This window comes from Klebsiella sp. w6 (genome assembly GCF_033100215.1).
GTDB lineage: Bacteria > Pseudomonadota > Gammaproteobacteria > Enterobacterales > Enterobacteriaceae > Klebsiella > Klebsiella variicola.
In genome coordinates this window covers 5,361,061-5,418,731 of sequence record NZ_CP136907.1, presented here as the reverse complement: position 1 = coordinate 5,418,731, position 57,671 = coordinate 5,361,061, and the positions used below count along the sequence as shown (strand labels likewise).

The 57,671-nt window shown below is 56.3% G+C and carries 48 protein-coding genes, 8 tRNA genes, 3 rRNA genes and 1 riboswitch (2 of these 60 only partly in view); of the genes, 43 read left to right on the top strand and 16 right to left on the bottom strand.

Features of this window, described 5'->3' with window-relative positions; genetic code table 11:
• Window positions 1-1,038, bottom strand: the 5' portion of a protein-coding gene (trmA, locus tag R0140_RS26340) for a tRNA (uridine(54)-C5)-methyltransferase TrmA (RefSeq protein WP_004203692.1). 63 nt of this gene lie to the left of the window's left edge; only the first 1,038 of its 1,101 coding nucleotides appear in the window; its start codon is at window positions 1,036-1,038; its stop codon lies beyond the left edge, outside the window.
• 114 nt (window positions 1,039-1,152) lie between these two features.
• Window positions 1,153-1,340, top strand: a riboswitch (cobalamin riboswitch).
• A 64-nt stretch (window positions 1,341-1,404) separates the two neighbouring features.
• On the opposite strand from trmA, the gene btuB reads away from it, so the two are divergent.
• The 9 genes from btuB to R0140_RS26295 all read left to right on the top strand — a co-directional run bounded on the left by btuB (window position 1,405) and on the right by R0140_RS26295 (window position 9,805).
• On the top strand, window positions 1,405-3,261 hold the full coding sequence (gene btuB, locus R0140_RS26335) for a TonB-dependent vitamin B12 receptor BtuB (RefSeq protein ID WP_012543256.1): 1,857 nt from the start codon (window positions 1,405-1,407) through the stop codon (window positions 3,259-3,261).
• Complete coding sequence (gene murI / locus R0140_RS26330; RefSeq protein WP_008807849.1) at window positions 3,206-4,057, top strand: glutamate racemase; 852 nt, start codon at window positions 3,206-3,208, stop codon at window positions 4,055-4,057. The genes btuB and murI overlap by 56 nt, the downstream gene beginning before the upstream one ends.
• 396 nt (window positions 4,058-4,453) lie before the next feature.
• Window positions 4,454-5,993 (top strand): 16S ribosomal RNA (locus R0140_RS26325).
• Window positions 5,994-6,062: 69 nt separating this feature from the next.
• A tRNA-Ile gene (locus R0140_RS26320) sits at window positions 6,063-6,139 on the top strand.
• A 36-nt stretch (window positions 6,140-6,175) separates the two neighbouring features.
• Window positions 6,176-6,251 (top strand) — tRNA-Ala (locus R0140_RS26315).
• 177 nt (window positions 6,252-6,428) lie between these two features.
• A 23S ribosomal RNA gene (locus tag R0140_RS26310) occupies window positions 6,429-9,332 on the top strand.
• A gap of 95 nt (window positions 9,333-9,427) precedes the next feature.
• Window positions 9,428-9,543 (top strand): 5S ribosomal RNA (gene rrf, locus R0140_RS26305).
• The 16S, 23S and 5S rRNA genes sit together here with 4 tRNA genes alongside, the layout of an rRNA operon.
• A 57-nt stretch (window positions 9,544-9,600) precedes the next feature.
• Window positions 9,601-9,677 (top strand) — tRNA-Asp (locus tag R0140_RS26300).
• A 52-nt stretch (window positions 9,678-9,729) separates the two neighbouring features.
• Window positions 9,730-9,805 (top strand) — tRNA-Trp (locus tag R0140_RS26295).
• A 101-nt stretch (window positions 9,806-9,906) separates the two neighbouring features.
• Here R0140_RS26295 and hdfR read toward each other — a convergent pair.
• Window positions 9,907-10,728: an HTH-type transcriptional regulator HdfR gene (hdfR, locus tag R0140_RS26290; protein WP_064180844.1), complete on the bottom strand. Its 822-nt coding sequence runs from the start codon at window positions 10,726-10,728 to the stop codon at window positions 9,907-9,909.
• 118 nt (window positions 10,729-10,846) lie between these two features.
• Here hdfR and R0140_RS26285 point away from each other — a divergent pair, with 118 nt between their 5' ends.
• Window positions 10,847-11,185 carry a MaoP family protein gene (locus tag R0140_RS26285; protein WP_004886877.1) on the top strand — a complete coding sequence of 113 codons (339 nt, stop codon included), beginning with the start codon at window positions 10,847-10,849 and terminating at the stop codon, window positions 11,183-11,185.
• Between the two features lie 24 nt (window positions 11,186-11,209).
• Here R0140_RS26285 and R0140_RS26280 read toward each other — a convergent pair whose 3' ends face one another.
• A complete protein-coding gene (locus R0140_RS26280; protein ID WP_032741585.1) occupies window positions 11,210-12,730 on the bottom strand; it encodes a YifB family Mg chelatase-like AAA ATPase in 1,521 nt (506 codons plus the stop codon).
• Window positions 12,731-13,084: 354 nt separating this feature from the next.
• Here R0140_RS26280 and ilvL point away from each other — a divergent pair, with 354 nt between their 5' ends.
• From ilvL to ilvA, 7 genes are all read left to right on the top strand, one after another.
• Window positions 13,085-13,183 (top strand): ilv operon leader peptide, encoded by a 99-nt coding sequence (gene ilvL, locus R0140_RS26275; RefSeq protein WP_001311244.1) that lies wholly within the window; start codon window positions 13,085-13,087, stop codon window positions 13,181-13,183.
• Window positions 13,184-13,267: 84 nt separating this feature from the next.
• Window positions 13,268-13,321 (top strand): peptide IlvX, encoded by a 54-nt coding sequence (ilvX, locus tag R0140_RS27870; RefSeq protein WP_201281575.1) that lies wholly within the window; start codon window positions 13,268-13,270, stop codon window positions 13,319-13,321.
• Between the two features lie 2 nt (window positions 13,322-13,323).
• Complete coding sequence (ilvG, locus tag R0140_RS26270; RefSeq protein ID WP_032741587.1) at window positions 13,324-14,970, top strand: acetolactate synthase 2 catalytic subunit; 1,647 nt, start codon at window positions 13,324-13,326, stop codon at window positions 14,968-14,970.
• A complete protein-coding gene (gene ilvM / locus R0140_RS26265) occupies window positions 14,967-15,224 on the top strand; it encodes an acetolactate synthase 2 small subunit (protein WP_008807981.1) in 258 nt (85 codons plus the stop codon). Before ilvG ends, ilvM begins: the two co-directional genes overlap by 4 nt.
• Before the next feature lie 19 nt (window positions 15,225-15,243).
• Window positions 15,244-16,173, top strand: coding sequence for a branched-chain amino acid transaminase (locus R0140_RS26260; RefSeq protein ID WP_008807980.1), 930 nt, complete (start codon window positions 15,244-15,246; stop codon window positions 16,171-16,173).
• 60 nt (window positions 16,174-16,233) lie between these two features.
• On the top strand, window positions 16,234-18,084 hold the full coding sequence (gene ilvD / locus R0140_RS26255; RefSeq protein ID WP_008807979.1) for a dihydroxy-acid dehydratase: 1,851 nt from the start codon (window positions 16,234-16,236) through the stop codon (window positions 18,082-18,084).
• A gap of 2 nt (window positions 18,085-18,086) precedes the next feature.
• Entirely contained in the window at window positions 18,087-19,631 is a 1,545-nt protein-coding gene (gene ilvA, locus R0140_RS26250) for a threonine ammonia-lyase, biosynthetic (protein WP_008807978.1), read from the top strand.
• On the opposite strand, the gene ilvY is transcribed toward ilvA, so the two are convergent.
• Window positions 19,628-20,518 (bottom strand): HTH-type transcriptional activator IlvY, encoded by an 891-nt coding sequence (ilvY, locus tag R0140_RS26245; RefSeq protein ID WP_012543253.1) that lies wholly within the window; start codon window positions 20,516-20,518, stop codon window positions 19,628-19,630. The two genes, ilvA and ilvY, sit on opposite strands and share 4 nt — an antisense overlap.
• 154 nt (window positions 20,519-20,672) lie before the next feature.
• Here ilvY and ilvC point away from each other — a divergent pair, with 154 nt between their 5' ends.
• Entirely contained in the window at window positions 20,673-22,148 is a 1,476-nt protein-coding gene (gene ilvC / locus R0140_RS26240) for a ketol-acid reductoisomerase (protein WP_008807976.1), read from the top strand.
• A 203-nt stretch (window positions 22,149-22,351) separates the two neighbouring features.
• Here ilvC and ppiC (R0140_RS26235) read toward each other — a convergent pair whose 3' ends face one another.
• The gene (gene ppiC / locus R0140_RS26235; RefSeq protein WP_002883180.1) at window positions 22,352-22,633 is read right to left on the bottom strand and encodes a peptidylprolyl isomerase PpiC; all 282 of its coding nucleotides are present in this window, start codon (window positions 22,631-22,633) and stop codon (window positions 22,352-22,354) included.
• A 51-nt stretch (window positions 22,634-22,684) separates the two neighbouring features.
• Window positions 22,685-22,966: a peptidylprolyl isomerase PpiC gene (gene ppiC, locus R0140_RS26230; protein ID WP_008807974.1), complete on the bottom strand. Its 282-nt coding sequence runs from the start codon at window positions 22,964-22,966 to the stop codon at window positions 22,685-22,687.
• A gap of 112 nt (window positions 22,967-23,078) precedes the next feature.
• Between ppiC (R0140_RS26230) and rep the strand changes: the two genes are divergently transcribed.
• Entirely contained in the window at window positions 23,079-25,100 is a 2,022-nt protein-coding gene (gene rep, locus R0140_RS26225; protein ID WP_012543251.1) for a DNA helicase Rep, read from the top strand.
• A 4-nt stretch (window positions 25,101-25,104) separates the two neighbouring features.
• Here the strand turns inward: rep and R0140_RS26220 are convergent, their stop codons facing one another.
• The 5 genes from R0140_RS26220 to rhlB all read right to left on the bottom strand — a co-directional run bounded on the left by R0140_RS26220 (window position 25,105) and on the right by rhlB (window position 30,857).
• Window positions 25,105-25,827, bottom strand: a complete 723-nt coding sequence (locus tag R0140_RS26220) for a DUF554 domain-containing protein (protein ID WP_012969205.1) — start codon at window positions 25,825-25,827, stop codon at window positions 25,105-25,107.
• A 62-nt stretch (window positions 25,828-25,889) separates the two neighbouring features.
• On the bottom strand, window positions 25,890-26,888 hold the full coding sequence (locus tag R0140_RS26215) for an amidohydrolase family protein (protein ID WP_032741589.1): 999 nt from the start codon (window positions 26,886-26,888) through the stop codon (window positions 25,890-25,892).
• Between the two features lie 130 nt (window positions 26,889-27,018).
• A complete protein-coding gene (locus R0140_RS26210) occupies window positions 27,019-27,945 on the bottom strand; it encodes a LysR family transcriptional regulator (protein WP_032736939.1) in 927 nt (308 codons plus the stop codon).
• 19 nt (window positions 27,946-27,964) lie between these two features.
• On the bottom strand, window positions 27,965-29,473 hold the full coding sequence (gppA, locus tag R0140_RS26205; RefSeq protein ID WP_012969202.1) for a guanosine-5'-triphosphate,3'-diphosphate diphosphatase: 1,509 nt from the start codon (window positions 29,471-29,473) through the stop codon (window positions 27,965-27,967).
• A 118-nt stretch (window positions 29,474-29,591) separates the two neighbouring features.
• Window positions 29,592-30,857 (bottom strand): ATP-dependent RNA helicase RhlB, encoded by a 1,266-nt coding sequence (rhlB, locus tag R0140_RS26200; RefSeq protein ID WP_008807968.1) that lies wholly within the window; start codon window positions 30,855-30,857, stop codon window positions 29,592-29,594.
• 341 nt (window positions 30,858-31,198) lie between these two features.
• Between rhlB and trxA the strand changes: the two genes are divergently transcribed.
• The 20 genes from trxA to R0140_RS26105 all read left to right on the top strand — a co-directional run bounded on the left by trxA (window position 31,199) and on the right by R0140_RS26105 (window position 48,272).
• Window positions 31,199-31,528, top strand: a complete 330-nt coding sequence (trxA, locus tag R0140_RS26195) for a thioredoxin TrxA (RefSeq protein ID WP_002883224.1) — start codon at window positions 31,199-31,201, stop codon at window positions 31,526-31,528.
• Between the two features lie 144 nt (window positions 31,529-31,672).
• On the top strand, window positions 31,673-31,774 hold the full coding sequence (locus R0140_RS27865; RefSeq protein ID WP_049245627.1) for a rho operon leader peptide: 102 nt from the start codon (window positions 31,673-31,675) through the stop codon (window positions 31,772-31,774).
• Between the two features lie 86 nt (window positions 31,775-31,860).
• Window positions 31,861-33,120, top strand: coding sequence for a transcription termination factor Rho (rho, locus tag R0140_RS26190; protein ID WP_002883293.1), 1,260 nt, complete (start codon window positions 31,861-31,863; stop codon window positions 33,118-33,120).
• A 241-nt stretch (window positions 33,121-33,361) separates the two neighbouring features.
• On the top strand, window positions 33,362-34,465 hold the full coding sequence (gene wecA / locus R0140_RS26185) for a UDP-N-acetylglucosamine--undecaprenyl-phosphate N-acetylglucosaminephosphotransferase (RefSeq protein ID WP_004886849.1): 1,104 nt from the start codon (window positions 33,362-33,364) through the stop codon (window positions 34,463-34,465).
• A gap of 13 nt (window positions 34,466-34,478) precedes the next feature.
• A complete protein-coding gene (gene wzzE / locus R0140_RS26180) occupies window positions 34,479-35,525 on the top strand; it encodes an ECA polysaccharide chain length modulation protein (RefSeq protein WP_002883296.1) in 1,047 nt (348 codons plus the stop codon).
• 56 nt (window positions 35,526-35,581) lie between these two features.
• Window positions 35,582-36,712 (top strand): non-hydrolyzing UDP-N-acetylglucosamine 2-epimerase, encoded by a 1,131-nt coding sequence (gene wecB, locus R0140_RS26175; protein ID WP_008807966.1) that lies wholly within the window; start codon window positions 35,582-35,584, stop codon window positions 36,710-36,712.
• On the top strand, window positions 36,709-37,971 hold the full coding sequence (gene wecC, locus R0140_RS26170; protein ID WP_008807965.1) for a UDP-N-acetyl-D-mannosamine dehydrogenase: 1,263 nt from the start codon (window positions 36,709-36,711) through the stop codon (window positions 37,969-37,971). Before wecB ends, wecC begins: the two co-directional genes overlap by 4 nt.
• Window positions 37,968-39,035: a dTDP-glucose 4,6-dehydratase gene (rffG, locus tag R0140_RS26165; protein ID WP_016160066.1), complete on the top strand. Its 1,068-nt coding sequence runs from the start codon at window positions 37,968-37,970 to the stop codon at window positions 39,033-39,035. Before wecC ends, rffG begins: the two co-directional genes overlap by 4 nt.
• Window positions 39,036-39,053: 18 nt before the next feature.
• Complete coding sequence (rfbA, locus tag R0140_RS26160; protein WP_002883307.1) at window positions 39,054-39,935, top strand: glucose-1-phosphate thymidylyltransferase RfbA; 882 nt, start codon at window positions 39,054-39,056, stop codon at window positions 39,933-39,935.
• The gene (gene rffC, locus R0140_RS26155; protein WP_008807963.1) at window positions 39,913-40,587 is read left to right on the top strand and encodes a dTDP-4-amino-4,6-dideoxy-D-galactose acyltransferase; all 675 of its coding nucleotides are present in this window, start codon (window positions 39,913-39,915) and stop codon (window positions 40,585-40,587) included. Before rfbA ends, rffC begins: the two co-directional genes overlap by 23 nt.
• A 4-nt stretch (window positions 40,588-40,591) precedes the next feature.
• Window positions 40,592-41,722: a dTDP-4-amino-4,6-dideoxygalactose transaminase gene (gene rffA / locus R0140_RS26150; RefSeq protein ID WP_022065886.1), complete on the top strand. Its 1,131-nt coding sequence runs from the start codon at window positions 40,592-40,594 to the stop codon at window positions 41,720-41,722.
• 1 nt (window position 41,723) lies between these two features.
• Window positions 41,724-42,974 carry a lipid III flippase WzxE gene (gene wzxE / locus R0140_RS26145; RefSeq protein ID WP_008807961.1) on the top strand — a complete coding sequence of 417 codons (1,251 nt, stop codon included), beginning with the start codon at window positions 41,724-41,726 and terminating at the stop codon, window positions 42,972-42,974.
• Complete coding sequence (locus R0140_RS26140; protein WP_032734012.1) at window positions 42,971-44,047, top strand: TDP-N-acetylfucosamine:lipid II N-acetylfucosaminyltransferase; 1,077 nt, start codon at window positions 42,971-42,973, stop codon at window positions 44,045-44,047. Before wzxE ends, R0140_RS26140 begins: the two co-directional genes overlap by 4 nt.
• Window positions 44,044-45,390 carry an ECA oligosaccharide polymerase gene (gene wzyE / locus R0140_RS26135; RefSeq protein WP_004886822.1) on the top strand — a complete coding sequence of 449 codons (1,347 nt, stop codon included), beginning with the start codon at window positions 44,044-44,046 and terminating at the stop codon, window positions 45,388-45,390. Before R0140_RS26140 ends, wzyE begins: the two co-directional genes overlap by 4 nt.
• Window positions 45,391-45,401: 11 nt before the next feature.
• Window positions 45,402-46,142, top strand: a complete 741-nt coding sequence (gene wecG, locus R0140_RS26130; protein WP_012543241.1) for a lipopolysaccharide N-acetylmannosaminouronosyltransferase — start codon at window positions 45,402-45,404, stop codon at window positions 46,140-46,142.
• Window positions 46,143-46,347: 205 nt separating this feature from the next.
• On the top strand, window positions 46,348-47,733 hold the full coding sequence (gene thrP, locus R0140_RS26125; protein ID WP_012969196.1) for a bifunctional threonine/serine APC transporter ThrP: 1,386 nt from the start codon (window positions 46,348-46,350) through the stop codon (window positions 47,731-47,733).
• A 102-nt stretch (window positions 47,734-47,835) separates the two neighbouring features.
• A tRNA-Arg gene (locus tag R0140_RS26120) sits at window positions 47,836-47,912 on the top strand.
• 55 nt (window positions 47,913-47,967) lie between these two features.
• Window positions 47,968-48,043: transfer RNA gene (locus R0140_RS26115), tRNA-His, on the top strand.
• A 23-nt stretch (window positions 48,044-48,066) separates the two neighbouring features.
• Window positions 48,067-48,153: transfer RNA gene (locus R0140_RS26110), tRNA-Leu, on the top strand.
• 42 nt (window positions 48,154-48,195) lie between these two features.
• Window positions 48,196-48,272: transfer RNA gene (locus R0140_RS26105), tRNA-Pro, on the top strand.
• Between the two features lie 461 nt (window positions 48,273-48,733).
• Here R0140_RS26105 and hemY read toward each other — a convergent pair.
• Genes hemY through hemC form a run of 4 tightly spaced genes read right to left on the bottom strand, consistent with a single transcriptional unit; the run spans window position 48,734 to window position 52,815 of the window.
• The gene (gene hemY / locus R0140_RS26100; RefSeq protein ID WP_008807956.1) at window positions 48,734-49,930 is read right to left on the bottom strand and encodes a protoheme IX biogenesis protein HemY; all 1,197 of its coding nucleotides are present in this window, start codon (window positions 49,928-49,930) and stop codon (window positions 48,734-48,736) included.
• 3 nt (window positions 49,931-49,933) lie between these two features.
• Entirely contained in the window at window positions 49,934-51,115 is a 1,182-nt protein-coding gene (gene hemX / locus R0140_RS26095; RefSeq protein WP_008807955.1) for a uroporphyrinogen-III C-methyltransferase, read from the bottom strand.
• Between the two features lie 21 nt (window positions 51,116-51,136).
• Window positions 51,137-51,877 (bottom strand): uroporphyrinogen-III synthase, encoded by a 741-nt coding sequence (gene hemD / locus R0140_RS26090; protein WP_012969195.1) that lies wholly within the window; start codon window positions 51,875-51,877, stop codon window positions 51,137-51,139.
• Window positions 51,874-52,815, bottom strand: coding sequence for a hydroxymethylbilane synthase (gene hemC, locus R0140_RS26085; protein ID WP_008807953.1), 942 nt, complete (start codon window positions 52,813-52,815; stop codon window positions 51,874-51,876). The genes hemD and hemC overlap by 4 nt, the downstream gene beginning before the upstream one ends.
• Window positions 52,816-53,172: 357 nt before the next feature.
• Between hemC and cyaA the strand changes: the two genes are divergently transcribed.
• Entirely contained in the window at window positions 53,173-55,725 is a 2,553-nt protein-coding gene (gene cyaA / locus R0140_RS26080; RefSeq protein ID WP_002883383.1) for a class I adenylate cyclase, read from the top strand.
• Between the two features lie 133 nt (window positions 55,726-55,858).
• On the opposite strand, the gene cyaY is transcribed toward cyaA, so the two are convergent.
• Window positions 55,859-56,179, bottom strand: a complete 321-nt coding sequence (gene cyaY / locus R0140_RS26075; RefSeq protein ID WP_002883389.1) for an iron donor protein CyaY — start codon at window positions 56,177-56,179, stop codon at window positions 55,859-55,861.
• Window positions 56,180-56,317: 138 nt separating this feature from the next.
• On the opposite strand from cyaY, the gene lptM reads away from it, so the two are divergent.
• The 3 genes in view from lptM to R0140_RS26060 are tightly spaced (at most 35 nt apart) and all read left to right on the top strand, a layout consistent with a single transcriptional unit that may run on beyond the window.
• Entirely contained in the window at window positions 56,318-56,521 is a 204-nt protein-coding gene (gene lptM, locus R0140_RS26070) for an LPS translocon maturation chaperone LptM (RefSeq protein ID WP_004886794.1), read from the top strand.
• Between the two features lie 35 nt (window positions 56,522-56,556).
• Window positions 56,557-57,381 (top strand): diaminopimelate epimerase, encoded by an 825-nt coding sequence (dapF, locus tag R0140_RS26065; protein WP_002883394.1) that lies wholly within the window; start codon window positions 56,557-56,559, stop codon window positions 57,379-57,381.
• Window positions 57,378-57,671, top strand: the beginning of a protein-coding gene (locus R0140_RS26060; protein ID WP_008807952.1) for a DUF484 domain-containing protein. The gene runs 414 nt beyond the window's last position; the window shows 294 of its 708 coding nt (coding positions 1-294); the start codon lies at window positions 57,378-57,380; its stop codon lies off the right edge, out of view. Before dapF ends, R0140_RS26060 begins: the two co-directional genes overlap by 4 nt.

Below are 57,671 nucleotides of genomic sequence, written 5' to 3'. Positions count from 1 at the left end.
CGCCAGCCGGGTGACGTTGTGCGTCTGGCTTAACGTCTCCAGATTGCGGCACAGCGTTTCCGGGTTGCATGAAATGTACAGAATGCGCGGATAGGCCTGCACCATTTTTTCCGTTTCGCTGTCCAGTCCGCTGCGCGGCGGATCGACGAAAATGGTCTCGCACTGATAGCTCTGCAGATCGATACCCTGCAGCCGGTTGAACTCCCGCACGCCATTCATCGCCTGAGTAAACTCTTCCGCCGCCATGCGGATAATCTGCACGTTGTCGATATGGTTAGCGGCGATGTTGTACTGCGCCGCAGCCACTGACGGTTTGGCGATTTCGGTGGCCAGCACGCGATCAAAATTACGCGCCAGCGCCAGCGAGAAGTTACCGTTGCCGCAGTACAATTCCAGCAGGTCGCCGGTCGCCCCTTTGGTGACATCCAGCGCCCACTCCAGCATCTGAATGTTCATGGCCGCGTTCGGCTGGGTAAAGCTGTTTTCCACCTGACGGTAGATCATCTCTCGCCCGCCAACTGGCAGACGTTCATCTATATAGTCCTGATCGAGCTCGATTTTGGTTTTGGTCGCCCGTCCAATCAGATGCACATTGAGTCCCTGGGCTCGCAGGGCGTCACGCAGCGCCTCCGCTTGCTCACGCCAGGCATCATCGAGTTTTTTATGATACAGCAGCGAAACGACCGCCTGGTTGCTGAGGGTGGTCAGATAGTCAATCTGGAACAGCTTATGGCGCAGCACGGGATTGTTGCGCACGCCCTCCAGCATGGCGGTCATCAGCTGATTGATAAGCGCGCTGGCGGCCGGAAAGCTGTCAACGCGAATCCGCGACCGGGTCTGCTGATCGAAAATAATATGGTACAGATCGTCGCCATCGTGCCACAGACGGAACTCGGCGCGCATCCGGTAGTGGCTGACCGGCGAACGAAACACTTCCGGAACCGGCGCGGCAAAAGGCGCCATCATGGTTTGCAAACGGACGACTTTTTCTGCCAGCTGCGCTTCGTATTGTTCGGTAGGAAGGTGTTCGGGGGTCATGATGCATCCTGAATAAAATAAGTACGCGGGGATTGTAGGGAAAGCGCCGGGGATGTCCAGCCTCGAATGTGGCGGGAAATATAATTAGCAGTCTGGACATCTATATGATTCTAATTGTAGCATTCGCCTACCGGTCCTGTGAGTTAAAAGGGAACCCAGTGGAAATCTGGGGCTGACGCGCAGCGGTAAGGAAGGTGAGAAATGAGCGCACTCGGTGCAGACACTGCGGCTAGCCGTGGGAAGTCATTATTTCTTGAAACAGCCTCCAAGCCCGAAGACCTGCCGGAATACGTCGCACTGGGTTTTATCGTCGCGAGCAACTGATAAAACCTGCGGCATCCTTTTTCTGTTTCGGATGCTTTTACAATGATTAAAAAAGCTTCGCTGATGACGGCTTTATCCGTCACGGCATTTTCCGGCTGGGCGCAGGATAGCAATTCAGATACGTTAGTGGTGACAGCAAACCGTTTTCAACAGCCGGTCAATACCGTGCTGGCGCCGACCGACATTGTGACGCGCGATGATATCGACCGCTGGCAGTCCAAAGATTTAAACGATGTCATGCGTCGTCTTCCTGGGGTCGATATTGCCCGCAACGGCGGCATGGGGCAGAGCGCTTCGCTGTATGTTCGGGGGACGGAGGCTCGTCACGTGCTGGTGCTGATCGACGGTGTGCCGATGGCGCGTCCGGGGATCTCCAATGGCGTAGATATCAGTCAGATCCCTATCTCGCTGGTCCAGCGGGTGGAATACATCCGTGGCCCGCGCTCCGCAGTCTACGGTTCCGGAGCGATCGGTGGGGTGGTGAACATTATCACCATGACCGATTCAGACCGTTCACAGGTTAACGTCGGAATGGGGAGTAACGGTTATCAGACTTATGACGGCGCCATTAATAAACGTTTTGGCGATACCGTAGTGACTGCAGCTGGTGCTTATCAGACCACAAAAGGTTTTAACGTCCAGCCGAATTCGCCGTACAGCGGCGACAGCGATCGTGATGGCTATCGTAACAAGCTTTTCCTGGGCGGTGTGCAACATAAGTTTGACGATAACTTCTCTGGTTTCTTCCGGGGCTATGGTTACACAGCCAATACTGACTACGATCAGGGCTCGTATGGCTATGTTGGCGGCAATGATGAAAGACAGAATTACACGCAGTCCTGGGACACGGGTCTGCGTTACAGCTCCGGTATCTATTCCTCCCAGCTGATTGCTAACTATCAGCGCATCAAAGATTACAACTACAGCAGCGACGCTGGCCGCTATGCCGCGGGCGCCACCCTGGATGATATGGAACAGCGCTATATCCAGTGGGGTAATAACATTGAGGTTGGGCACGGGGCGATTAGTGGCGGCGTCGACTGGAAGCAAGAAAAGCTCACCTCCAGTAGCACAACATTGTCTGATGCCTACAAACGCGATACCACCGGTCTTTACCTGACCGGGCAGCAGCAGATTGACAGTGTGACCCTGGAAGCATCCGGACGTGAGGATCATGACGAGCAGTTCGGATGGCACGGTACTTGGCAGACTGCGGCAGGCTGGGAGTTTATTGATGGCTACCGGGCTACGCTCTCTTACGGTACCGGATTCCTGGCGCCGTCACTGGGTCAGCAATATGGCGCGACGCGTTTTGCTTCGTTTTATGGGCCTGGCATTGCTTCCAACCCAAACCTGAAGCCGGAAGAATCTAAACAGTGGGAAGCCGGAATTGACGGGCTAACGGGGCCGCTGGATTGGCGAATCTCAGCATATCATTATGAGATTCAAAACCTGATCGACTATAAAAACAATCAATATATCAACGTGAAGTCAGCCACGATTAAAGGTCTGGAGTGGACGGGGAACGTGACGACTGGCCCGGTGGAGCATCATCTGACGTTGCAGTATGTCGATCCGCGTGATGATGATACTGGCAAGGTACTCTATCGCCGCGCGAAGCAACAAGTGAAGTATGAACTGACCGGACAGATCTACGATCTTGACTGGAACGTGATGTATCAGTACCTCGGCAAGCGTTACGATGATGACTACGACAATGGGCGCGATGTCAAAATGGGCGGTCTGAGCCTCTGGGATGTCGGTTTATCGTATCCCGTCACCTCACACCTGACAGTTCGTGGTAAAATAGCCAATCTGTTCGATAAAGATTACGAGACAGTTTATGGCTACCAATCTGCAGGACGGGAATACACCTTGTCTGGCAGCTACACCTTCTGATCCACGTCCCACCGTGCTGGTGTTTGATTCCGGCGTCGGTGGGTTGTCGGTTTATAATGAGATTCGGCAGCTGCTGCCGAATCTGCATTACATCTATGCTTTTGATAACGTCGCTTTCCCGTACGGTGAGAAGAGCGAGGAGTTTATCGTTGAGCGCGTTGTGGAAATCGTGACTGCCGTTCAGCAACGCTATCCACTGGCGCTGGCGGTCATCGCCTGTAACACCGCCAGTACCGTCTCACTGCCTGCCCTGCGTGAAAAGTTCGCTTTCCCCGTCGTTGGCGTGGTGCCGGCGATCAAGCCCGCCGCCCGCTTAACGGCGAACGGTATTGTTGGCCTGCTGGCGACCCGCGGTACTGTTAAGCGTCCTTATACCCGTGAGCTGATTGACCGCTTTGCCAATGAATGTCGGATTGAGATGCTGGGGTCGGCGGAGCTGGTGGAGCTGGCGGAAGCGAAGCTGCATGGCGAGCCTGTGCCGTTAGAAGAGCTGCGCCGTATCCTGCGCCCGTGGCTGCGGATGCAGGAGCCGCCGGATACGGTGGTGCTGGGCTGCACCCACTTTCCTCTTTTACAGGAGGAGCTGCAGCGCGTTCTGCCGGAGGGCACGCGGCTTATCGATTCTGGCGCGGCGATTGCCCGCCGCACCGCCTGGCTGTTAGAGCATGAAGCGCCGGACGCGAAGTCCAGTGACGAGAATAAAGCATTCTGCATGGCGCTGACGGCAGAAACAGAACAACTTTTACCCGTTCTGCATCGCTATGGTTTCCCAACGCTGGAAAAATTACCGCTTTAAGGGCGTTTTGCACAAAAAAGAGACGGTTGAATAATTTTTTGAAAACAGGGCTTGTCAACGTCTCAGAACTCCCTATAATGCGCCTCCACTGACACGGAACAACGGCAAGCAAGCCGCCGGGTCAGCAGGGTTTCGGCGATGAAGTTCAACGCTGAAAACCGACAGAGAAAAGCAAAATAAGCGCTTGACTCTGCATGAGGAAAACGTATTATACGGGACCTCGCAACGGTGAGCTGAAAGCCGCGTTGCAACTGCTCTTTAACAATTTATCAGACAATCTGTGTGGGCACTCAAAGTGACATGGATTCTTAACGTCCTCGGACGAAAAATGAATACCAAGTCTCTGAGTGAACATGCGTAATTCATTACGAAGTTTAATTCACGAGCATCAAACTTAAATTGAAGAGTTTGATCATGGCTCAGATTGAACGCTGGCGGCAGGCCTAACACATGCAAGTCGAGCGGTAGCACAGAGAGCTTGCTCTCGGGTGACGAGCGGCGGACGGGTGAGTAATGTCTGGGAAACTGCCTGATGGAGGGGGATAACTACTGGAAACGGTAGCTAATACCGCATAACGTCGCAAGACCAAAGTGGGGGACCTTCGGGCCTCATGCCATCAGATGTGCCCAGATGGGATTAGCTAGTAGGTGGGGTAACGGCTCACCTAGGCGACGATCCCTAGCTGGTCTGAGAGGATGACCAGCCACACTGGAACTGAGACACGGTCCAGACTCCTACGGGAGGCAGCAGTGGGGAATATTGCACAATGGGCGCAAGCCTGATGCAGCCATGCCGCGTGTGTGAAGAAGGCCTTCGGGTTGTAAAGCACTTTCAGCGGGGAGGAAGGCGGTGAGGTTAATAACCTCATCGATTGACGTTACCCGCAGAAGAAGCACCGGCTAACTCCGTGCCAGCAGCCGCGGTAATACGGAGGGTGCAAGCGTTAATCGGAATTACTGGGCGTAAAGCGCACGCAGGCGGTCTGTCAAGTCGGATGTGAAATCCCCGGGCTCAACCTGGGAACTGCATTCGAAACTGGCAGGCTAGAGTCTTGTAGAGGGGGGTAGAATTCCAGGTGTAGCGGTGAAATGCGTAGAGATCTGGAGGAATACCGGTGGCGAAGGCGGCCCCCTGGACAAAGACTGACGCTCAGGTGCGAAAGCGTGGGGAGCAAACAGGATTAGATACCCTGGTAGTCCACGCTGTAAACGATGTCGATTTGGAGGTTGTGCCCTTGAGGCGTGGCTTCCGGAGCTAACGCGTTAAATCGACCGCCTGGGGAGTACGGCCGCAAGGTTAAAACTCAAATGAATTGACGGGGGCCCGCACAAGCGGTGGAGCATGTGGTTTAATTCGATGCAACGCGAAGAACCTTACCTGGTCTTGACATCCACAGAACTTTCCAGAGATGGATTGGTGCCTTCGGGAACTGTGAGACAGGTGCTGCATGGCTGTCGTCAGCTCGTGTTGTGAAATGTTGGGTTAAGTCCCGCAACGAGCGCAACCCTTATCCTTTGTTGCCAGCGGTTAGGCCGGGAACTCAAAGGAGACTGCCAGTGATAAACTGGAGGAAGGTGGGGATGACGTCAAGTCATCATGGCCCTTACGACCAGGGCTACACACGTGCTACAATGGCATATACAAAGAGAAGCGACCTCGCGAGAGCAAGCGGACCTCATAAAGTATGTCGTAGTCCGGATTGGAGTCTGCAACTCGACTCCATGAAGTCGGAATCGCTAGTAATCGTAGATCAGAATGCTACGGTGAATACGTTCCCGGGCCTTGTACACACCGCCCGTCACACCATGGGAGTGGGTTGCAAAAGAAGTAGGTAGCTTAACCTTCGGGAGGGCGCTTACCACTTTGTGATTCATGACTGGGGTGAAGTCGTAACAAGGTAACCGTAGGGGAACCTGCGGTTGGATCACCTCCTTACCTTAAAGAACCTGCCTTTGTAGTGCTCACACAGATTGTCTGATGAAAAACAGCAGTAAAAACCTCTACAGGCTTGTAGCTCAGGTGGTTAGAGCGCACCCCTGATAAGGGTGAGGTCGGTGGTTCAAGTCCACTCAGGCCTACCAAATTTGCGAAGCAAATTTGAAGAGGTTGCAAACGATGGGGCTATAGCTCAGCTGGGAGAGCGCCTGCTTTGCACGCAGGAGGTCTGCGGTTCGATCCCGCATAGCTCCACCATCTTTACTGCAAACACAAGAAAACTTCAGAGTGAACCTGAAAAGGTGCACTGCGAAGTTTTGCTCTTTAAAAATCTGGATCAAGCTGAAAATTGAAACGACACACTGTTTAAGTGTGTTCGAGTCTCTCAAATTTTCGCGACACGATGGTGTTTTACGAAACATCTTCGGGTTGTGAGGTTAAGCGACTAAGCGTACACGGTGGATGCCCTGGCAGTCAGAGGCGATGAAGGACGTGCTAATCTGCGAAAAGCGTCGGTAAGGTGATATGAACCGTTACAGCCGGCGATGTCCGAATGGGGAAACCCAGTGCAATTCGTTGCACTATCGTTAACTGAATACATAGGTTAACGAGGCGAACCGGGGGAACTGAAACATCTAAGTACCCCGAGGAAAAGAAATCAACCGAGATTCCCCCAGTAGCGGCGAGCGAACGGGGAGCAGCCCAGAGTCTGAATCAGCTTGTGTGTTAGTGGAACGGTCTGGAAAGTCCGACGGTACAGGGTGATAGTCCCGTACACCAAAATGCACAGGTTGTGAACTCGAAGAGTAGGGCGGGACACGTGGTATCCTGTCTGAATATGGGGGGACCATCCTCCAAGGCTAAATACTCCTGACTGACCGATAGTGAACCAGTACCGTGAGGGAAAGGCGAAAAGAACCCCGGCGAGGGGAGTGAAAAAGAACCTGAAACCGTGTACGTACAAGCAGTGGGAGCACCTTCGGGTGTGACTGCGTACCTTTTGTATAATGGGTCAGCGACTTATATTCTGTAGCAAGGTTAACCGTATAGGGGAGCCGCAGGGAAACCGAGTCTTAACTGGGCGTTAAGTTGCAGGGTATAGACCCGAAACCCGGTGATCTAGCCATGGGCAGGTTGAAGGTTGGGTAACACTAACTGGAGGACCGAACCGACTAATGTTGAAAAATTAGCGGATGACTTGTGGCTGGGGGTGAAAGGCCAATCAAACCGGGAGATAGCTGGTTCTCCCCGAAAGCTATTTAGGTAGCGCCTCGTGAACTCATCTTCGGGGGTAGAGCACTGTTTCGGCTAGGGGGTCATCCCGACTTACCAACCCGATGCAAACTACGAATACCGAAGAATGTTATCACGGGAGACACACGGCGGGTGCTAACGTCCGTCGTGAAGAGGGAAACAACCCAGACCGCCAGCTAAGGTCCCAAAGTCATGGTTAAGTGGGAAACGATGTGGGAAGGCACAGACAGCCAGGATGTTGGCTTAGAAGCAGCCATCATTTAAAGAAAGCGTAATAGCTCACTGGTCGAGTCGGCCTGCGCGGAAGATGTAACGGGGCTAAACCATGCACCGAAGCTGCGGCAGCGACACTATGTGTTGTTGGGTAGGGGAGCGTTCTGTAAGCCTGCGAAGGTGGCCTGTGAGGGTTGCTGGAGGTATCAGAAGTGCGAATGCTGACATAAGTAACGATAAAGCGGGTGAAAAGCCCGCTCGCCGGAAGACCAAGGGTTCCTGTCCAACGTTAATCGGGGCAGGGTGAGTCGACCCCTAAGGCGAGGCCGAAAGGCGTAGTCGATGGGAAACAGGTTAATATTCCTGTACTTGGTGTTACTGCGAAGGGGGGACGGAGAAGGCTATGTTAGCCGGGCGACGGTTGTCCCGGTTTAAGCATGTAGGCGGAGGTTCCAGGTAAATCCGGTACCTTTTAACGCTGAGGTGTGATGACGAGGCACTACGGTGCTGAAGTAACAAATGCCCTGCTTCCAGGAAAAGCCTCTAAGCATCAGGTAACATTAAATCGTACCCCAAACCGACACAGGTGGTCAGGTAGAGAATACCAAGGCGCTTGAGAGAACTCGGGTGAAGGAACTAGGCAAAATGGTGCCGTAACTTCGGGAGAAGGCACGCTGGTGTGTAGGTGAAGTCCCTGCGGACGGAGCTGAGACCAGTCGAAGATACCAGCTGGCTGCAACTGTTTATTAAAAACACAGCACTGTGCAAACACGAAAGTGGACGTATACGGTGTGACGCCTGCCCGGTGCCGGAAGGTTAATTGATGGGGTTATCCGTAAGGAGAAGCTCTTGATCGAAGCCCCGGTAAACGGCGGCCGTAACTATAACGGTCCTAAGGTAGCGAAATTCCTTGTCGGGTAAGTTCCGACCTGCACGAATGGCGTAATGATGGCCAGGCTGTCTCCACCCGAGACTCAGTGAAATTGAACTCGCTGTGAAGATGCAGTGTACCCGCGGCAAGACGGAAAGACCCCGTGAACCTTTACTATAGCTTGACACTGAACATTGAGCCTTGATGTGTAGGATAGGTGGGAGGCTTTGAAGCGTGGACGCCAGTCTGCGTGGAGCCAACCTTGAAATACCACCCTTTAATGTTTGATGTTCTAACGTAGGCCCCTGACCGGGGTTGCGGACAGTGTCTGGTGGGTAGTTTGACTGGGGCGGTCTCCTCCCAAAGAGTAACGGAGGAGCACGAAGGTTAGCTAATCCTGGTCGGACATCAGGAGGTTAGTGCAATGGCATAAGCTAGCTTGACTGCGAGCGTGACGGCGCGAGCAGGTGCGAAAGCAGGTCATAGTGATCCGGTGGTTCTGAATGGAAGGGCCATCGCTCAACGGATAAAAGGTACTCCGGGGATAACAGGCTGATACCGCCCAAGAGTTCATATCGACGGCGGTGTTTGGCACCTCGATGTCGGCTCATCACATCCTGGGGCTGAAGTAGGTCCCAAGGGTATGGCTGTTCGCCATTTAAAGTGGTACGCGAGCTGGGTTTAGAACGTCGTGAGACAGTTCGGTCCCTATCTGCCGTGGGCGCTGGAGAATTGAGGGGGGCTGCTCCTAGTACGAGAGGACCGGAGTGGACGCATCACTGGTGTTCGGGTTGTCATGCCAATGGCACTGCCCGGTAGCTAAATGCGGAAGAGATAAGTGCTGAAAGCATCTAAGCACGAAACTTGCCCCGAGATGAGTTCTCCCTGAGACTTTAAGTCTCCTGAAGGAACGTTGAAGACGACGACGTTGATAGGCCGGGTGTGTAAGCGCAGCGATGCGTTGAGCTAACCGGTACTAATGAACCGTGAGGCTTAACCTTACAACGCCGAAGATGTTTTGGCGATTTGAGAGAAGATTTTCAGCGTGATACAGATTAATCGATGCGTCCGCAGGACGTGTTGAAAACAGAATTTGCCTGGCGGCGATAGCGCGGTGGTCCCACCTGACCCCATGCCGAACTCAGAAGTGAAACGCCGTAGCGCCGATGGTAGTGTGGGGTCTCCCCATGTGAGAGTAGGGAACTGCCAGGCATCAAATTGCAGTAAGCCGGGGTGACAACCGGTGGTAATAAAGCGAAGAAATTCGGTGGAGCGGTAGTTCAGTCGGTTAGAATACCTGCCTGTCACGCAGGGGGTCGCGGGTTCGAGTCCCGTCCGTTCCGCCACTTATTAAAATTAAGCCTGCTATATTAGCGGGCTTAATAGCGAGAAAGATTTAGGGGCGTAGCTCAGTTGGTAGAGCACCGGTCTCCAAAACCGGGTGTCGCGAGTTCGAGTCTCTCCGCCCCTGCCATATATAATCCTTTGCTTAGGCAAAGGATTTTTTTTGCTTGTAATTTTTCCATTCCTCTCTCTTCCTTGCTTTCTGATCACTCCATCCATGGAGCCAGATCTTTATTCCAGTATGCTGCTTTTCAGGATCTCGCGAATATGCGCTTGTTTATCGCTATTTTGTAGCCAAATGGCATACAGAGGACGTGAGAGCGCTACGCTATCGGTCACCGTATGCAGACCACTTTTCTGCTGCGCCCAACTGACGGGTAACCAGGTACAGCCATTCAAGGTACTGAGTTGCTGATAAGCCAGTTCTGCGGAGCTCGTCGTTAACAGTGGCACATCATCGCTACCAATCAGCCCCACTTCGTTTTGCTGGAAATCCGGCCCCCATTCCAGACGCAGGTAGTTCAAATCATTCTTATTTTTCCCTGGGGCGGCACAATAGAGCGCCAGGGTGAAATTACCCAGCAACTGGCAGCTTAATTCATCCATCTTCGGTGATTCAGTTGTGATCAGGAGATCGAGCTGGCGTTCATGCAACTGTTTAACTAATGACTGACGTTGGGCGATCCGCGCCTCGAATTGCAGGTTATAGGGATCTTTGTAGAGAGTCCCCAGCCAGCCGTTCAGTAGACATTCCCACAGCGACGCGCTGGCCCCGATGGAGAATTCGTTATGTCGCGAAGAGTGAGCGACCTCCTTGCGCGCGGCCTGCCAGGTGTTCATCAACGTTTCGGCGTAGGGCAGTAGCTTTTCTCCGGCGGTCGTCAGACGAATGTTATTACGATGGCGGGTGAACAGGTTCACGCCAAGTTGATTCTCCAGCTGACGAATACGAAAGCTGACCGCTGACTGCGTCAGGTAAAGTGCCTCTGCTGCCCGCCCAAAGTGACGAGTTCTGCTCACTTCCAGGAAAGTCTTGAGCAATTCCGTATCCACACCGTTCTCCACAAAATTATTTGTCGTCATGATTTAAATGTTTTGTTTGACGCTCTGTCAAGCGTAACTAATACTCCGCGCCATAAATAGCTCGGCCAAAGAATCAGGAGCGTGTAGGATGGCGGAAAGCTTTACGACGACTAATCGTTTTTTCGACAATAAAAATTATCCACGCGGGTTCTCCCGTCATGGTGATTTCACCATCAAAGAGGCGCAACTGCTGGAACGTCATGGTTATGCCTTTAACGAACTGGAACTGGGTAAACGCGAACCTGTTACCGATGATGAAAAACAATTTGTCTCGGTGTGCCGTGGTGAACGTGAGCCGGTAACGGAAGCAGAACGCGTATGGATTAAGTATATGGCACGCATTAAGCGGCCGAAGCGTTTCCATACTCTTTCCGGCGGCAAACCGCAGATGGAAGGCGCTGACGATTACACCGAAAGCGATGACTAAGAAAAAAGGGCGTAAGCCCTTTTTTTACGCCATCATTTTCTGCAGATGGTTTAGCATCCGGTCTATTGCCCGATAGCTGAGCGCCTCCTGCAAATGGCGGCGTTCAATCTCTTCAGCTTCTGCCAGATCGGCAATGGTTCTTGCCACCTTTAACAGACGCTGCCAGGCCCGTATAGAAAGCCCCAGCTGCGTTAACGTCTGTTCCAGCCAAAGCGCATCCTCCTGGCGCAAGTGACAGCAGCTCTTCATTTCACGATTCTCAAGATGCGCATTCAGCTTATTTTGCCTGAGCATTTGACGTTCACGTGCCGCCAGCACACGCTGACGGACCGTCGCACTCGATTCTTCGCCCTGCGTGCCCTGGCTCAGTATCCCCGGCGGCGGGAGCGGGATCTCTAAAGAAAGATCGAAGCGGTCGAGAAAAGGGCCGGACAGGCGCCCAAGGTAGCGCAATGTCTGCTCAGGCGACGCGCGATTATGTTTGCCCTGATAATGCCCGGTAGGGCTTGGGTTCATTGCCGCGATAAGCTGAAAACGCGCCGGATAGTCAATCTTGGCGCGCGATCGTGATATGTGGATCTTGCCTGACTCAATGGGTTCACGCAGCGCGTCCAGCACCCGTCGTTCAAACTCTGGCAGTTCATCAAGAAACAGCACGCCATTATGGGCCAGTGAAATCTCGCCGGGGACAGGTATTGAGCCTCCGCCTACCATCGCTGCCAGCGAGGCGCTATGGTGAGGGGCGCGAAACGGCCTCTGACGCCACCGGGTCTTCGCAGTCTGGAGGTTGACCAGACTTTGAATGGCCGTGCTCTCCAGCGCTTCCTGGTTGCTTAATGGCGGCAAAAGGCCGGGGAGCCGGCAGGCAAGCATCGTTTTGCCGGTACCGGGCGGGCCAATCAGGAGCAGGTTGTGGCCACCGCCCGCCACAATCTCCAGCGCTCTCTTGCCTTGTTGTTGGCCGATAACATCACGTAGATCTTCGCAGCGTTCATCAACGGCGGGCACGTCGGCGAGAGGCGGCGAAAGCGATGCTTGCCCTGCGAGAAACGCGCACACCTGTTGCAGATGGTCGGCGACCAGGCAATCGCTGCCGCCGATCAGTCCCACCTCAGCCGCATTGTCAGAGGAGACGACAATGCGCCGGCCGGCTTTGATGGCTTCCATTGCGCTGGGGATCGCCCCTGGAACGCCGCGTAAGCCGCCTGTAAGGGCGAGTTCGCCCACAAACTCATATTGATTCAATCGGGTAGTGTTGAGCTGCTCTGAGGCGACGAGAAGCGCGAGAGCGATGGGAAGGTCATATCGCCCGCCCTCTTTGGGCAGATCCGCGGGTGCCAGGTTAATGGTTATTTTCTTCGCAGGGAAAGCGTAGCCGCTGTTGATCAAGGCGCTGCGTACCCGGTCGCGGGCCTCTTTCACGGTGGTCTCCGGTAGCCCGACCATGGTCAAGCCAGGCAGACCGCTGCTGAGATGAACCTCGATAGTAATCAATGGCGCTTCGATACCGAGCGCCGCGCGTGTGTAAACGATGGCGAGCGACATAAAACCTCCTGGACAGAGAAGGATTATGACGAGCCTGCCGTGAAACGGCAGCGGCAATAACACGAAGTTAGAAGCATAAATCCATTATTTTCACGCCATCTCGTTACATTTAGCCGAAAATGGAAGCGTGATCGAAAAACGTGGTGCATCCAAAACAGAGATGGGCGCTGAGCGTACAGCGTGAAAGAAAACTGAATTTTTTTCATTTCTGATTTTCTTCATATAAAACAATTATTTTTCCTGAAACTGTTAGGCTGCTCAGAAACCAGGATATAAAAAAATCTTGTGTTTTATGTGATGTCTGTGGTACCTCTTTAGGTATTCCTTCGAAAAAGAAGCCAGAAAGTACAGAAAATGACAGCCCTTCTACGAGTGATTAGCCTGGTCGTGATTAGCGTGGTGGTGATTATTATCCCACCGTGCGGGGCTGCACTTGGACGAGGAAAGGCTTAAGAATCAAGCCTTAACGAACTAAGACCCCCGCACCGAAAGGTCCGGGGGTTTTTTTATAACTGAAATAACCTAAGCGAGGAGCAGATGATGACTTTTAGCATAAAATTCTGTTTCTCCCGATTTATGACGGGGAACTAACTATGAATGGCGCGCAGTGGGTGGTACATGCTTTGCGGACACAGGGAGTCGACACAGTTTTTGGCTATCCGGGTGGCGCAATTATGCCGGTTTACGATGCACTGTATGACGGCGGCGTGGAGCACCTGCTGTGTCGGCATGAGCAAGGGGCAGCCATGGCGGCTATTGGTTATGCGCGAGCAACCGGGAAAACCGGGGTGTGCATAGCGACGTCCGGCCCGGGCGCGACCAACCTGATCACTGGCCTGGCGGACGCCCTGCTTGATTCCATTCCCATTGTCGCTATCACCGGCCAGGTGGCCGCTCCCTTCATCGGCACGGATGCGTTCCAGGAAGTAGACGTTCTTGGTTTGTCACTGGCCTGTACTAAGCACAGTTTCCTCGTGCAGTCTCTGGATGAGCTGCCGCGGGTTATCGCTGAAGCTTTCCAGGTGGCAAACTCAGGCCGTCCGGGCCCGGTGCTGGTTGATATCCCTAAGGATATTCAGATGGCCCAGGGCGAGCTTGATCCTCATTTCTCTACCGTCGACGATGAGATGGCGTTCCCGCAGGCGGAGGTTGCTCAGGCTCTGCAGATGCTGGCTCAGTCACAGAAGCCGATGCTGTATGTTGGCGGCGGGGTAGGTATGGCGCAGGCGGTACCGGCTTTGCGTGAATTCCTGGCGGTAACCCGAATGCCGGTAACCTGCACGCTGAAAGGGCTGGGCGTGGTGGCCGCAGATTATCCGTATTATCTCGGTATGCTGGGCATGCACGGCACTAAGGCGGCCAACCTGGCGGTACAGGAGTGCGATCTGCTGATCGCTGTCGGCGCGCGCTTTGACGATCGTGTGACCGGTAAGCTCAATACCTTCGCTCCGCATGCCAAAGTGATCCACATGGACATCGATCCGGCGGAGCTGAACAAGCTGCGTCAGGCGCACATCGGTCTGACCGGCGATCTGAACCGCTTGCTGCCGGCGCTGCAGCAGCCGTTAGCTATCGATGCCTGGCGCGAGCATAATGCCGCACTGCGCACCGAGCACGCCTGGCGTTACGATCATCCCGGCGAGGCGATCTACGCGCCGCTGCTGCTGAAGCAGCTTTCCGACCGTAAGCCGGCGGATAGCGTCGTGACAACCGACGTTGGCCAGCACCAGATGTGGTCGGCTCAACATATGACCTATACCCGCCCGGAAAACTTTATCACCTCCAGCGGCTTAGGCACGATGGGCTTTGGCCTGCCAGCCGCCGTTGGTGCCCAGGTGGCGCGCCCGGACGATACGGTGATCTGTATCTCCGGTGACGGTTCCTTCATGATGAACGTGCAGGAGCTGGGCACCGTCAAGCGCAAACAATTACCGTTAAAGATCGTGTTACTCGACAACCAGCGGTTAGGGATGGTTCGACAATGGCAGCAGCTGTTTTTCCAGGAACGTTATAGCGAAACCACTCTGACTGATAACCCTGATTTCCTCACGCTGGCCAGCGCCTTCGGTATTCCTGGCCAACACATCACCCGTAAAGACCAGGTTGAAGCGGCACTCGACACCATGCTTTCGAGCCAGGGGCCATACCTGCTTCATGTCTCAATCGACGAACTTGAGAATGTCTGGCCGTTGGTGCCGCCCGGCGCCAGTAATGCAGAAATGCTGGAGAAATTATCATGAAGCAACATCAGGTCGCTTTGCAGGCGCGTTTCAATCCGGAAACCTTAGAGCGCGTGCTGCGCGTGGTCCGCCACCGTGGTTTTCAAATCTGCGCAATGAATATGGAAACCGCGTCGGATGCGCAAAATATAAATATCGAATTGACCGTTGCCAGCCCGCGGCCCGTCGAATTACTGTTTAGTCAATTAAGTAAACTGGTCGACGTCGCCTGCGTCGAGATCCAGCAACCCACATCACAACAAATCCGCGCCTGAGCGCAGAGGAATAAAAAAAATGACGACGAAGAAAGCTGATTACATTTGGTTCAATGGCGAGATGACCCCATGGGGCGAGGCGAAAGTGCACGTCATGTCCCATGCGTTGCACTACGGGACTTCGGTATTCGAAGGCATCCGCTGCTACGACTCGCACAAGGGCCCGGTGGTGTTCCGTCATCGCGAACATATGCAGCGTCTGCATGACTCAGCCAAAATTTATCGTTTCCCGGTCTCGCAGAGCGTTGATGAGCTGATGGAAGCCTGCCGCGAAGTTATCCGTACCAATAAACTGACCAGCGCTTATATTCGTCCGCTGGTGTTTGTTGGCGATGTTGGCATGGGCGTTAACCCGCCGGACGGTTACAAAACCGACGTTATCATCGCGGCGTTCCCGTGGGGCGCCTACCTCGGTGCAGAAGCGCTGGAGCAGGGGATCGATGCGATGGTTTCTTCCTGGAACCGCGCGGCGCCGAACACCATTCCAACCGCGGCGAAAGCGGGCGGCAACTATCTCTCCTCTCTGCTGGTCGGCAGCGAAGCGCGTCGTCACGGTTATCAGGAAGGTATCGCGCTGGATGTTAACGGTTATATCTCCGAAGGTGCAGGCGAAAACCTGTTTGAGGTAAAAGATGGCGTGCTGTTTACTCCGCCGTTCACCTCTTCCGCGCTGCCGGGCATTACCCGCGACGCGATCATCAAACTGGCGAAAGATCTTGGCATCGAAGTGCGCGAGCAGGTGCTGTCCCGTGAATCGCTGTACCTCGCGGATGAAGTGTTCATGTCCGGCACCGCGGCAGAAATCACCCCGGTACGCAGCGTTGACGGCATCCAGGTCGGCGCAGGCCGCCGCGGGCCGGTGACCAAACGCATTCAGGAAGCCTTCTTTGGCCTCTTCACCGGTGAAACAGAAGATAAATGGGGCTGGTTGGATCCGGTAAGTAAGTAATTAAAAATGGGACGGCACGCACCGTCCCATTTAATAAACAGAGATGGGAGTAAAAAGAGCATGCCTAAGTACCGTTCCGCCACCACCACACATGGCCGCAACATGGCGGGCGCCCGCGCGTTGTGGCGCGCAACCGGAATGACCGATGCCGATTTCGGCAAACCGATTATCGCCGTCGTCAACTCCTTTACCCAGTTTGTCCCCGGGCACGTGCACCTGCGCGATCTCGGCAAACTGGTTGCCGAGCAGATTGAAGCGGCAGGCGGTGTCGCCAAAGAATTTAACACCATCGCGGTGGATGATGGGATCGCCATGGGCCACGGGGGTATGCTCTATTCACTGCCATCCCGCGAGCTGATCGCCGACTCGGTCGAGTACATGGTTAACGCCCACTGCGCCGATGCCATGGTCTGTATCTCCAACTGCGACAAAATCACTCCGGGGATGCTGATGGCCTCTCTGCGCCTGAACATTCCGGTGATCTTTGTTTCCGGTGGCCCAATGGAAGCCGGGAAGACCAAGCTGTCAGATAAAATCATCAAGCTCGACCTGGTGGATGCGATGATCCAGGGGGCGGATCCGAAAGTGTCCGACGAACAGAGTAACCAGGTGGAACGTTCCGCTTGTCCGACCTGTGGTTCCTGTTCCGGGATGTTCACCGCGAACTCCATGAACTGCCTGACCGAAGCGCTGGGCCTGTCACAGCCGGGTAACGGCTCGCTGCTGGCGACCCACGCCGATCGTAAGGAGCTGTTCCTGAACGCCGGTAAACGTATCGTGGAGCTGACCAAACGCTACTACGAGCAGGATGACGCTTCCGCCCTGCCGCGCAATATCGCCAGCAAGGCGGCATTTGAAAACGCCATGACCCTCGATATCGCGATGGGCGGTTCAACCAATACCGTACTGCACCTGCTGGCAGCGGCGCAGGAAGCCGAAATCGACTTCACCATGAGCGATATCGACAAACTGTCCCGCAAGGTCCCGCAGCTGTGTAAAGTGGCGCCGAGTACGCAGAAATACCATATGGAAGACGTGCACCGGGCTGGTGGCGTTCTGGGCATTCTGGGCGAGCTGGACCGCGCTGGTTTACTCAACCGCGATGTGAAAAACGTCCTTGGCCTGACGCTGCCGCAGACCCTGGAACAGTACGATGTGATGGTGACCCAGGACGACGCGGTGAAAAAAATGTTCCGCGCCGGCCCGGCCGGGATCCGTACCACTCAGGCATTCTCGCAGGATTGCCGCTGGGATACGCTGGATGACGATCGCGCCGAGGGATGTATCCGTTCTCTGGAACATGCCTACAGTAAAGACGGTGGCCTGGCGGTCCTGTATGGTAACTTTGCTGAAAACGGCTGTATTGTCAAAACCGCCGGTGTGGACGATAGCATCCTGAAATTTACCGGCCCGGCGAAAGTTTATGAAAGCCAGGACGAAGCGGTTGATGCCATCCTCGGCGGCAAAGTCGTGGAAGGCGACGTCGTGGTTATTCGCTATGAAGGGCCGAAAGGCGGGCCGGGGATGCAGGAAATGCTCTATCCGACCACCTTCCTGAAGTCCATGGGTCTTGGCAAAGCGTGCGCGCTGATCACCGATGGCCGTTTCTCCGGCGGCACCTCCGGGCTTTCCATCGGCCACGTATCGCCGGAAGCGGCGAGCGGCGGCAACATCGCGATCATCGAAGATGGCGACATGATTGCTATCGATATTCCGAACCGCGGTATTCAGCTGCAGCTCAGCGATGCCGAAATCGCCGCCCGTCGCGAAGCGCAGGAAGCGCGTGGCGATAAGGCGTGGACGCCGAAAGACCGCGAGCGCCAGGTCTCCTTTGCACTGCGCGCTTATGCCAGCCTCGCGACCAGCGCCGACAAGGGCGCGGTGCGCGATAAATCAAAACTGGGTGGCTAATTATGGCGGACTCACAACCCCTGTCCGGTGCCCCTGAGGGCGCCGAATACCTGAGAGCAGTGCTGCGCGCGCCAGTTTATGAAGCGGTGCAGAAAACGCCGCTGCAAAAAATGGAGAAGCTCTCTTCGCGGCTGGATAACGTTATTCTGGTCAAACGCGAAGATCGCCAGCCGGTACACAGCTTTAAGCTGCGCGGCGCCTACGCGATGATGTCCAGCCTGACGGCGGAACAGAAATCGAATGGGGTGATCACGGCGTCGGCAGGCAACCATGCGCAGGGAGTGGCTTTCTCAGCCTCCCGGCTTGGGGTTAAGGCGCTGATCGTGATGCCGGTAGCGACCGCCGATATCAAAGTCGATGCCGTTCGCGGTTTTGGTGGCGAAGTGCTGCTGCATGGCGCCAACTTTGACGAAGCGAAAGCTCGGGCGATTGAACTGGCGCAGCAGCAGGGCTTCACCTGGGTGCCGCCGTTTGATCACCCGATGGTGATCGCGGGTCAGGGAACCTTGGCGCTGGAGCTGCTGCAGCAGGATGCCCACATCGACCGTGTATTCGTCCCGGTGGGCGGCGGCGGTCTGGCGGCGGGCGTGGCGGTGCTGATCAAGCAGCTGATGCCGCAGATTAAAGTGATAGCGGTAGAAGCGGAAGACTCGGCATGTCTGAAAGCGGCGCTGGATGCCGGCCATCCGGTGGATCTGCCGCGCGTCGGTTTGTTTGCTGAAGGCGTGGCGGTGAAGCGCATCGGCGATGAAACCTTCCGTTTGTGCCAGGAGTATCTGGACGACATCATCACTGTCGACAGCGACGCTATTTGCGCGGCGATGAAAGATCTGTTCGAAGATGTGCGGGCGGTGGCGGAGCCTTCCGGCGCGCTGGCGTTGGCGGGGATGAAGAAATATGTCGCCCAGCACAATATTCGCGGCGAGCGACTGGCTCATATTCTGTCCGGGGCCAACGTTAACTTCCACGGCCTGCGCTACGTGTCTGAGCGCTGCGAGCTCGGGGAACAGCGCGAAGCGCTGCTGGCGGTGACGATCCCGGAAGAGAAGGGCAGCTTTCTGAAGTTTTGCCAGCTGCTGGGCGGGCGCTCGGTGACGGAGTTCAACTACCGCTTTGCTGATGCTAAAGACGCCTGCATTTTTGTCGGGGTACGCCTGAGTCGCGGGCTGGAGGAGCGGAAAGAGATCCTCCAGTTACTGAACGATGGCGGCTACAGCGTCGTTGACCTTTCCGATGACGAAATGGCCAAGCTCCATGTGCGCTATATGGTCGGCGGTCGGCCGTCCAAAGCGCTGCAGGAGCGGCTGTTCAGCTTCGAGTTCCCTGAATCGCCGGGGGCGCTGCTGAAGTTCCTGCACACCCTTGGCACCCACTGGAATATTTCGCTATTCCACTACCGTAGCCATGGCACCGACTATGGTCGGGTGTTAGCGGCCTTTGAGCTGGGCGAGCACGAGCCGGACTTTGAAACCCGCCTTAATGAACTGGGCTATGAGTGCCACGACGAAACCCATAACCCGGCGTTCCGCTTTTTCCTCGCGGGCTAGTGGTTAGGCAGGATTTTCCAGAAAGCATCAATAAGCGGCTCATGCAGCCGCTTTTTTTGTGCGCAAACGCCCAGCTCAAACGGGGTTTGCTCATCACTGCGCTCCAGAATCATCACCCGGTTGCGTACCGGTTCCGGGCTGTTTTCCAGTACCACCTCCGGTAGCAGCGCCACGCCGCAGCCGAGGGCGACCATCGACACCATCGCTTCGTGTCCCCCGACGGTGGCATAGATCGACGGGTTGCTGATTTTATGGCGTCGAAACCACAGCTCGATGCGCCGACGTACCGGCCCCTGGTCAGCCATGATAAACGGCACTGTCGACCAGTCCGGACGCTCGACGGTCACCTGGTTACGCACCGGGCAGGGAAGCGCCGGGGCAATTAACACCACGGCGAGGTTCTCCAGCATCGAAAACGCCACCGATCCCGGCAGGGTCTCTGGTTTACCGGCAATCGCCAGGTCGGCTTCGCCGGTGACGACCTTCTCCATGGCGTCAGCGGCATCGCCGGTCGATAATTTTATCTCAACCGAAGGATGCGCGGCGCGAAAGCGGTCGAGGATCGGCGGCAGATGGCTATAAGCGGCGGTGACAGAGCAGAAGATATGCAGCTCACCGGAGAGCGACGGTCCCTGCTGATCGATGGCGTGGCGAAGCTGCTGATACTGCAGTAAGGTCTGCTGGGCAAAGGTGCGTAACTCTTCCCCGGCTTCGGTGAGCGTCACCGTGCGATTATCACGCACGAACAGCGGCTGGCCGAGGTCCTCTTCCAGGCGTTGGATCTGCCGCGAAAGGGTCGAAGGACTGACGTGCATGGCCCGCGCGCTGCGGCCAAAATGGCGGCTTTCCGCCAGATGCAGAAAGGTTTTCAGATCGCGTAAATCCACGGCGCGTACTCCCCGATTTTGTGTTTCATAAATTGCAACGTGACGTTGTGAATATATCAATTTCCGCAATAAAATTCCTGTCATATAGTAAGTTCATTCTCGCAAAAGCGAACCGAACAATAAGCACGACAACACAACATCACGAGGTATCACCATGGCTAACTACTTCAACACACTGAATCTGCGCCAGCAGCTGGCACAGCTGGGCAAATGCCGCTTTATGGGGCGCGATGAATTTGCCGATGGCGCAAGCTATCTTCAGGGTAAAAAAGTAGTCATCGTCGGCTGTGGCGCGCAGGGCCTGAACCAGGGTCTGAACATGCGTGATTCCGGCCTGGATATCTCCTATGCGTTGCGTAAAGAAGCGATTGCCGAGAAGCGCGCTTCCTGGCGTAAAGCGACCGAAAACGGCTTCAAAGTCGGTACCTATGAAGAGCTGATCCCGCAGGCCGACCTGGTGGTTAACCTGACGCCGGACAAACAGCACTCTGACGTTGTGCGTTCCGTACAGCCGCTGATGAAAGACGGCGCGGCGCTGGGTTACTCCCACGGCTTCAACATCGTTGAAGTGGGCGAGCAGATCCGCAAAGACATCACCGTGGTGATGGTGGCGCCGAAGTGCCCGGGTACCGAAGTTCGTGAAGAGTACAAACGCGGTTTCGGCGTGCCGACGCTTATCGCCGTCCACCCGGAAAACGATCCGAAAGGCGAAGGCATGGCCATTGCCAAAGCCTGGGCAGCGGCGACCGGCGGCCATCGTGCGGGCGTTCTGGAATCCTCCTTCGTGGCGGAAGTGAAATCTGACCTGATGGGCGAGCAGACCATCCTCTGCGGCATGCTGCAGGCGGGTTCTCTGCTGTGCTTCGACAAGCTGGTGGCGGAAGGTACCGATCCGGCGTATGCGGAAAAACTGATTCAGTTCGGCTGGGAAACCATCACCGAAGCGCTGAAGCAGGGCGGTATTACCCTGATGATGGATCGCCTCTCTAACCCGGCGAAACTGCGCGCTTATGCGCTGTCCGAACAGCTGAAAGAGATCATGGCGCCGCTGTTCCAGAAACACATGGACGACATCATCTCCGGCGAATTCTCCTCCGGTATGATGGCAGACTGGGCGAACGATGATAAGAAACTGCTGACCTGGCGTGAAGAGACCGGCAAAACCGCGTTCGAAACCGCCCCGCAGTATGAAGGCAAAATCGGCGAGCAGGAGTACTTCGATAAAGGCGTGCTGATGATCGCGATGGTGAAAGCGGGCGTTGAGCTGGCGTTCGAAACCATGGTTGATTCCGGCATCATCGAAGAGTCCGCTTACTATGAATCACTGCACGAGCTGCCGCTGATCGCGAACACTATCGCCCGTAAGCGTCTGTATGAAATGAACGTGGTTATCTCTGATACTGCAGAGTACGGTAACTACCTGTTCTCTTACGCTTGCGTACCGCTGCTGAAAGAGTTTATGACTACCCTGCAGACCGGCGACCTGGGCAAAGCGATTGCTGAAGGCGCGGTAGATAACGCTCAGCTGCGCGATGTGAACGAAGCAATTCGCAGCCACGCTATCGAGCAGGTAGGTAAGAAACTGCGCGGTTATATGACTGATATGAAACGTATCGCGGTAGCCGGCTAATTCCTCGTCGTCTTTCGACTTGCCGATGCGTTGGCTACGGTACGTACACCCCAGTCACATAGTAATCTATGTTCCTGGGGATGTACTTCCTTGCCGCCTTCCGGCAAGCCGAAACCCATAGAGGAATGGATTTGTTTAGTCGGCCTGATAAGCGAAGCGCCATCAGGCAAAAACCCGGAGATTAAGATCCCCGGGTTTTTTTATTATTTCCGGTACAGCACTTTGATGATGTGGTAGCCGAACTGGGTATGCAGCGGGCCGGTCGGCTCCAGTTCCGGGCAGGAGAAGACCACTTTATCGAAGGCCGGTACCATCTGGCCCTGGCGGAACTCACCCAGATCGCCGCCGCGTTTGCCTGACGGACAAATGGAGTGTTTCTTTGCCAGCTTGCCGAAATCGGCGCCGTTTTTGAGCTGCTCGAGCAGATCGAGCGCCAGTTTCTCTTCTTTTACCAGGATGTGCAGTGCTGCCGCGGTTTTAGCCATGATTGCGCCTTGATTGAGTTGGGATAAATCAGGGCGCCATAGTAGCACGCGTTACCGGCGATACAGCACCTTGATGATATGGTAGCCAAATTTGGTTTTCACCGGGCCATAGGGTTTGAGCAGCGGACAGCTGAAGACAGCTTGATCAAACGGGCCGACCATCGTCCCCTGCGGGAATTCGCCTAAATCACCGCCATGACGTCCGGACGGACACTTTGAGTAACGCTTCGCCAGATGATCGAAGCTGATGCCCCGTTCCAGTTTGGCGAGGATCTCGTGCGCCAGTTTCTCTTCTTTAACCAGAATATGCAGGGCCGCTGCGCTTTTTGCCATTACCAGATCCTCAGGATGAATTGCGTGGCTGACACTTTACCATCAGCCGGTAAATCTCGGCCTCGCTTTCTGCTACAATCCACACCCCGTTCGAAGATTGAGCAATATTCCCATGCGTTTAAACCCTGGCCAACAACAAGCCGTCGAATTCGTTACCGGACCGTGCCTGGTGCTGGCGGGCGCCGGTTCCGGTAAGACCCGCGTTATTACGAATAAAATCGCCCACCTGATCCGCGGCTGCGGCTATCAGGCGCGCCATATCGCGGCCGTCACCTTCACCAACAAGGCCGCGCGCGAAATGAAAGAGCGCGTCGGGCAAACGCTGGGGCGCAAAGAGGCGCGCGGGCTGATGATCTCCACCTTCCACACCCTGGGCCTGGATATCATCAAACGTGAATACGCCGCGCTGGGAATGAAGTCTAACTTTTCCTTGTTCGATGATACTGACCAGGTCGCGCTGCTGAAAGAGCTCACCGAAGGGTTGATCGAAGATGACAAAGTGGTGTTGCAGCAGCTGATCTCGACGATCTCCAACTGGAAAAACGATCTGAAAACCCCGGCGCAGGCGGCGGCTGGCGCGAAAGGCGAACGGGACCGCATTTTCGCCCACTGCTATGGGCTGTACGATGCGCACATGAAGGCCTGCAACGTCCTCGATTTTGACGATCTGATCCTGTTGCCGACGCTGCTGCTGCAGCGTAATGAAGAGGTGCGCGAACGCTGGCAGAACAAAATCCGTTACCTGCTGGTGGATGAGTATCAGGATACCAACACCAGCCAGTATGAACTGGTGAAATTACTGGTGGGGCAGCGCGCGCGTTTTACCGTGGTGGGGGACGATGACCAGTCGATCTACTCGTGGCGCGGCGCGCGGCCGCAGAACCTGGTGCTGCTCAGCCAGGACTTCCCGGCGCTGCAGGTGATCAAGCTTGAACAGAACTACCGCTCCTCCGGGCGTATTCTGAAAGCCGCTAACATTTTGATCGCTAATAACCCGCACGTCTTTGAAAAGCGGCTGTTCTCAGAACTTGGCTACGGTACCGAGCTGAAAGTACTCTCCGCCAACAATGAAGATCATGAAGCGGAGCGCGTGGCCGGGGAACTGATCGCCCACCACTTTATTAATAAAACCAACTACAAAGACTACGCGATCCTTTACCGCGGCAACCACCAGTCGCGGGTCTTTGAAAAGATGCTGATGCAGAACCGCATCCCGTACAAAATCTCCGGCGGCACGTCGTTCTTCTCGCGTCCGGAAATTAAAGACCTGCTGGCCTATCTGCGCGTGCTGACCAACCCGGATGACGATAGCGCCTTCCTGCGCATCGTCAATACGCCGAAGCGAGAGATTGGCCCGGCGACCTTGCAAAAGCTGGGCGAATGGGCGATGAGCCGCAATAAAGGCTTATTCACCGCCAGCTTTGACATGGGGTTAAGCCAGACGCTGACCGGGCGCGGCTACGAATCCCTCACGCGCTTTACCCACTGGCTGCGGGAAATTCAGCAGCTGACCGAACGCGAGCCCGTTGCCGCCGTGCGCGATTTGATTCGCGGGATCGACTACGAATCCTGGCTGTATGAAACCTCGCCCAGCCCGAAAGCCGCGGAAATGCGGATGAAAAACGTCAACCAGCTGTTTACCTGGATGACCGAGATGCTGGAAGGCAGCGAAATCGATGAGCCGATGACCCTAACGCAGGTGGTCACCCGCTTTACCCTGCGGGACATGATGGAGCGCGGCGAATCGGATGAAGAGCTCGATCAGGTGCAGCTTATGACCCTCCATGCCTCAAAAGGGCTGGAGTTCCCGTATGTTTACCTGGTGGGAATGGAAGAGGGATTGCTGCCGCACCAGAGCAGCATCGATGAAGATAACGTCGATGAAGAGCGCCGGTTAGCCTACGTCGGCATCACCCGTGCGCAAAAAGAGCTGACCTTTACGTTGTGCAAGGAACGCCGACAGTATGGTGAGCTGGTGCGCCCGGAGCCAAGCCGTTTCCTGCTCGAGCTCCCACAGGACGATCTGATATGGGAGCAGGAGCGAAAAGTCATCTCTGCGGAAGAACGTATGCATAAAGGCCAGGCCAACGTCGCGAATATTAAAGCGATGCTGGCGAAGGCGAAAAAAGGCTAACGCCTCAGGCGACAAACTGCTGCCAGGCGGCGGAGAAGGGCATTACCAGCAGCAGTGAGGGCAGCATATTGGCGGTGGGGAAGGCGCGGATCCCGCACAGACGAAAACCAGTCGCCAGCATAATGATGCCGCCACAGGCGGTGAAGTCGGCGATCATCGCCGGATTGATCAGCGCCATGATAAAGGTTGCCGCGAAAAACAGGATAATGAAGACAATCAGCTGGGGAATAAAGATCACGGTGATGATATACCCCAGCGTAGAGGCGAAAATCGCGGCGGTGAAAAAGTCGAGTATCGACTTGGTCAGCAGAATGGTTGGGTCGCCGGTCATCCCTTCGGTTAAAGCACCGAAGATGCCGGTGCCGCTGGCGCAGAAGAGGATCAGCACGGCGATAAACTGATTCATAAAATCTTCCGCACTCACGCTGGCGCTGGCCTGCGCCGGGAAAATGCGCTCAATGGGCGTGCGTAGCGTTGTCCCGGCCCGCTCAATCCATTTTTCAATATTCAGCAGACCGCCGATAATCGTGCCGACAATAATGGCCAGGGCAATGGGTGGCAGATTATGCAATTTATTGACAAAGTGGATGCCCATGCTGATGGAGATCAGACCGGCAATCAGCGGCAAGGTTTTCTTGAAGTGTTCCGGAATAAAGCGATTCAGCGAGGCGCCGGCCAGCGCACCGACGAGAAGCGAGCCGCTACAGACAAATATACCTATTGCCATCATTTATTCTCCCTAATAAAAACAGGGCCTGAATATTCAGGCCCTGAAGTCTGTCTTTAATATTATTGAATGTTAAAGACGCGGCTGGCATTGCCCCAGGCAATTTTATCTTTCAGGCCCGCTTCAAGTTCTAACGGATCAAACCAGTCACAAGCCTGATGAATATCTTCATACGGATAATCGACAGAGAACATCACACGATCGGCGCCCATGACTTCAATGGCATTATTCAGCGAATGGGTATTAAAATGGCCGCTGGTGGTAACAATGAAGTTATTCTGCAGGTAGTGCATTAACGGTTTTTCCGCTTTACCCAGACCGCAGCCGAAACGCTGACGATAGAGGCGGTGCTGAGTACGCGGCAGCATATGAACCAGCCCTTCGCCGAGGTGACCCAGTACCAGATTGAGGTTAGGATAACGATCGAACAAACCACTCATCATCAGACGGATAGCATGCACTGCCGTTTCCTGCGCAAAGCCCCACGCGGAGCCGATAAGGCTTTCGTAACCGGTGTAGATGCCGCGCGCAGGCCCTTCCAGCGGTTCGCGAGGATGCAGGTACACCGGTACGTTCAGCTCGTTGACCTTATCCCAGAAAACCAGCATCGATTCGTCATCAAGATACAGGCCATGCTCGCTATCTTTAACGTTGGTATAGCCGTTGATCAGCGCGCCTTTCATGCCTAGTTTCTTCACGGCGCGCTCCAGCTCTTCCGCCGCGGCTTCCGGGTTTTGCAAGGCCAGGGTGGCGAAAGCGCTAAATTTATCCGGATTTGGCTTCACATAATTCTCGACGATAAAATCGTTAGTATCACGAGCAAAAGAGACCGCTTTGGCTTTATCTAAAATAGATTGCGCGCCAGGTGAAGTTAGAGAAAGAATGACGTGGTCAATATGACGCTGCGCCATTTCTTCCAGCTGAATACTGCGATCCAGCAGGCGACGTTCAACGTCTTTCATATATTCTTTACCGTTACGGCCGGCTTCACCGGTTGAATCCCACAGACGGTTATTGTCAGGAGTGGAGACGTGTTCTTCTAAAGCGATTTTTCCGCGCATAATATATTCCTTGCGATATTTGTCAGTATGGCTCGATGCAATGAGAATAAAAGCTTTCTCGTATTGCCAGCAATAAACCAAACGTAATAGGGATTATCAGTAAAACTAATACAGCGGTATATTTCGCGGTTTAGATCGTAATAGATCCGCTCTGCTGAGCGGGATCGGCAAGTGCGGCGATCAGCGAACGTAGCCAGATATGCCCGGGATCGCGGTGCAGCCGCTGATGCCAGACCTGACGGATGGCGATCCTGGCGAGAGGAAAAGGTAGCGGCCAGCTGCGGCAGGGATAGCGGCGGGTGATATGCCGCGCCACCTGTTCCGGGACGACGGCAATCATATCGCTTTCGGCCACCAGCTCGCCGGTACCTAAAAAGCTCGGTAATGTCAGCGCGATCCGCCGGGGCATACTGTGCTCATCAAGCCGCTTATCCATATCGCCGTGGGCAGTCCCCTCCACGCGGATCGCCAGATGCTTTTCCTGCCGCCAGTCTTCGGCACGAAGCTGGGTTCGAATACGTGGATGATTTTCCGCCGCCAGGCAGACATACGATTGATCGAAGAGATGCTGCTGGTAGACGCTATCCGGAAGCTGCGTCAGGTAGCCGATCGCGAGATCACACTTCCCGGATTCGAGGGCGTTGAGGGTCTGCTCATCCAGATTCTGTACCGTAAAGGTGATCCCGTCCGCCGCCTGCTGCTGGAGCGCAATTTGCAGCAAAGGCAACAGCGTCATTTGACTGATATCGGTCATTCCAATCGTGAAGTTACGCTGGCTCTGCTGGGGAAGAAATTCAGGTTTGACGGCTAAATCGTTATCGGCAAGCTGGAGAAGGGTAAATACAGTCGGGGCGATCGCGTCCGCTCGCGGCGTCGGCATCATCCGCTGTCCCACCCGGACAAACAACGGGTCAGCAAAATGATCCCGTAGTTTTTTCAGCAAAAGGCTGCCGGTGGGTTGGCTGATATTCAGCGCGTCAGCCGCCGGGGAAACATTGCCTAGCCGGTAGAGCGCGGAGAAAAAGCGTAGCGATTTGAAATCCAGTTCTTCCCGCATCCGCCCTCCTGGCTGGATATTATCTTGGCGTATCGCCGCTGGTGACCCGTAGCGTCCAGTGGACGTAGCTTTGCCATTGACACTCCTGATCGACCATTTCCCGGCCAAGCGGATGTTCAGCCAGCCAGTTCTCCGGCAGCGTCAGCGTTAACTGGTCGTCGTGAGCGGCCAACTGAATCGCCGGCAACAAATCGTCGCGCCGCCGGCTGGCAAACAGGATCGCCAGTCGCAGCAGGCGACACAGATGTTCGGCCACTCGCGGCGGGACCGCATTCTGCTGATGAAGCGAAGACAGGTCGATGGCGTTGGTCTGATTCAGGAGCAGCGTGGCAATCAACTTCTTCTGCGCCGGGGTAAAGCCGGGCAGGTCGAGGTTATTGACCAGATAAGCCGCGTGCTGCGGCGCGCGCTTGAAATCCACACTCAGCCCAATTTCATGCAGCGAGCAGGCGCTGAGGAGTAAATCGCGGCTCAGCGGGTCCAGCTCCCAGCTGCCGTCCAGCTGACTGAGCAGATGGCTGGCCAGACTGGCGACGCGTTGGGCCTGCTCGGTGTCGATCATAAAACGGCGCTGAATATTGCGCAGGGTGCGGCTGCGGATGTCCTGTTCGACAGAGAGATGCAGCATGCCGTACACCAGACCTTCGCGTAACGCGCCGCCTGCCAGGGTCATACACTGAATATTCAGTTCGCTGAAGATAGCGATCAGGATCGCCAGCCCGCTCGGGAACACCAGCGCCCGCTCAAGGGTTAAGCCTTCGATCTCCAGCTCTTCCAGACGTCCGCACTGGATGGCGCGCTGTTTAAGCTGCTGGAGTTTGGCGAGGGTGATGCGTTCATCCATCCCCTGCGCCATCATAATTTCCTGCAGCGCCTGAACGGTGCCGGAAGCGCCGACGCACACTTTCCATCCGTGATAGCGCAGCACATCGGCGATGGGTAATAACACCTCGCGCGCGGCCGCTTCGGCGAGATCGAAATTCTCTTTCGTCAGGCTACGGTCGGCAAAATAGCGTTCAAGCCAGGTCACACAGCCCATCGACAGACTGAACAGCGAGGTCGTTTGCGCGCCGGTGCCGGTCACCAGTTCGGTGCTGGCGCCGCCGATATCGACCACCAGACGCTGATCGGCGCCGCCGGTGGTGTGGGCGACACCCTGGTAAATCAGGCGCGCTTCTTCTTCGCCGCTGATCACCTGCACTGGCGTGCCGAGGATCTCTTGCGCTTTCGCCAGAAACTCCTCTGCATTGACGGCAAGACGTAGCGTGGCGGTGGCCACGACGCGGATTTGCGTCGGCGGAATATCCTGCAGGCGTTCGGCAAACAGGCGTAAGCACTGCCAGCCGCGCTCCATCGCTTCCGCGGAGAGCGTGTTGTCGCTATTCAGACCGGCGGCCAGACGAACCTTACGCTTAATACGGCTCAGCGTCTGGATGCTGCCCGCCACCTCGCGCACCACCAACATATGGAAACTATTGGAACCCAAATCAATGGCGGCATACAGCGAGGTGGAGCTCATACTCTTCATCGTTCAGAAGGCTCCCTGGTTGGCGGAGCGCTTAAGCCCGGTCCACATCACTGAGCGGGTTGCCAGAGGAAGGTCGCCCTGGCTGATTCTGAATGATTGAGCGTATGGCATAGATTTCTTAACCTGAACGACGACGATTGCGCGGTGGACCGTTGCGGCGCGGGCCGTTGCCTGGGCGCGCACGGGTCAGACGCAGCGGCTTAGGCAGGTCGGTCATCAGCGCGTCCGGGTTGTACTTACTGACCGGGATCGAGTGACCAATATAGGTTTCGATTGCCGGCAGGTTCAGCGCGTACTCTTCGCAGGCGAGGCTGATAGAGTTGCCGCTGGCGCCAGCGCGGCCGGTGCGGCCGATGCGGTGAACGTAATCTTCGCAGTCGTCCGGCAGATCGTAGTTAAAGACGTGGGTCACGGCCGGAATATGTAAGCCGCGCGCAGCAACGTCAGTTGCGACCAGAATATCGAGATCGCCACGAGTAAATTCGTCGAGAATACGCAGACGCTTTTTCTGCGCCACGTCGCCGGTCAGCAGACCTACACGATGGCCGTCAGCGGCGAGATGACCCCAGATATCTTCACAACGGTGCTTGGTGTTGGCGAAGATGATGGCGCGATCGGGCCACTCTTCTTCCAGCAGCGTCTGCAGCAGGCGCATTTTTTCTTCGTTGGAAGGGTAGAACAGCTCTTCTTTAATACGGTGGCCCGTTTTCTGTTCCGGTTCCACTTCGACATATTCGGCGTTGTTCATCTGCTCGAACGCTAGTTCGCGAACGCGATAAGAAAGAGTCGCGGAGAACAGCATGTTCAGGCGCTGCGTCGCCGGCGGCATGCGGCGGAACAGCCAGCGGATATCTTTAATAAAGCCGAGATCGTACATGCGATCGGCTTCGTCCAGTACGACGACCTGAATGGCGCCGAGGTTAATGTGGTTCTGTTTCGCGTAATCGATCAGACGACCAGTGGTACCGATCAGAATATCGACACCGCTTTCCAGCACTTTCAGCTGCTTGTCGTAGCCGTCGCCGCCGTAAGCCAGACCCAGCTTCAGACCGGTGGCCTGCGCCAGCGGTTCAGCATCCGCGTGGATCTGTACCGCCAGTTCACGCGTTGGTGCCATAATTAGCGCGCGCGGTTGGTTAACCTGGCGATCGGCGATAGCCGGGTGAGAGAGAAGATAATGAAACGTTGACGTCAGGAACGCCATCGTTTTACCGGTACCGGTTTGCGCCTGCCCGGCGACATCGCGGCCTTCCAGCGTCAGCGGAAGGGCGAGGGCCTGAATGGGTGTGCAATTATGAAACCCTTTCTTTTCAAGGGCTTCAATGACTGCCGGGTGCAGGGCGAAGTCGGAAAACTTCTGTTCTGTTAAATGTGTTTTGCTCATAGTGTGGTAGAATATCAGCTAACTATTGCATTAAGAAAGCGTATCCGGTGAAATAACGTCAACCTTTCGTTGGCGGTGTACGAAATTATTCAAGGTACGTCTACGGTAACTGAACGAATCCAGGATAGCTTAGACTACTAAGCGAGTCGGGAGCGATAAATCTGCAGCATGCAGTTCGCGTTCGGGCACCCTGGCGTCAACAGGCGAGTCCATGATGGATTGCGCCAGTTGGCAGCCCAGAGAATTGAGGTATCCTGAAGAATAGCGTGCATAACGTAGCCGCAGCACGTCGTTGATGGCTACGACACCAACACACCAGGCTTATTCCTGTGGAGTTAAATATGAGCGATAAAATTATTCACCTGACTGACGACAGTTTTGACACGGACGTACTCAAGGCTGACGGGCTGACCCTCGTCGATTTCTGGGCAGAGTGGTGTGGTCCGTGCAAAATGATCGCCCCGATTCTGGATGAGATCGCTGAAGAGTATCAGGGCAAACTGACCGTAGCTAAGCTGAACATCGACCAGAACCCGGGCACCGCGCCGAAATACGGCATTCGCGGTATCCCAACCCTGCTGCTGTTCAAAAACGGCGAAGTGGCGGCCACTAAAGTTGGCGCACTGTCCAAGGGTCAGCTGAAAGAGTTCCTCGACGCCAACCTGGCGTAAGCGAATTGCTGGTCCGGCGTCCAGATTCCTATTTTTTGCGGAACTCTGGACGCCCGGCAGGAGTCGTGCTAAGTTAATCCACAGACTTCGTTTTAAACATACCTATTGTTTGAATCTTGTTTTACCCAAAGCGTCCCGCAGACGATGCGCGTGAGGCTAATAATTCCGGGCTTATCACTCATTCCGTCTTGTCGTTTCAGTTCTGCGTTCTTTCCTGTGACCAGGCAACGTACAGACACGAGATGAAGCCGCTAACAGGCATGGATGTTCCTGCCATACCATTCACAACATTAAGTTCGAGATTTACCCCGAGTTTAAGAACCCACACCACTATGAATCTTACCGAATTAAAGAATACGCCGGTTTCTGAGCTGATTACTCTCGGCGAAAATATGGGGCTGGAAAACCTGGCTCGTATGCGTAAGCAGGATATTATTTTTGCCATCCTCAAGCAGCATTCGAAGAGTGGCGAAGATATCTTTGGCGACGGCGTACTGGAGATACTGCAGGATGGATTTGGATTCCTCCGCTCCGCAGACAGCTCCTACCTCGCCGGCCCTGACGACATCTACGTATCCCCCAGCCAAATCCGCCGTTTCAACCTTCGCACTGGTGACACCATTTCCGGTAAGATTCGTCCTCCGAAAGAGGGTGAGCGTTACTTTGCACTGTTGAAAGTTAACGAAGTTAACTACGACAAGCCGGAAAACGCGCGTAACAAGATCCTGTTCGAGAACTTAACGCCGCTGCACGCGAATTCTCGCCTGCGTATGGAACGTGGTAACGGTTCTACCGAAGACTTAACCGCTCGCGTACTGGATCTGGCCTCCCCGATTGGCCGCGGCCAGCGTGGTCTGATTGTCGCGCCGCCGAAAGCCGGTAAAACGATGCTGCTGCAGAACATCGCGCAGAGCATCGCTTACAACCACCCGGACTGCGTGCTGATGGTGCTGCTGATCGACGAACGTCCGGAAGAGGTGACCGAGATGCAGCGTCTGGTGAAAGGTGAAGTGGTTGCTTCCACCTTTGACGAGCCGGCATCCCGCCACGTGCAGGTTGCCGAGATGGTTATCGAGAAAGCAAAACGTCTGGTTGAACACAAGAAAGACGTTATCATCCTGCTCGACTCCATTACTCGTCTGGCGCGAGCCTACAACACCGTGGTACCGGCTTCTGGTAAAGTCCTGACCGGTGGTGTGGACGCCAACGCCCTGCACCGTCCGAAGCGTTTCTTCGGTGCGGCACGTAACGTCGAAGAGGGCGGCAGCCTGACCATCATCGCCACGGCGCTGATTGACACCGGCTCCAAAATGGACGAAGTGATCTACGAAGAGTTTAAAGGCACCGGTAACATGGAGCTGCACCTCTCTCGTAAGATTGCCGAAAAACGCGTCTTCCCGGCTATCGATTACAACCGTTCCGGTACCCGTAAAGAAGAACTGCTCACCACTCAGGAAGAGCTGCAGAAAATGTGGATCCTGCGCAAAATTATTCATCCGATGGGTGAGATCGATGCAATGGAATTCCTCATTAACAAGCTGGCGATGACCAAGACGAATGATGACTTCTTCGATATGATGAAGCGCTCGTAAGGTAAAAAAAAGCCAAAAACGCCACGCCTTTGCGTGGCGTTTTCATTTTTGGGTTTGTATGATCCAGAGACAGAGAAAGCGGGACGAAAGTTGTCGTATAATGGCGCCGGATAGCAGGCGGAGACAGCTTTAACAGACTAAAATCTATACAATAAATTTGTAATGTTCTGCTTTTCCCCTTCTGGAGTTGGGGCATCATCGCTATACTTCCCGGATTAACTATGCTGAGAGCACATGCGTTGTGAATTTACTCACTGCTATTACTGAATTAATCAGTATTTTCTTATTCACGACCCTCTTTATTTTTGTCGCGCGGAAAGTGGCAAAAAAGATCGGGTTGGTGGATAAACCAAACTATCGCAAACGGCATCAGGGGTTGATTCCGTTGGTCGGTGGTATCTCAGTTTATGCAGGCATCTGTTTTACTTTCGCCATCGCCGATTATTATATTCCTCACGCCTCGCTGTATCTGGCCTGCGCGGGGGTATTGGTGCTGGTTGGCGCGCTTGACGATCGCTTCGATATCAGCGTGAAAATTCGCGCAGTCATACAGGCTGCGATCGCCGTGATTATGATGATGGCAGGGAATCTGCATCTGAGTAGTCTCGGCTTTATTTTTGGCTCGTGGGAGCTGGTGCTGGGGCCTTTCGGCTTCTTCCTGACGCTGTTTGCCGTGTGGGCTGCCATCAATGCGTTTAACATGGTCGACGGGATCGACGGCCTGCTCGGCGGTCTGTCATCGGTCTCCTTTGCGGCGACTGGGATCATCCTCTGGTTTGATGGTCAGTACAGCCTGGCGATGTGGTGTTTCGCGATGATCGCCGCCATTCTGCCCTATATTCTTCTCAATCTTGGCGCCCTCGGCCGCCGCTATAAAGTCTTTATGGGTGACGCCGGCAGCACGATGATTGGCTTCACCATTATCTGGATCCTGCTGGAAACCACGCAAGGTAAAACACATCCCATTAGCCCGGTGACCGCGCTGTGGATTATCGCTATCCCGTTGATGGACATGGTGGCGATTATGTATCGCCGCCTGCGCAAAGGCATGAGTCCTTTCTCTCCGGACCGTCAGCATATTCATCATTTGATCATGCGCGCCGGCTTTACTTCCCGTCAGGCGTTCGTCCTGATTACCCTGGCCGCCGCCCTGCTGGCGCTGGTTGGCGTCGCGGCGGAATACACCCGCATTGTGCCGGAATGGGTGATGTTAATTCTCTTTTTGGTAGCCTTCTTCCTTTATGGCTACTGTATTAAGCGCGCCTGGAAAGTGGCGCGCCTGGTTAAGCGCATCAGACGCAGAATTCGGCGACACAGCGGCAATAATCCGAAACTAACCAAGTAAAGCTGGGGATGTGATGACTCAACCATTACCGGGAGCACAAGCAGTGAACGTTGAGAACGAGCTGGATATTCGCGGGCTGTTTCGCGCTTTATGGGCAGGAAAAGGCTGGATAGTCGGCGGCGCCGTACTCTTCGCCGCCATCGTGCTGGTATATACCTTTTTTGCTCGCCAGGAGTGGAGCGCCACGGCGATCACCGATCGGCCTACTGTCAATATGTTGGGGGGGTACTATTCCCAGCAGCAGTTCTTACGCAATCTGGACATTAAAGCCGACCTTGCCTCGGTGGATCAGCCTTCCGCCATGGATGAAGCGTATAAAGAGTTCATCATGCAGCTGGCCTCCTGGGATACCCGGCGCGATTTCTGGCTACAAACGGACTACTACAAGCAGCGTCAGTCGGGTAATGCCCGCGCGGATGCGGCGATGCTGGATGACCTGATTAACAATATCCAGTTTATGCCAGGCGATGCGGCCAAGAGCATTAACGACAGCGTCAAACTGACTGCCGAGACCGGGCAGGATGCCAATAATCTGTTGCGTCAGTATGTGGCTTTCGCCAGCCAGCGGGCGGCAGGCCATCTTAATGACGAACTCAAAGGCGCCTGGGCGGCGCGGACCGTGCAAATGAAAGCGCAGGTGAAGCGCCAGGAAGAGGTGGCCGAGGCCATCTTCAACCGTCGGACGCACAGCGTGGAGCAGGCGCTGAAGGTGGCCCAGCAGCACAATATTTCACGCAGCGAAACGGATGTTCCTGCCGATCAGTTGCCGGATTCAGAGCTATTTTTATTGGGCAGGCCGATGCTGCAGGCCAGGCTGGAAAACCTGCAGGCCGTCGGGCCGGAATATGACCTCGATTACGACCAGAACCGCGCCATGCTGAGCACGTTGAACGTCGGTCCAACGTTAGATCCGCGTTTTCAGACTTACCGGTATTTGCGGACGCCGGAAGAACCTGTAAAACGCGATAGCCCGCGCCGTGTATTTCTGATGGTGATGTGGGGAATTGTGGGTGCGCTCATCGGCGCAGGCGTGGCGTTATCACGTCGTCGTGTCCTGTGATTGCGGCCTGTGGTGAAGGGCAGATGACCTTCATCGCCTAATCGAAGAGAATCGATGTGAAAGTACTAACTGTATTTGGCACGAGGCCGGAAGCCATCAAGATGGCGCCTCTGGTCCATGCGCTGGCAAAGGATCCTCATTTTGAGGCGAAAGTATGCGTGACCGCGCAGCATCGGGAGATGCTCGATCAGGTGTTGAAACTTTTCTCTATTGTCCCGGACTACGATCTCAACATCATGAAGCCGGGGCAGGGGCTGACCGAGATCACCTGTCGCATCCTTGAGGGGCTGAAGCCGGTGCTGGAGTCGTTTAAACCCGACGTGGTGCTGGTGCATGGCGATACCACGACCACCATGGCGGCGAGCCTGGCGGCGTTTTATCAGCGGATACCGGTGGGCCACGTAGAGGCCGGCCTGCGCACTGGCGATTTAAGTTCGCCGTGGCCGGAAGAAGGCAACCGTACGTTGACCGGCCATCTGGCGACATACCATTTCGCCCCCACGGAAACCTCGCGGCAGAACCTGCTACGGGAAAATATTGCCGACAGTCGCATCACGGTCACCGGGAATACGGTCATTGACGCCCTGTTCTGGGTGCGGGATCGGGTTCTGGGTGATGAAGCGCTACGGGAGACCCTGCTGCAGCGCTATCCTTTCATCAGCCACGGTAAAAAGATGATTCTGGTTACCGGCCACCGGCGGGAAAGCTTTGGGCTCGGCTTTGAACAGATCTGCCAGGCGCTGGCGGAGATAGCCCATACCCACCCTGAGGTGCAGATTGTCTATCCGGTTCACCTGAATCCTAACGTCAGCGAGCCGGTGAATCGTATTCTCGGTCATATTGACAATGTGATGTTGATTGAACCGCAGGACTACCTGCCGTTCGTCTGGCTGATGGATCGGGCCTGGCTGATCCTGACCGATTCCGGCGGCATTCAGGAAGAGGCCCCTTCTCTCGGGAAACCGGTACTGGTCATGCGCGATATGACCGAACGTCCGGAAGCGGTGGCCGCTGGCACCGTGTGCCTGGTCGGCACCGACAGCCAGCGCATCGTGGCGGAAGTCACGCGACTGCTGCAGGATGATGCCGCATACCAGGCGATGAGCCGCGCGCATAATCCCTATGGCGATGGTGAAGCATGTCGTCGAATTTTGTCTGCACTTAAAAATAATCAGGTAACGTTATGAGTTTTTCTACCATTTCAGTGATTGGCCTTGGCTATATCGGGCTGCCAACCGCTGCCGCGTTCGCCTCCCGGCAGAAGCGGGTGGTCGGCGTTGATGTTAATCAACATGCCGTGGAGACCATTAACCGTGGAGAGATTCATATCGTGGAGCCGGATCTGGCGAGCGTGGTGAAGACCGCGGTCGAACAGGGTTATTTAAGCGCCACCACCACCCCGGTGGAGGCGGATGCCTACCTGATTGCCGTGCCGACGCCGTTTAAAGATCGCCACGAGCCGGATATGGTGTTTGTCGAGTCGGCCGCTAAATCCATTGCGCCGACGTTAAAGAAAGGGTCGCTGGTGATCCTGGAGTCCACCTCGCCGGTGGGTTCGACTGAGCAGATGGCCGGCTGGCTGGCGGAGATGCGCCCGGACCTCAGCTTCCCTCAGCAGGCGGGCGACGCCGCTGACGTGAATATCGCCTACTGCCCGGAGCGGGTATTGCCCGGTCAGGTGATGGTCGAGCTGATTAAAAACGATCGCGTTATCGGCGGCATGTCGCCGGTCTGCTCGGCGCGCGCCAGCGAGCTGTATAAAATTTTCCTCGAAGGTGAATGCGTGGTGACCAACTCGCGCACCGCCGAGATGTGTAAGCTGACGGAAAACAGCTTCCGCGACGTCAACATCGCCTTTGCCAACGAACTGTCGCTGATTTGCGCCGACCAGGGCATTAACGTCTGGGAGCTGATCCGCCTGGCAAACCGCCATCCGCGCGTCAATATCCTGCAGCCGGGCCCGGGCGTCGGCGGCCACTGCATCGCCGTCGACCCGTGGTTTATCGTGGCGCAAAACCCGCAGCAGGCGCGTCTGATCCGCACCGCTCGCGAGGTCAACGACCATAAGCCCGAATGGGTTATCGAACAGGTGAAAGCGCAGGTCGCGGACTGCCTGAATGCCACCAACAAACGGGCCAGCGAACTGACGATCGCCTGTTTTGGCCTCGCCTTTAAGCCGAATATTGACGACCTGCGCGAAAGCCCGGCGATGGAAATTGCCGCGCAGATTGCCCGCTGGCACAGCGGCACGACGCAGGTGGTTGAGCCCAACATTCACGCGCTGCCGAAGAAACTCGATGGACTGTGTACGCTGGCGACCCTCGATGCGGCGCTGGCCAGCGCCGATGTGCTGGTGATGCTGGTCGATCATAATGAATTCAAAGCCGTTAGCGGCGATAGCGTCACCCAGGCGTATATCATCGACACCAAAGGAGTGTGGCGGTGAGAACCATTCTGGTCACCGGCGGCGCGGGCTTTATTGGTTCGGCGGTGGTGCGGGAGATTATCCAGCACACCGCCGATCGCGTAGTGGTGGTGGATAAACTGACCTATGCCGGCAATTTAATGTCGCTGGCGCCAGTGGCGCAGGATGCGCGTTTCGCCTTTGAACAGGTGGATATCTGCGACCGCGGCGAGCTGGACCGTATTTTCCGTCAGCATCAACCAGATACGGTGATGCACCTGGCGGCGGAAAGCCACGTCGATCGTTCGATTGACGGCCCGGCGGCGTTTATCGAAACCAATATCGTAGGCACCTATACGCTACTGGAGGCGGCCCGCAGCTGGTGGAATACCCTGGCCACGGAGAAAAAATCGGCGTTCCGTTTTCACCATATCTCGACCGACGAAGTGTATGGCGATCTGCACGGCAGCGAGGATTTCTTTACCGAGACCACGCCCTATGCGCCAAGCAGCCCCTATTCGGCCTCGAAAGCCAGCAGCGACCACCTGGTGCGCGCCTGGCTGCGGACCTATGGCCTGCCGACGCTTATCACCAACTGCTCCAATAACTACGGCCCGTATCACTTCCCCGAGAAGCTGATCCCGCTGACGATCCTCAACGCGCTGGCGGGCAAGCCGCTGCCGGTGTATGGCAATGGGCAGCAGATCCGCGACTGGCTGTACGTGGAAGATCACGCCAGAGCGCTGTATCTGGTGGCGACCCGCGGCGAACCGGGCGAAACTTACAATATCGGCGGTCATAACGAACGTAAAAATATCGAGGTGGTGGAAACCATTTGTCAGCTGCTGGAAGAGCTGGCGCCGCATAAACCGCAAAGCGTGGCGCACTATCACGATCTGATCACCTTCGTAGCCGATCGTCCGGGCCACGATCTGCGCTATGCCATTGATGCCTCGAAGATTGCCCGCGAGCTGGGCTGGACGCCGGCAGAGACCTTTACTTCCGGTATGCGTAAGACCGTGGCGTGGTATCTGGCGAACGAGAGCTGGTGGCGCCAGGTTCAGGATGGAAGCTATCAGGGCGAGCGTCTTGGGCTGCAAGGCTAATCATCTCTGGGGGGAATGATGAAAGGTATTATTCTGGCGGGCGGTTCCGGAACGCGACTGCATCCCATCACCCGCGGCGTATCGAAGCAGTTGTTGCCGATCTACGACAAGCCGATGATCTACTACCCGCTGTCGGTATTAATGCTGGCCGGGATACGTGAGATCCTGATCATCACCACGCCGGACGACCTACGTGATTTCCAGCGCCTGCTCGGCGATGGCTCAGAGTTTGGCATTGCGCTGCACTATGCCGTACAGCCGACGCCGGATGGTTTAGCCCAGGCGTTTATCATCGGCGAAGCCTTTCTTAACGGCGAACCGGCATGTCTGGTGCTAGGCGACAATATTTTCTTCGGCCAGAGCTTTAGCCCGAAGCTGCGCAGCGTGGCTGCCCGCACGGAAGGGGCGACGATTTTTGGCTATCAGGTGATGGATCCTGAGCGCTTTGGCGTGGTGGAGTTTGATGACAACTTCCGCGCGCTGTCACTGGAAGAGAAGCCGAAGCAGCCGAAGTCGAACTGGGCGGTCACCGGTCTCTATTTCTACGATGGCAAGGTGACGGAGTATGCCAAACGGGTCAAGCCGTCCGAGCGCGGCGAGCTGGAAATCACCTCCATCAACCAGATGTACCTTGAGGATGGCGCATTGACCGTCGAGCTCCTCGGGCGCGGTTTTGCCTGGCTGGACACCGGCACGCACGATAGCCTGATCGAGGCCAGCATGTTCGTGCAGACCGTCGAGAAGCGCCAGGGCTTTAAAATCGCCTGTCTGGAAGAGATCGGCTGGCGTAACGGCTGGCTGGACGATGATGGCGTCAAACGCGCCGCGAAGCGGCTGGAAAAAACCGGCTACGGCCAATACCTGCTGGATCTGCTCCGTGCCCGTCCGCGCCAGTATTGATCCCCTGGAGTGGGAGAACCGCTTCTTTGCCGTTAACAGCGCCATCGTTCACTTTGATGAACGTGCGCCGCGGCTGACGCCTGAGGCGCTGGCGGGGTGGTCGCGGGTGCAGGCGAAGGTGGCCGCCAGCGACACCGTCCGGCTGGACGCGCTACAGCAGCTGGGTTTTCAGCTGGTGGAAGGCGAAGTCGATCTGGCGCTACCGGTGGGCAACCCTGCTGATGCGGGCGCCGACGTCGCCGTGGAAGCGGATATTGCGCCGCTGCGCGAGCTGGCGGCACAGGCCTTTGCCATGAGCCGCTTTCGCGCGCCCTGGTACGCTGCCGATGCCAGCGGCCGCTTCTATGCCCAGTGGATTGAAAATGCGGTGCGCGGCACCTTCGATCATCAGTGCCTGATTTACCGCCATCCTGAGGGCGATATTCGCGCCTTTGTCTCTCTGCGCCAGCTCAACGCGACCGAGGCGCGTATTGGCCTTCTGGCCGGGCGCGGCGCCGGGGCGCAACTGATGCAGGCGGCGCAGCACTGGGCTGCCTCGCGCGGACTTTCTACACTGCGGGTGGCGACCCAGATGGGCAACACCGCCGCGCTTAAACGTTATATTCTCAGCGGTGCTAACGTGGAAAGCACCGCCTACTGGCTATACAGGTGACCCCATGATCCCATTTAACGCGCCGCCGGTGGTTGGAACCGAGCTTGATTACATGCAGTCTGCGATGAACAGCGGCAAGCTGTGCGGCGACGGCGGTTTTACGCGCCGCTGCCAGCAGTGGATGGAGCAGCGATTTGGCACGGCAAAAGCGCTGCTGACGCCTTCCTGCACGGCTTCGCTGGAGATGGCCGCGCTGCTGCTGGATATCCAGCCGGGCGACGAAGTGATTATGCCCAGCTATACCTTTGTCTCTACCGCCAACGCCTTTGTGCTGCGTGGGGCGAAAATCGTCTTCGTTGATATCCGCCGCGATACGATGAATATCGATGAAACGCTTATCGAAGCCGCCATCACCGATAAAACCCGGGCGATTGTCCCGGTGCACTATGCCGGCGTAGCCTGCGAGATGGACACCATCATGGCCATTGCCGACAAATACAACCTGTTTGTGGTGGAAGACGCCGCGCAGGGGGTGATGTCTACCTATAAGGGGCGTGCGCTGGGCACCATCGGCCATATCGGCTGCTTCAGCTTCCATGAAACCAAAAACTACACCGCCGGCGGTGAGGGCGGGGCGACGCTTATCAACGATCGCACACTGGTGGAACGCGCGGAGATCATTCGTGAAAAAGGTACCAACCGCAGCCAGTTCTTTCGCGGTCTGGTGGATAAATATACCTGGCGCGATATTGGCTCCAGCTATCTGATGTCCGACCTGCAGGCCGCCTATCTGTGGGCGCAGCTGGAAGCGGCGGAGCGGATCAACCAGCAGCGCCTGGCGCTGTGGCAGAACTATCACGATGCGCTGCTGCCGCTGGCGCGTGCGGGGCGTATCGAACTGCCGACGGTTCCGGCCGACTGTGGGCAAAATGCGCACATGTTCTACATAAAGCTGCGTGATATCGAGGATCGCAGCAGGCTGATCGCCTGGCTGAAAGAGGCGGAGATCCTCGCGGTATTCCATTATATTCCGTTGCACAGCTGCCCGGCCGGAGAACACTTCGGCGAGTTCCACGGTGAAGACCGCTACACCACCCTGGAGAGCGAGCGCCTGGTGCGCCTGCCGCTGTTTTACAATCTCTCTCTGGTGAACCAGCGGACGGTGATTAACTCGCTGCTGAGCTATTTCTCCTGATATGTCGTTAGCAAAAGCCTCACTGTGGACGGCGGCATCGACGCTGGTCAAAATCGGCGCCGGTCTGCTGGTCGTCAAGCTGCTGGCCGTCTCGTTTGGGCCGGCGGGCGTTGGCCAGGCCGGTAACTTCCGGCAGCTGGTCACCGTGCTCGGCGTGCTGGCGGGTGCCGGGATATTTAACGGCGTCACGAAGCTGGTGGCTCAGCATCACGACGATCCCCCACGTCTGAAACAGGTGGTGGGTACCTCGTCGGCTATGGTGCTTGGCTTTTCCACGCTGCTGGCGCTGGTGTTTTTACTGGCGGCGGCGCCGATAAGCCAGGGGCTGTTCGGCCATACGCACTATCAGGGGCTGGTACGCCTGGTGGCGCTGGTGCAGATGGGGATCGCCTGGGCGAACTTCCTGCTGGCGCTGATGAAAGGCTTTCGCGATGCGGCGGGTAACGCCTTCTCGCTGATTGCCGGGAGCCTGATTGGCGTCGCGGCCTATTATGCCTGTTACTACTTCGGGGGTTACCAGGGGGCGCTGTTGGGGTTGGCGTTAGTGCCGGCGCTGGTGGTGATCCCGGCGGGCATCATGCTCTGGCGGCGGGGTAATATACCGCTGAGCGCCCTGCGCCCGCGCTGGGATAACAGTCTGGCGGGACAGCTATCGAAATTTACCCTGATGGCGCTCATAACCTCGGTGACGCTGCCGGTGGCCTATGTGATGATGCGTAATCTGCTGGCGGCGCATTACGGCTGGGAGGCGGTCGGGATTTGGCAGGGGGTGAGCAGCATTTCCGATGCCTACCTGCAGTTTATTACCGCCTCGTTTAGCGTCTATCTGCTGCCGACGCTGTCGCGGCTGAGCGCCAAAACGGATATCACCCGCGAGATTGCCAAATCGCTGAAATTCGTTCTGCCGGCGGTGGCGGCGGCAAGCCTGACGGTCTGGCTACTGCGCGATTTTGCCATCTGGCTGCTGTTTTCCGATCGCTTTACCGCGATGCGTGACCTGTTCGCCTGGCAGCTGGTGGGCGACGTCTTAAAAGTCGGCGCCTATGTCTACGGCTATCTGGTGATCGCCAAAGCGTCGCTACGTTTTTATATTCTGACGGAAATCAGCCAGTTCACGCTGCTGACCGCATTCTCACACTGGCTTATTCCGGCGCACGGCGCAATTGGCGCGGCGCAGGCGTATATGGCCACGTATATTGTTTATTTCGCCCTCTGTAGTGGCGTGTTTTTACTCTGGCGTAAACGGGCATGACAGCACTGATACATGTACTGGGATCGGATATCCCGCACCATAACCAGACCGTACTGCGGTTCTTTAACGACGAACTGGCCGCCGACCCGCAGGCCCGGAGATTTTTGGTCGTCGGTGATGAGGCCAGCGTGCGTGATGGATATCCGGCACTGGACATCACCTGCTATCCAGGAAAGAAAGCGCTGGCGCAGGCAGTGATTGCCACCGCGAAAGCCAACCGCCAGCAGCGCTTTTTCTTCCACGGCCAGTTTAATACCGGGCTGTGGCTGGCGCTGTTGAGCGGCGGCATCCGCCCGTCACAGTTTAACTGGCATATCTGGGGGGCAGATCTGTATGAAAACTCTGCCAGCCTGAAGTTTCGCCTGTTCTATCCGCTACGCCGCATGGCGCAGGGGCGAGTAGGGCGCGTTTTCGCCACCCGCGGCGATCTCAGCTGGTTCGCTAACCGCCATCCGCGTGTGCCGGGTGAGCTGCTCTACTTCCCGACCCGTATGGATCCGGCGCTGAATACCCTGGCCGATAACGCCCCGCGCAGTGATACCTTGACTATTCTGGTCGGCAACTCCGGGGATCGCAGCAATGAACATATTGCCGCGCTGAAGGCTATCCATCAGCAGTTTGGCGATACGGTGAATGTCATCGTGCCGATGGGTTATCCGGCGAATAACGACGCCTATATCAACGAGGTGCGCGAGGCGGGGGCGGCGCTGTTTAGCCATGCGCATCTGCAGATCCTCAGCGAGAAGCTTGAATTTAATGATTATCTGGCGCTGCTGCGCCGCTGCGATCTGGGCTATTTTCTGTTTGCCCGCCAGCAGGGGATCGGCACCCTGTGTCTGCTGATTCAGGCGGGCATCCCCTGCGTGCTCAATCGGGAAAACCCGTTCTGGCAGGATATGACCGAGCAGCATGTGCCGGTGCTGTTCACCAGCGACGCGCTGGACGTCAGCGTGGTGCGTGAAGCGCAGCGTCAGCTGGCGAGCGTGGATAAATCTACTATCGCCTTCTTCCGGCCGAACTATCTGACGGGCTGGCAGCGGGCGCTACGGTTAGCGGCGGAGGGGCAGGCATGACGTTAATGCAATTTAGCGGGCTGCTGGTGGTCTGGCTGCTGTCGACCCTGTTTATCGCCACCGCCACCTGGTTTGAGTTCCGCCGGGTACGCTTCAACTTCAACGTCTTTTTCTCGTTGTTGTTTCTGCTGACCTTTTTCTTCGGCTTCCCGCTGACCAGTATTCTGGTGTTCCGCTTTGACGTCAGCGTAGCGCCGCCGGAGATTTTGCTGCAGACGCTGCTGATCGCGGTATGCTTCTACGCGATCTACTACGTGACCTATAAAACGCGGTTGCGCCCGGCCTCGCGCGAGGTTGCGCATCGCCCGCTGTTTACCATGAACCGGGTGGAAACCCATCTGGCGTGGGGCATACTGATGGGGCTGGCGCTGCTGTGCGTCGGCATCTTCTTCGCTCACAACGGCTTTCTGCTGTTTAAGCTCAACTCCTACAGCCAGATTTTTTCTGCTGAAGTGTCCGGCGTGGCGTTGAAGCGCTTCTTTTACTTCTTTATTCCGGCGATGCTGGTGGTTTATTTTCTGCGCCAGGATTATAAGGCGTGGATCTTCTTCCTCGTCAGCACCGTGGCCTTTGGTTTGCTGACCTACGCCATTGTCGGCGGGACCCGCGCCAATATCATCATCGCCTTCGCCATCTTTCTGTTCATCGGTATTATTCGCGGCTGGATCAGCTTGTGGATGCTGGCGGCGGCGGGCGTGCTGGGTATTGTCGGCATGTTCTGGCTGGCGCTGAAGCGCTACGGGATGAACGTCAGCGGCGATGAAGCGTTTTATACCTTCCTGTATCTCACGCGCGACACCTTCTCACCGTGGGAAAACCTGGCGCTGCTGCTGCAGAACTACGACAAGATCGATTTCCAGGGGCTGGCGCCGATGATCCGCGATTTCTACGTCTTCATCCCCAGCTGGATGTGGCACGGTCGTCCGACGATGGTGCTCAATACCGCCAACTACTTCACCTGGGAGGTGTTAAACAACCATTCGGGGCTGGCGATTTCGCCGACGCTGATTGGCTCGCTGGTGGTGATGGGCGGCGTCTGGTTTGTGCCGCTGGGCGCAGTGGCGGTAGGGTTGATTATTAAATGGTTCGACTGGCTGTATGAGCTGGGCAACCGGGAGAGCAATCGTTACAAAGCGGCTATCCTGCACAGTTTCTGTTTCGGCGCTATCTTCAACATGATAGTGCTGGCGCGCGAGGGTCTGGATTCGTTCGGCTCCCGCGTGGTGTTTTTCCTCGTGATCTTTGGTATCTGCTTGCTGGCGGCGAAATTGCTGTACTGGTTCCTGGATAGCGTGGGACTGATTCATAAGCGCGTAAAACCGCTTTCGCAACCGCAAGTCTGAGAAGGATAGACATGACTGGGACCATTTCCGCGCCGTTGTACCTGTTAAGAGGGCTGCAGCTCATAGGCTGGCGCGATATGCAGCACGCTCTGGATTATTTGTATGCCGACGGCGCGCTCCGGGAGGGGACGCTGGTGGCCATTAATGCTGAGAAAATGCTGGCCGTAGAAGATAACCCGGAGGTACGGGCGCTGATTGAGGCGGCGGAGTTTAAATATGCGGATGGCATCAGTGTGGTGCGTTCGCTGCGCAAAAAATACCCGCAGGCCCAGGTATCCCGCGTCGCCGGGGCCGATCTCTGGGAAGCGTTAATGCAGCGCGCTGGCGCTGAAGGGACACCGGTGTTTTTGGTTGGTGGTAAACCTGAGGTCCTGACGCAAACGGAGTCCAGGCTGCGTCAGCGCTGGCAAGTGAACATCGTCGGCAGCCAGGACGGTTATTTTACCCCTGAGCAGCGCCAGACATTGTTCGAACGCATTCGCGACAGCGGGGCGAAAATCGTCACCGTCGCGATGGGGTCGCCGCGCCAGGAGATCTTCATGCGCGACTGCCGGCGCCTGTATCCGCACGCGCTGTATATGGGTGTCGGCGGCACTTACGATGTCTTCACTGGGCACGTCCATCGGGCGCCGAAGTTCTGGCAGGATCTGGGGCTGGAGTGGTTCTATCGCCTGCTTTTGCAGCCGAGCCGCATCAAGAGACAGTTCCGTCTGCTTCGCTATTTACGTTGGCATTATACCGGCAAGCTCTGATATTCCACTGCAACCAGGCGAGTTTGCATACATATTCTGTGTAATCTCTTCACTCGCCTGATACTTTATTTGCCATTTCCGTAAAATTAATTAACCATTCGCAGGCTTCATACGCGCGGGGGAGACCTGCGCGTCGGCAAGGCTATGGTTTCAGTTAATAACAATAACCGGGAGTACCCGGAATACGGCAAACACAAGAGGATATATGACTGAGAAAAAAGCGGAGCTCCAGCGTGGACTGGAGGCCCGGCATATTGAACTGATCGCCCTTGGCGGGACGATTGGCGTGGGGTTGTTTATGGGGGCGGCCAGTACGTTGAAATGGGCCGGGCCTTCCGTGCTGCTGGCGTACATTATCGCTGGCCTGTTCGTCTTTTTCATTATGCGCTCAATGGGCGAAATGCTGTTCCTTGAGCCTGTCACTGGCTCCTTCGCGGTGTATGCGCATCGCTATATGAGCCCCTTCTTCGGCTACCTGACCGCGTGGTCCTACTGGTTTATGTGGATGGCGGTGGGGATCTCGGAGATTACCGCCATCGGGGTCTATGTGCAGTTCTGGTTCCCGGAGATGGCGCAGTGGATCCCGGCGTTAATTGCCGTGGGGCTGGTGGCGCTGGCGAACCTGGCGGCGGTCCGGCTGTACGGTGAAATCGAGTTCTGGTTCGCCATGATTAAAGTCACCACCATTATCGTGATGATCGTCGTCGGGCTGGGCGTCATTTTCTTCGGCTTTGGCAACGGCGGCCACTCCATTGGTTTTGGTAATCTCACCGAACATGGCGGTTTCTTCGCCGGCGGCTGGAAGGGCTTCCTGACGGCGCTGTGTATCGTGGTCGCGTCCTATCAGGGGGTGGAGCTCATCGGCATTACCGCAGGTGAAGCGAAAAATCCGCAGGTGACCCTGCGCAGCGCGGTGGGCAAAGTGCTGTGGCGGATCCTGATTTTCTACGTGGGCGCGATTTTCGTTATCGTCACCATCTTCCCGTGGGATCAAATCGGCTCCAACGGCAGCCCGTTCGTACTGACGTTTGCCAAAATCGGGATTACCGCGGCGGCGGGAATTATCAACTTCGTGGTGCTGACGGCGGCGCTTTCCGGCTGCAACAGCGGAATGTACAGCTGTGGACGTATGCTGTACGCCCTGGCGAAGAACCGCCAACTGCCGGCGGCGATCGGTAAGGTATCGCGCAACGGCGTTCCGGCCGTCGGCGTGGCGCTGTCGATTCTGATCCTGCTGGTGGGCTCCTGCCTGAATTACATCATTCCTAATCCGCAGCGGGTGTTTGTCTATGTCTACAGCGCCAGCGTGTTGCCAGGGATGGTGCCATGGTTTGTGATCCTGATTAGCCAGCTGCGTTTCCGTCGCGTGCATCGGGCGGCAATCGCCAGCCATCCGTTCCGTTCGCTGCTGTTTCCGTGGGCCAACTATTTCACCATGGCCTTCCTGATCTGTGTGCTGGTAGGGATGGGTCTGAATGATGAAACCCGGATGTCGCTGTTTGTCGGCATTATTTTCCTGGCCGCCGTCACCCTGATTTATAAGGTGTTTGGCCTCGGAAGACAGGGGCAAGTCAATAATACGGCTGAATAACCGTCAAAACGAACAAAGCATGAGCAAACGATAATTTTCTTTTAAAAGGCACTAGACAGCGGGGTAGGAAGTCCGTATTATCCGACCCCGCAACGGCGCTAAGCGCCCGTAGCTCAGCTGGATAGAGCGCTGCCCTCCGGAGGCAGAGGTCTCAGGTTCGAATCCTGTCGGGCGCACCATTAACCCGGTGCTGGAGCTGCGGTGGTTTTAATACCGCGTAAAAGGTTTGCAGTGGTGGCTATAGCTCAGTTGGTAGAGCCCTGGATTGTGATTCCAGTTGTCGTGGGTTCGAATCCCATTAGCCACCCCATTATTTGATAGAGTTGTGAATTTGCGAAGGTGGCGGAATTGGTAGACGCGCTAGCTTCAGGTGTTAGTGTTCTTACGGACGTGGGGGTTCAAGTCCCCCCCCTCGCACCACGACTTTAACGAATTGAACTAAAAATTCAAAAAGCAGTATTTCGGCGAGTAGCGCAGCTTGGTAGCGCAACTGGTTTGGGACCAGTGGGTCGGAGGTTCGAATCCTCTCTCGCCGACCAATTTTGAACCCCGCTTCGGCGGGGTTTTTTGTTTTCTGTCGCTGCCCGCCATTATTTATTCCCCTGATCTTGCTGATAAAAAAACGCCTCTCTGCTTGAGAATACGCGTCAGGAAAACTCTCAATTCATCACTGTGGTAGATGCAATTTCCCCGGATCCTGTGCGATAATAACCGGGTAGATGCTCATTCCATCTCTTATGTTCGCCTTCGTGCCTCATAAACTCCGGAATGATGCAGAGCCGTTCTTACGGTGCTTATCGTCCACTGACAGATGTCGCATTTATGCCTCATCAAACACCATGGACATTACGTTGAGTGAAGCACCCAATTTGTTGTCAAACAGACCTGTTTTAACGCCTGCCCTGATTTCAGCGCAGGCGTTTTTTTCTTTCAGGGATCCGTCAACGCGAAGGCGGGGGAGAAGGGCTATCGCCCCGCAGGAGGCGATAGCCATGGCAGGTTACGGCTGAGGATTATTCTGCAGCGTCAGCAGCAGCCCATCGCGGCGCATAGCGGCGGCTTCTTCCGGCTGATGCAGGCGATCCAGGGCATCCGCCAGCCAGGCGTAATCAAAGGCATCCGGACGCTGCTTAAGCGCGGCGCGGAAGGCGATGCTGGCCTCCTGCCATTCGCCGTGCCGCATCAGCGACTGGCCCAGGGTACTCCACAGCAGCGGACGGTCGCCAACGGCTTTGATCTGCTGGCGCAGCACTTTCTCCAGCTGTTCCGGGTTATTGGTCTTCAGACGCGGGATCGGCATCACCAGACGGTCATCATACTGTTTCTTCAGACCATCAATGATAATTTGCTGCGCGGTATCGTGATCGTCGCTCTCGATGAGGCGCTCGGCCATTGCCACCTGCAGCGGCACCAGCGCCCGTGTTTTACGGCTCTGGTTGCGCCACCATTCGCGCAACCCTTCGCTGCCGCCGTCGGCCAGCGCTTTATCCATCAGGCCAACCCAGGCCAGCTGTTCCAGCGCAGCGCGGTGCTCTTCATCGCCGACGTTAGCTTTCGCCATCGACGGAATGATGTCCAGCAGCGACTGCCAGGCGCCGGTGCGGGTGTATGCCTGTTCGGCGAGGCGCAGCACTTCAGGATGACGCGGAGTAATTTCCAGCAGCTTATCGATGCCATGGCGCGCGGCGTGATTTTCATTACGTGCCAGCTGCAGGCGAACGCGGGTGATTTCCACCGGGATCAGGTCATCGCCCGCCAGCTCGGTGGCGCGCTCCAGATGCTGGTTGGCCCGCGCTTCATCGCCGCGCTGCTGGGCCGCTTCCGCCGCCAGCAGATAGTTCACCACCGGCTGTTCGGCGTGATCGGCGTTTTTCGCCATCAGCTTCTCAACCTGCTGGTAATCACCTTCCGCCAGCTTGAGTAGCGCCTGCTCGGTTTGCTTACGCGCGCGACGGCGTTTACGGCCGACAAACCAGCCGCGCGTATGCGCTCCGGTGCGGAAAATGCGGCGCAGCAGCCATTCGATGGCGAACAGCACCACCATGGCGAGGATCAGAATGATCACCAGCCCGGTGACGCTGGTCTCGATATTGTAATTATCGGTCTGGATCAGGACGTAGCCCTGATGCCCGGCGATCATCGGGCCAAGCACGATCCCGGCGATCAACAGCGCGAAGAGTAGAAGAATTTTCAGCATGCGTTACTCTCCTTGCGGCGCAGCAGGGGCGGCCGGTGCAGCAGGGGCTGGTGAGGGCGCGCCGCCCGCGGTAACGGCAGGCTGCGCCATCAGGTTGCGCACCCGGGTCTGCATCAGTTTTTCCAGCAACGCCTGGCTCTGCAGCGTTTCCGGCACCGTCATGGTAATGCTTTGCTGACTGAGCTTATCCACCTCGTCGAGGAAGGCTTTGGTGGTGGCGTCATCAGTATCGTAATAGGCGCGTACCCAGGTCGAGACGTTATCCAGCGACTGTTTCCAGGTCTCTTCCTGATGGCGCGGCACTGCCTGCGCGGCGACCAGCAGGCGAGAGCGAATATTTTCCCGCAGATAGATATCCTGATTCGGCGCCAGCAGCGGGACCGCGGTTTCATCGCGGCGGCGCACGGTGATAAAGCTGTCCATAAAGTTCTGCCAGCTTTTCTGCAGATTGACGCGCCATTCGCTGATAGAGCTGGAAAGCTCGTCGCTATCAGAGTCCATCGGCGAATCGTCATCGTTATTATCGGCCAGCCGCAGGTTGTCGATTTGGTTCGCCAACTGATTCACCTTGAGGATCATGCCGTCGTAGTCCACCTGGCTTACCGCGGAGAGGGTGGCGATGTCGTCGGTGATCGCCCGGCGGGCGCCGATCAGGCTGGGGTCATTCATGTCGGCGAGGCTGGCGTCGGCGCTTTTTAGCAGCGCGGCGGCGGTGGTGACATCCTGATCGCTCCACAGCTTACGTCCCGCCAGCTTGACGAGGAAATCGGCCTGGGCCAGCAGCCAGGTTTTGGCATCGCTGCCCGAAATCACGGCGACTTTCTGCTGCAACTCATCAAGCTGTTTGGTCAGGGTTTCCTGCTCGTGTTTGGCCTGACTCAGCTGGTCGGCCTGCTGTTTGATAATGCCTTCCAGTTCGCTCTTTTGGCTCTCCTGCGCTTTTTGCAGTGCCGCAAGCTGGCCTGATAATTCAGAGGTGGTTGCGTTTTGCCGCGTGGCCTGCTGTTTGTTCAGGCCATACAGGCCGATGCCAGCGGCTATCGCAATGGCGATAGCGATCGCGCTGAGCGCCAGGCTGGTTTTGTTACCCGCCTTCTTCTTATCGTTGTTCTCTGGCTGTGGTGTGGTTTCCACGGCCTCCCTGGTCTCTTCAACCACGGCGGATTGATTTTGTTGTTCCGTCATTATGGCTTCCAATGTTGAGAGTTATTGTAATGCGCGTAGCAGCGCATCGTTGTCAGCGTTATCGGCAACCTGAATCTCCTGCCAGCCCAGTTCCCGGGCCTGAAGGGCCAGACGTTCGCTGACAACGACAACGCGGCAGTGCAGGAGCCATTGTTCGCGATACCATTGCGGTATGAGCGACCACAGCTGCTGCAGCATCTCACCGCTGGTGACCACCAGCGTGGTGACCCCGCGAGACTGCCAGCGCATCGCTTCTTCTGCGCCATCGTAATGTTTTGCACTACGTTGATAACATTCACAAAATGTGACCCTGGCGCCGCGTTCAGCCAGCGTGGCGCCTAAGAGTTCCCGCCCACCATTGCCGCGTAGGATCAGCGCATTTTTCCCGGCAATGTTTTGTAATTCAGGTAATTGTAGCAAGACTTCGCTAATTTCCCGATCTAACGGGTAACGGATGTGCTGCCCGCTGACCGTATGCAGGGCCAGCGCCGTCGTTCGACCAATGGCAAAATAGTGCGGAGAAGTGGGCCAGGGCAGGCCTTGCTGCTGCAGACGGGCATGGGCGAATTCCACCGCATGTTGGGATAGCGCAAACAGCAGGTCGTCGGACCCCAGATGGGCAAGATGGTCGCCCAGCACGGGAAGCTCCCGGCCAGGCGTAAATTCTATCAGCGGAAAGCTCCAGGCCACGCGTCCCATGGCCCGCAGACGGCTGACCAGCGCTTCCCCTTGCGGGAGTGGACGAGTGACCAGGATGCTCATCGTGGGGCTTCTCCATCATAAACTGCCGCGAGAATGTCGCGGGCGCCATTATCCAGGAGCTCTTCCGCCAGCGAGATGCCGAGCGCTTCGGCCTGCTCTGCTGGCCCGCGCCGTTCGCCGCGTACCATCTGCGAACCATCCGGGGCGCCAACCAGCGCCCGCAGCCACAGTTCGCCGTTGACGAGTTCCGCATAGCTGCCAATTGGCACCTGACAACCGCCTTCGAGGCGGGTGTTCATCGCCCGTTCGGCGCGCACGCGTACCGCGGTTTCCGCATGGTTGAGGGGCGCCAACAGCGCCTGGGTCCATGCATCGTCAAGACGGCATTCGATTCCCACCGCGCCCTGGCCGACGGCCGGCAGGGATTGCTCAGGCGACAGCGGTTGGCGAATACGCGCTTCCAGTTTCAGGCGCTTCAACCCGGCGGCGGCAAGGATAATGGCGTCATACTCACCGTTATCCAGTTTACTCAGCCGAGTACCGACGTTACCGCGCAGAGAGCGGATCACCAGGTCTGGACGGGTGGCGGCCAGCTGGCACTGACGGCGTAAACTTGACGTGCCAACGACGCTGCCGGCCGGCAGTTCGTCAATTGAGGCATAGTGATTGGAAACAAACGCGTCGCGCGGATCGTCGCGCTCGCAGATGGTGACCAACCCCAGGCCCTCCGGGAATTCCACCGGGACATCTTTCATCGAATGGACGGCGATATCGGCCCGCCCTTCGAGCATGGCGAGCTCTAACTCTTTCACAAATAAGCCCTTGCCGCCCACCTTTGCCAGGGGCGTATCAAGGATGACATCACCGCGCGTAACCATCGGCACCAGCTCGACGTTCAGTCCTGGATGCGCTTGTTCCAGGCGCGCTTTAACATACTGCGCCTGCCATAGCGCAAGCGGGCTTTGCCGTGTGGCAATTTTCAAAACTTTGTCTAACATGCTTGTTACCGTCATTGTCGACCACTAACCATCCTAACATTGTTGTCTTACGGATGTTAGTTTTCACGGTTTATGTGGGAGATGGCTCCGGCCTTCTCTTTTTTAACCTTTCATGCGCGTGGCGGTTGCCGGAGGCGTAGTGAGGAATTTACAGGTAATAAACGGTGCTACACTTGTATGTAGCGCATCTTTCTTTACGGTCAATGAGCAAGGTGTTAAATTGATCACGTTTTAAACCATTTGTCCGTCCGCTGCTCATCACAACCACACCGACGACGAATGGTGACGGTTTTTGTTGAAATACTGAAATCCTCCGTACTATTGTACTTCGGGTTTTTGAACATCAGGCGATATGTCTTGTACCTCTATATTGAGACACTGAAACAGAGACTGGATGCCATCAACCAATTGCGCGTGGATCGCGCGCTTGCTGCCATGGGACCCGCTTTCCAGCAGGTTTACAGTCTACTGCCAACGTTACTACATTATCATCACCCGCTGATGCCGGGTTACCTTGACGGTAACGTTCCCCGTGGCATTTGCCTCTACACGCCTGATGAAACCCAACGCCACTATCTTGAAGAACTAGAGCTGCATCGCGGCATGCAGACCCAGGAGCCGCCGAAAGGCGAGCTGCCGATCACCGGCGTCTACTCGATGGGCAGTACTTCCTCCGTTGGTCAAAGCTGTTCTTCCGATCTGGATATCTGGGTATGTCACCAGGCCTGGCTGGATAGCGAAGAGCGCCAGCTGCTGCAGCGAAAATGCAGCCTGCTTGAGAGCTGGGCGGCCTCGCTCGGCGTGGAAGTCAGCTTCTTCCTGATCGACGAAAACCGCTTCCGTCATAATGAAAGCGGCAGTCTCGGCGGCGAAGACTGCGGTTCGACTCAGCATATCCTGTTGCTCGATGAGTTCTATCGCACCGCGGTGCGCCTCGCCGGCAAGCGTATTCTGTGGAATATGGTGCCGTGCGATGAAGAAGAGCATTACGATGATTACGTCATGGGGCTGTATGCCCAGGGCGTGCTGACGCCTAACGAATGGCTCGATCTCGGCGGCCTCAGTTCGCTGTCGGCGGAAGAGTACTTCGGCGCCAGCCTGTGGCAGCTGTATAAAAGTATCGACTCCCCCTATAAAGCGGTGCTGAAAACGCTGTTGCTGGAAGCCTACTCCTGGGAATACCCCAATAACCGCCTGTTAGCGAAAGATATCAAACAGCGTCTACACGACGGCGAGATTGTCTCCTTCGGCCTCGACCCGTACTGCATGATGCTGGAGCGCGTGACCACCTATCTACAGGCCATCGAAGATGAAACCCGCCTCGACCTGGTGCGCCGCTGCTTCTACCTGAAAGTTTGTGAAAAACTCAGCCGCGAACGCGCCTGCGTCGGCTGGCGTCGCGAAGTCGTCAGCCAGTTGGTGAATGCCTGGGGCTGGGACGAAAAGCGTCTGATGATGCTCGACAACCGCGCCAACTGGAAAATTGATGAGGTGCGCAAGGCGCACAACGAACTGCTCGACGCCATGATGCAGAGCTATCGTAATCTGATCCGCTTCGCGCGGCGCAATAACCTTAGCGTCTCCGCCAGCCCTCAGGATATTGGCGTGCTGACCCGTAAGCTGTATGCGGCCTTTGAAGCGCTGCCGGGGAAAGTGACGCTGGTGAACCCGCAAATTTCGCCGGATCTGTCGGAACCGAACCTGACCTTTATCCACGTGCCGCCGGGCCGTGCCAACCGTACCGGTTGGTATCTGTATAACCGCGCGCCGGATATGGAATCGATCATCAGCCATCAGCCGCTGGAATATAACCGTTATCTTAATAAGCTGGTGGCCTGGGCCTGGTTTAACGGCCTGCTGACCTCACGCACCCGCCTGTTTATTAAGGGCAACGGCATCGTCGATCTGGCGAAGCTGCAGGAGATGGTGGCCGACGTGTCGCACCACTTCCCGCTGCGCCTGCCGGCGCCGACGCCAAAAGCGCTGTACAGCCCGTGCGAAATCCGCCATCTGGCGATTATCGTCAACCTCGAATATGACCCGACCGCGGCCTTCCGCAATCAGGTGGTGCACTTCGACTTCCGTAAACTGGATGTTTTCAGCTTCGGCGAAGAGCAAAAATGCCTGATCGGCAGCGTCGACCTGCTGTATCGCAACTCGTGGAACGAAGTGCGTACGCTGCACTTTAACGGCGAGCAGGCGATGATCGAAGCGCTGAAGACGATCCTCGGCAAAATGCATCAGGACGCCGCGCCGCCGGACAGCGTGGAGGTGTTCTGCTATAGCCAGCACCTGCGCGGCCTGATCCGCACCCGCGTGCAGCAGATGATCTCCGAATGCATCGAACTGCGTCTCTCCAGTACCCGCCAGGATACCGGGCGCTTCAAAGCGCTGCGCGTCTCCGGCCAGACGTGGGGGCTGTTCTTCGAGCGTCTTAACGTTTCGGTGCAGAAGCTGGAAAACGCCATTGAGTTCTACGGCGCTATCTCGCACAACAAGCTTCACGGGTTGTCGGTGCAGGTGGAAACCAATCACGTTAAGCTGCCGGCGGTGGTGGATGGCTTCGCCAGCGAAGGGATTATTCAGTTCTTCTTTGAAGATGCGGATAACAACGACAGCGGCTTTAACATCTATATTCTGGATGAGAGCAACCGCGCCGAGGTCTATCATCACTGCGAGGGCAGTAAAGAGGAACTGGTGCGCGACGTCAGCCGCTTCTATTCGTCATCGCACGATCGTTTCACCTACGGCTCCAGCTTTATCAACTTCAACCTGCCGCAGTTCTATCAGATTGTCGAGGTAGACGGGCGCACCCAGGTGATCCCCTTCCGCACCCAGGCGATTGCCGCCGCGATACCCACCAGCCAGGACGTTACCGCTTCGCCGGTGCTGCAGCAGCGCTACTCGTAGATTTGGCCCGGATAAGGCGTGAGCCGCTATCCGGAGATCTTCCCTGCTGGCGCTGCGCTTAGCAGGGCTACGGTTCTAAGTCGTCGGGTAGCCCGGATAAGGCGCGATGCGCCGCCATCCGGGAAACACGTCATTAACGGAATTTCACCGTCTCACCGGCCTGCTGGCTCGCCGCCTGCTCCAGCAAATCCCAGAAGGTCTCGCCGCTGCGATCGCAGATCCACTCGTCGCCTTTGAGATCAAAATGGTAGCCGCCCTGTTTGGTGGCCAGCCACACCTGGTGCAGCGGCTCCTGACGGTTAATAATGATTTTGCTGCCGTTTTCAAAGCTGATGGTCAGCACGCCGCCGTTGATTTCACAGTCGATGTCGCTATCGCCGTCCCAGTCGTCCAGGCGTTCTTCGATGGTCATCCACAGGCTATCCGCCAGGCGATGGAATTCACTGTCGTTCATGGTTCTATCCTGCTTTTTTGAAGATGGCGGCAGTATAGCGCGAAACAAAAGCGCGCGCAGTCGGATGCTAAACGCTTGCTTTTACGTCTTCTCCTGCGATGATAGAAAGCAGAAAGAATGAATCACGGGCAACTATCAATGAAAAACGTTTTTCCTACGCTTGCCGTTTTGTTTGCGATCTTCAGCCTGACCGGCTGCGGTCTGAAAGGGCCTCTTTATTTCCCGCCGGCGGACAAAACCGCGCCGCCGCCGACCAAACCGGTTAACCCGGGCATTCAGAGCTCAACGCCGGATCGTAACGATCGTGGCGATACCGGTGGTCCGAGCCAGGTCAATTACTAACGATAACGTTCTGTTCCGCGCAACTGGAGTAGATGATGCAGTTCTCTAAAATGCATGGCCTTGGCAACGATTTTATGGTCGTTGACGCGGTAACGCAGAATGTTTTTTTCTCGCCGGAGTTGATTCGCCGCCTGGCAGATCGCCATCTTGGCGTCGGGTTCGATCAGCTGTTGGTCGTCGAGCCGCCCTACGATCCCGATCTGGATTTTCATTACCGGATCTTTAACGCCGACGGCAGCGAAGTGTCGCAGTGCGGCAACGGCGCGCGTTGTTTTGCCCGCTTTGTCCGGCTGAAAGGCCTGACCAATAAACGTGATATTCGCGTGAGTACGGCCAACGGGCGTATGGTATTAAGCGTAACGGAAGACGATCTGGTGCGGGTGAATATGGGCGAGCCTAACTTTGAGCCGTCCCAGGTGCCGTTCCGCGCCAACAAAGCGGAAAAGACCTATATTATGCGTGCCGCCGAGCAGACAGTATTGTGCGGCGTGGTGTCCATGGGGAATCCGCATTGCGTCATCCAGGTGGATGACGTGGATACAGCGGCCGTAGAAACCCTCGGCCCGGTGATGGAAAGCCACGAGCGTTTTCCGGAGCGCGCCAATATCGGCTTTATGCAGGTGGTCGGCCGGTCCCACATCCGTCTGCGCGTCTACGAACGCGGCGCGGGGGAAACCCAGGCCTGCGGCAGCGGCGCCTGCGCCGCGGTGGCGGTAGGGATCCAACAGGGGCTGCTCGCTGAAACGGTACGCGTGGAATTGCCCGGCGGTCGTCTTGATATCGCCTGGAAAGGCCCGGGCCAGCCGCTGTTTATGACCGGCCCGGCGGCCCATGTCTATGATGGATTTATTCATTTATGAAACCAATCGGGGAAGAACAGCAGGAGGTTACCAGCGCGTTGAACGATCGGGCGGTGGTGGACTATCTGTTGCAACATCCTGAATTTTTTATTCGTAATGCCGCCCAGGTTGAACATATCCGTGTCCCGCATCCGGTACGCGGTTCGATTTCGCTGGTGGAGTGGCACATGATGCGGGCGCGTAACCATATTCATGTGCTGGAAGAGAATATGTCGCTGCTGATGGAGCAGGCGGTCGCTAATGAAAGCCTGTTCCAGCGCCTGCTGCAGCTGCAAACGCGGCTGGCGGCC

What these genes read in the sequence shown, in the direction of transcription:
- R0140_RS26210 (WP_032736939.1), bottom strand. Translation starts at nt 27,945, where the DNA reads ATGCGGGAAGAACTGGATTTCAAATCGCTACGCTTTTTCTCCGCGCTC.
- rffA (WP_022065886.1), top strand. Translation starts at nt 40,592, where the DNA reads ATGATCCCATTTAACGCGCCGCCGGTGGTTGGAACCGAGCTTGATTAC.
- R0140_RS26280 (WP_032741585.1), bottom strand. Translation starts at nt 12,730, where the DNA reads ATGTCGCTCGCCATCGTTTACACACGCGCGGCGCTCGGTATCGAAGCG.
- cyaY (WP_002883389.1), bottom strand. Translation starts at nt 56,179, where the DNA reads ATGAACGACAGTGAATTCCATCGCCTGGCGGATAGCCTGTGGATGACC.
- ilvG (WP_032741587.1), top strand. Translation starts at nt 13,324, where the DNA reads ATGAATGGCGCGCAGTGGGTGGTACATGCTTTGCGGACACAGGGAGTC.
- btuB (WP_012543256.1), top strand. Translation starts at nt 1,405, where the DNA reads ATGATTAAAAAAGCTTCGCTGATGACGGCTTTATCCGTCACGGCATTT.
- dapF (WP_002883394.1), top strand. Translation starts at nt 56,557, where the DNA reads ATGCAGTTCTCTAAAATGCATGGCCTTGGCAACGATTTTATGGTCGTT.
- ilvA (WP_008807978.1), top strand. Translation starts at nt 18,087, where the DNA reads ATGGCGGACTCACAACCCCTGTCCGGTGCCCCTGAGGGCGCCGAATAC.
- rfbA (WP_002883307.1), top strand. Translation starts at nt 39,054, where the DNA reads ATGAAAGGTATTATTCTGGCGGGCGGTTCCGGAACGCGACTGCATCCC.
- hemC (WP_008807953.1), bottom strand. Translation starts at nt 52,815, where the DNA reads ATGTTAGACAAAGTTTTGAAAATTGCCACACGGCAAAGCCCGCTTGCG.
- gppA (WP_012969202.1), bottom strand. Translation starts at nt 29,473, where the DNA reads ATGAAGAGTATGAGCTCCACCTCGCTGTATGCCGCCATTGATTTGGGT.
- murI (WP_008807849.1), top strand. Translation starts at nt 3,206, where the DNA reads ATGGCTACCAATCTGCAGGACGGGAATACACCTTGTCTGGCAGCTACA.
- R0140_RS26215 (WP_032741589.1), bottom strand. Translation starts at nt 26,888, where the DNA reads ATGCGCGGAAAAATCGCTTTAGAAGAACACGTCTCCACTCCTGACAAT.
- trxA (WP_002883224.1), top strand. Translation starts at nt 31,199, where the DNA reads ATGAGCGATAAAATTATTCACCTGACTGACGACAGTTTTGACACGGAC.
- thrP (WP_012969196.1), top strand. Translation starts at nt 46,348, where the DNA reads ATGACTGAGAAAAAAGCGGAGCTCCAGCGTGGACTGGAGGCCCGGCAT.
- R0140_RS26220 (WP_012969205.1), bottom strand. Translation starts at nt 25,827, where the DNA reads ATGGCAATAGGTATATTTGTCTGTAGCGGCTCGCTTCTCGTCGGTGCG.
- R0140_RS26285 (WP_004886877.1), top strand. Translation starts at nt 10,847, where the DNA reads ATGGCGGAAAGCTTTACGACGACTAATCGTTTTTTCGACAATAAAAAT.
- ilvC (WP_008807976.1), top strand. Translation starts at nt 20,673, where the DNA reads ATGGCTAACTACTTCAACACACTGAATCTGCGCCAGCAGCTGGCACAG.
- R0140_RS26260 (WP_008807980.1), top strand. Translation starts at nt 15,244, where the DNA reads ATGACGACGAAGAAAGCTGATTACATTTGGTTCAATGGCGAGATGACC.
- hemD (WP_012969195.1), bottom strand. Translation starts at nt 51,877, where the DNA reads ATGAGCATCCTGGTCACTCGTCCACTCCCGCAAGGGGAAGCGCTGGTC.
- hemY (WP_008807956.1), bottom strand. Translation starts at nt 49,930, where the DNA reads ATGCTGAAAATTCTTCTACTCTTCGCGCTGTTGATCGCCGGGATCGTG.
- R0140_RS27865 (WP_049245627.1), top strand. Translation starts at nt 31,673, where the DNA reads ATGCGCGTGAGGCTAATAATTCCGGGCTTATCACTCATTCCGTCTTGT.
- wzxE (WP_008807961.1), top strand. Translation starts at nt 41,724, where the DNA reads ATGTCGTTAGCAAAAGCCTCACTGTGGACGGCGGCATCGACGCTGGTC.
- wzzE (WP_002883296.1), top strand. Translation starts at nt 34,479, where the DNA reads ATGACTCAACCATTACCGGGAGCACAAGCAGTGAACGTTGAGAACGAG.
- rhlB (WP_008807968.1), bottom strand. Translation starts at nt 30,857, where the DNA reads ATGAGCAAAACACATTTAACAGAACAGAAGTTTTCCGACTTCGCCCTG.
- ilvL (WP_001311244.1), top strand. Translation starts at nt 13,085, where the DNA reads ATGACAGCCCTTCTACGAGTGATTAGCCTGGTCGTGATTAGCGTGGTG.
- wecC (WP_008807965.1), top strand. Translation starts at nt 36,709, where the DNA reads ATGAGTTTTTCTACCATTTCAGTGATTGGCCTTGGCTATATCGGGCTG.
- ilvD (WP_008807979.1), top strand. Translation starts at nt 16,234, where the DNA reads ATGCCTAAGTACCGTTCCGCCACCACCACACATGGCCGCAACATGGCG.
- wzyE (WP_004886822.1), top strand. Translation starts at nt 44,044, where the DNA reads ATGACGTTAATGCAATTTAGCGGGCTGCTGGTGGTCTGGCTGCTGTCG.
- ppiC (WP_008807974.1), bottom strand. Translation starts at nt 22,966, where the DNA reads ATGGCAAAAAGCGCAGCGGCCCTGCATATTCTGGTTAAAGAAGAGAAA.
- wecG (WP_012543241.1), top strand. Translation starts at nt 45,402, where the DNA reads ATGACTGGGACCATTTCCGCGCCGTTGTACCTGTTAAGAGGGCTGCAG.
- hemX (WP_008807955.1), bottom strand. Translation starts at nt 51,115, where the DNA reads ATGACGGAACAACAAAATCAATCCGCCGTGGTTGAAGAGACCAGGGAG.
- rho (WP_002883293.1), top strand. Translation starts at nt 31,861, where the DNA reads ATGAATCTTACCGAATTAAAGAATACGCCGGTTTCTGAGCTGATTACT.
- ilvM (WP_008807981.1), top strand. Translation starts at nt 14,967, where the DNA reads ATGAAGCAACATCAGGTCGCTTTGCAGGCGCGTTTCAATCCGGAAACC.
- lptM (WP_004886794.1), top strand. Translation starts at nt 56,318, where the DNA reads ATGAAAAACGTTTTTCCTACGCTTGCCGTTTTGTTTGCGATCTTCAGC.
- rep (WP_012543251.1), top strand. Translation starts at nt 23,079, where the DNA reads ATGCGTTTAAACCCTGGCCAACAACAAGCCGTCGAATTCGTTACCGGA.
- R0140_RS26140 (WP_032734012.1), top strand. Translation starts at nt 42,971, where the DNA reads ATGACAGCACTGATACATGTACTGGGATCGGATATCCCGCACCATAAC.
- ppiC (WP_002883180.1), bottom strand. Translation starts at nt 22,633, where the DNA reads ATGGCTAAAACCGCGGCAGCACTGCACATCCTGGTAAAAGAAGAGAAA.